The following is a 57,671-nucleotide window of genomic DNA, read 5'->3' on the forward strand; positions in this document are numbered from 1 at the left end:
TGTTCGATCCCCAGCGCGCAGGTGCTGGAGCTGGCCCGGAACGGGCACCCCATGTTCGCTGACGTCGCGAACCTGGAAACCCTCGAGGTCGTCGACCTCCCCACGGGCCACTGGCCGATGTGGAGCCGTGCCGGCGACCTCGCACAGGTCATCCGATCAGCGGCATCACGAACCGCCTGAACTGCAGCACCGCGCGCAAGACCTGGCCGCACGCCACGGCTACTGGGCAGCCTCGCGCACGTCGACGTCGCCGTGCTGCCGACGTGCGCGGGCAGCCCGGTGAGGCTGAGAGGGGGCCCCGATGAACCGCCGTGTGACGATCTCCGACGTCGCGCACGCCGCAGGCGTCTCCGTGGCGACCGTGTCCAAGGTGCTCAACTCCCGGCACGGTGTCGCCCGGGCGACCTCGGCTCGGGTGCTGAGCGTGGTGGAGGAGCTCGGGTATGAGTCGAGCCTCGTCGCACGCGGGATGCGGACGCACCACACGCGCATCATCGGCATCCTCGCCGGCCGGTTCGAGCCGTTCGCCTCGGAGATCTTCAAGGGTGCCGCGGCCGCACTGGGCGAGACCGGCTACGAGATGCTGGCGTACACCGGTGGGGTCCGCGGCGGCGGTCCGGGGTGGGAGCGGCGGTTCCTGTCGCGACTGGGCGGCACCCTGATCGACGGCGCCGTCCTCGTCACCCCCGCGGCCGCCGTGGAGGACTTCGCCGTCCCCGTCGTCGCGATCGATCCGCACGCCGGGCCGAGCGGGAATGCGACCGTGGACTCCGACAGCCTCGGCGGTGCCGTGCTCGCCACCGAGCACCTGCTCGGGCTCGGGCACCGGCGGATCGCCTTCGTGGGTGGACCGCCGGACGTGTACCAGTGGTCCCGCCTGCGCGAGCAGGGGTTCAGGCGGGCGATGGCGGCGGCCGGTGCGCCCGTCGACGAGGCGCACGTGCTCGTGGACCACTACGGCTCGGGTCGCACCGTGGACACCCTGCGCGCGCTCCTGTCCGGCCCGGACCGGCCGACGGCCGTCCTCACCGCGTACGACGTGTCGGCGATCGCGGTCCTGGAGGTCGCCCGTGACCTCGGCCTGTCCGTGCCCGAGGACCTCTCCGTCGTGGGGTTCGGCGACATCCCCGAGGCCGCACGGGCCGAGCCCCCACTCACCACGGTCGACCAGTCGATCCAGGAGATGGGTGCCAGCGCGGTCCGGGTGCTCACCAAGCTCCTCCAGGGTTCGGCGGACGACGAGAGGCAGGTGCGGCTGCCGACCCGTCTCGTGCTCCGCTGGACCACGGCCGCACCACGCTGAGGAGAACCCGTGACGACCCGAGAGCCGTGCTGCCCGAGCGGTCGAGCGCAGCAGGGACCACCGACGTCGTCGCGGTCGATCCGCGACGGGCGGTCTCGCTGCGACGGCGGCCAGCACGCCTTGATCACACCTCGGCGCGAGTGCTCGCATCCAACGCGACCGGCACTCCTTGAGAGGCGACAACGACGTCATGAGTCGACGTTCTGCCCGGCTGCCATGAACTGCACTTGAGTCGTCGCGGCGCTGGCGTTTGGCGGACAACGCTTGCACGTATGGGCGTGGTCAACGCGACGTAGGCCTGCCGCGGTGACGATCGCTGGGTGGGGGCGGCAGCGTCGCTCGATCGGCTGGACACTTAGGCCGTTCCTCCGCTCGGAGGGGCGGCCTTTGTGCTGTGGTGCAGAGAGATCGGGCACTCGTCCGACGGCTCGCGGCCGAGCCCTTCCGCCGCGTCCAGGACGCGCTGCGCCGTCTCGGCGGCGAACCGGCGGCCGTGCCGTGGAGCACCTGGCTGAGAGTCGAGCGGCAGCCGCGCACCGGCGCGCCGGGCAGTCCTCTCACGCGCTGTGGGCTCGGTGCTCGGTGCCCGCGCTACGGTCCTTCCGTGATCGGGAGCATCGACGAGGTCGTCATCGACTGCGCGGACCCGGCCGCGCTGGCGGCGTTCTGGTCGAAGGTGCTCGGCGGCGAGCCCGTCGGACGCGACGACGCGTGGTGGTACATCCTGCCGCCGGGGTGGACGCAGCTGTCGTTCCAGCGGGTGCCGGAGCCGAAGACGGTGAAGAACCGCGTGCACCTCGACGTCCTCGTCGACGACATCGCGAGCGCCACGGCCCAGGCGGAGGCGATCGGCGCCCGCCGCGTGGGCGACGTGCACCACGACCGGGCAGGCTCGTTCCAGGTGCTGCACGACCCGGAGGGCAACGAGTGGTGCCTGGTCCGACCGGCGCCACCGCACGACGGCGAGCCCTGAGGCCGGGCTCCGGGCAGGTGGAGGTCGGGGCGGTGCCGATATCGACGCCCTGGAGCTCCGGCACGGCCCCTTCGTTCCACGCGGCGCCCTCGACGGTGTGACCGGCGCCGCACGTGCGCGGCCGGGCGTGCTCACGGGCGCGCTCGTACCCTGCGGACATGGGGGCGGGGAGAGCGGCACGGCGCACCGGGGCGGACGACCGGGACGCGGGCGGGAGCGGGCCCGGGGAGCGTGACCTCCTGCGCACGCTCGCCTGGGCGCTCGCGTACGCGGCGGCGGCGGCCCTGGGCCGCATGACCGTGGTCGGGGACGCGGGCGTGAGCCTGGTGTCGCCCGCGGCCGGCGTGTCGGTGCTGTGGCTGGTCGCCCGCGCGCGGCCGTGGCCCTGGGTCGACGTCGCGGCGCTCTGGCTGACCAGCGTCGTCGTCCTGGCGCTCACCGGCGAGCAGGCGGCCTCCGCGCTGCTGCTGGCCACCGCGGTGACGCTGCAGGCGGTGCTGTGCGTCGCCGTGCTCGCGTGGTTCGCGCCGCACCTGTGGTCCGGTCGCGGACGCGTGCCGCTGGGACGCCTGTCGGACCTGTGGTGGCTCCTCCTCGGCGCCGGGGGAGCGGCGGTCCTCACCGCGCCGCTCGCCCAGGTGGCCGTCCACCTGGGCGGCGGCGGCTCGACGTGGGAGACCCCGTTGTTGTGGTTCGCGCGCAACACGGTCAGCGTCGTGACGATCGTGCCGCTCGGCTGGACCGTCGGCGACTGGCTGGTCGAGCGCCGGGCGCGGAGCGCGGCGCGGGAGCCCGCGGACCGGCGGACGGACGGCCGTGACGCGGACCGCCTCGCCGCGCTCGTGCTCGCTCCCGTGGCGTACCTGCTGTGGTTCCTGCAGGGCACGCAGCCGGCGGTGGTGTTCCCGCTCATCGTCCTCACGGTGTGGGCGGGGTCGCGGCTGCCGGTCCGCTGGGTCGTGCTGCACACGACGCTGTGCGGCGGGGTGGTCGTCCAGCTGACCCTCGTGGGCAGCGGCCCGTTCGCGCACCTGCCCAACCCGGTGACGCAGATCGGCGTGGCGCAGCTGTACGTGGGCCTCCTGGCGGTCATCGGCCTGTCGCTCGCGCTCGCGGGCGAGGAGCGCCGGCAGCTCGTGCGGGAGCTGTCCACGGCGCGTGACCGTGCCCGGGAGCAGGCCGCGCTGCTGGCCGCCGTCGTCGACACGATGTCCGAGGGCGTGCGCGTCGTCGACGCCTCGGGCCGGGTGGTCGTGCGCAACCCCATCGCGGCGCGGCTGCTGGCGGGGACCTCGCGCCTGGACCCCTCCGACAGCACCAGCGACCTCCTGGGCCTGGCGCGGCCCGACGGGTCGCCGTTGCTCGAGGAGGAGCTGCCCTTCCGGCGTGCGCTGGCCGGGGAGGAGGTGCGCGACCTCGACCTGCTCGTGCGCGTGCCCGGCCAGTCGGAGCCCCGCTTCGTCAGCTTCTCGGCCACGCCCATCCCGGCGGAGTCGGGTGGAGGTGTCGTCACCGTCCTGCGGGACGTGACCCTGCACCGCACCGAGCTGCGCCGCGCCGCGCAGGTGCAGGCGAGCCTGCTGCCCGCGCGCCGCCTGGAGGTCCCCGGGTTCGACCTCGCGGCGCGGTTCGTGCCCGCCGGCTCGGTGGGCGGGGACTTCTACGACTGGCAGCGGCTGCCCGGCGGGCTCGTCCTCACCGTGGCCGACGTCATGGGCAAGGGGCCCGCGGCGGCGATCCTGGCGGCGACCACCCGTTCCGTCCTGCACGCGCACTCGGACCCGCAGGACGTGGCGGGCACGCTGACGGCCACCGAGCAGGCGATGGACGTCGACCTGATGAACACGGGCGCGTTCGTCACGGTGTTCCACGCGTTCGTCGACGCCCACGACGGGGAGGTCGCGTACACGGACGCGGGGCACGGCCTCTCGCTGGTCGTCCGCGCGGACGGCGGCGTCGAGCGGTTGGCGGCGACGGGGCTGCCGCTGGGCGTCGCCCCGGGACCCGAGCGGGTCGAGGCGCGGACGCGCCTGCGCCCCGGCGACCTGCTGCTGACCTTCAGCGACGGCGTGCTCGACGCCCTGGGTGGGTCCGTCGCCGACCTCGACCAGGTGCCGCGGGCGGTGCGGGGGACGACCACGGCCGACGCCGCCGCGGAGGCCGTGCTCGCACTGGTCGGCGACCCGGGGCACGCCGAGGACGACCTCACGGTCCTCGCGCTGCGCCGCACGGCGCCGGTGGGCGCACCGGTCGTCCCCTCGCCGTCGTCCGAGGACGTGACCACGCGCTCGGCGTAGCGGTGCGCTGACCGCGGACCGAGGTCGGCACCGTCCCCGGCGCCGGCGGTGGGGGCCGACCCAGGCGTCGAGCCCCCAGGGGGGGACCAGGTCCGGCTCGTCGTGCCGGACGCCGTCGCCCGCTCGCGCACCAGCCGGTGCGCGGGGATGGTGGAGGACGACGCGGGGCCCACGGCCGGCGTCCGCGCCGGTCGCCGAGAGCACGGAGGAGCCATGACCTACACCATCGGATACCTCGTCGGCAGCCTCGCGAAGGCGTCGATCAACCGCACCCTCGCGACGGCGCTGGTCCGGCTCGCCCCCGAGGACCTCGAGCTCGTGGAGATACCCATCGGGGACCTGCCGCTGTACAGCCCGGACCACGACGAGGACTTCCCGGCGGCCGGGCGCGCGCTCAAGGAGGCCATCGAGGCGGCGGACGGGCTGCTGTTCGTCAGCCCGGAGTACAACCGGTCGATCCCCGGGGCCCTGAAGAACGCCATCGACTGGGGGTCGCGGCCCTGGGGGCAGAACTCGTTCGCGCGCAAGCCGAGCGGCATCATCGGCGCCTCGCCGGGCGCGATCGGCACGGCCGTCATGCAGGCGTCGATGCGCAGCGTGCTCAGCTTCCTCGACGCGCCCCAGCTGAACTCGCCCGAGGCCTACATCCGCTTCGACCCCGACCACTTCGGCCCGGACGGCGAGGTCCGGGACGAGGGCACCGCCGAGTTCCTGCGGCACTACATGGACGAGTACTGCGCGTTCGTGCAGCGCGTCCTGGCCGTGAACGCGCCGGGGCACATCGGCGACCGCGACCCCGCCAGCGCGAAGTAGCGGAGCGGCTGCACCGTCACGCGTGCCTGCGCCGGCACGTGCGTCGGCGGCCGTGTGCGGCGCGTGGCGAGGCGGCGCCGAAGCGCCTGCTGCCGTCTCACGGGGTCCGGTTGAGTATGAGCAGCATCCCCGCCAGGTTCAGCATGAAGTGGAGGGAGAACGCCCAGAAGAACCCCGTGGTCTCCTGGATCGACTTCGCCAGGACGAACCCGAGGAACGCCGACATGACGGCACCGACGAGCCCGTTCGGCGCGACGCCCCAGAAGTGGGACACGCCGAAGACGAGCGACCCCATCGCCAACCCGTACACCCGCGAGCCCGTGTGGTCGTCGCCCATCGTGACGTAGGGGAGCCGGAAGACCGCCTCCTCCGTGAAGGCGTTCATCGCCGCGAACGGGACGACCAGCGCGACGTAGGCCCAGTGGAACGTGAACCCGGCCGGGTGCACCTGCACGAAGGTCGCCACCCCGACGACCGCCGTCATGATGAGGCCGAGGACCCACGCGTCGGACTCCCACCGCCCGCCGCCCGACCGGCCGACGAGCGGGCGCATCGGCCCGGTGCGCCTGAGGTTGAGGTAGCCGAGACGGATCCTCCCGGCGAAGGCGAAGGTCAGGAGCAGGGCCAGACCGGCCACCGGCAGGGCGCTGAGCTGGTAGTTCAGCATGCGGTTCACGAGGGGGCTCTCGAAGGGGCTGAACCGGAACAGCGGCGCGCCCGAGACCACGAACAGCAGTCCGGCGGTGAGCACCATGAGGAGGGAGAACACGCTCAGCCTGGCAGCCCTCATGGGCCGAGTGTCCCAGCACGGTGCCGGCCGACGGGCGTCATGTCCGTGCGCGGCATCCCGGCTCAGGCGTTACGTCCCGTCTCGTGCGGGACGGACGCGGTGACGACCGTGCCGTCCGGACGCCGAGTCCCGAGCCGCGCCTTCGGGTCCGGCACGCCCTCGATGCGCGGGCCCTGGTCGGTGAGCGGCACGACGACCGGCTCGTCGCCGACCTCGACGGGGGCGCCGCGCACCTGGACGGTCAGCGGCGGGCCGTCCTCGAGCGCGAGCTCGAGCGCGTCGCGACGCAGGCGCACCCGCAGCCGGCTGCCCCGCACCGCGAGGCGGAAGCCCAGCGCGTCCCAGGACGCGGGCAGGCGCGGGTCGAACGTGAGGACGCCGTCGTGGTGGCGCATGCCGCCGAACCCGCACACCAGCGCGCTCCACACCCCGCCGGCGGACGCGACGTGGACACCGTCGGACGCGTTGCCGTGCAGGTCGGCGAGGTCGACGTAGAGGGAGCGGTGGAAGTAGTGCAGGGCGAGGTCCTGGTAGCCGACCTCGGCCGCGACGATCGACTGCACCACCGCGGACAGGGTCGAGTCACCGGTGGTGATCGTGTCGTAGTACTCGAAGTCGGCCCGCTTCTGCTCGGGCGTGAAGTCCGCGCCCTGCAGGAACAGCGCGAGGACGACGTCCGCCTGCTTGAGCACCTGGAAGCGGTAGATCACGAGCGGGTGGTAGTGCAGGAACAGCGGGCGCTTGTCCGGCGGGGTGCCGGCCAGGTCCCAGACCTCCCGCTCGTGGAACTGCGAGTCCTGCGGGTGGATGCCCAGGTGCGGGTCGTACGGGACCGCGAGGGCGTCGGCCACGCGTGTCCACTCCGCCGCCTCCTGGAGGTCCAGGTCCAGGCGTGCGCACAGCTGGGCGAACCACTCGGGGCGGCGTGCGGCGACGTCCCGCACGGCACGCGCGGCCCGTCGCAGGTTCGAGCGGGCCATCACGTTGGTGAACAGGTTGTCGTTCACGACGGTCGTGTACTCGTCGGGCCCGGTGACGCCGTGGATGTGGAACGAGTCGCCCCCGCCGTTCCCGCGCCAGAAGCCCAGGTCCGTCCACATCCGTGCGGTCTCGACGAGGATCTCCAGGCCCTCGCGGTCCATGAACTCCTCGTCGCCGGTGACCTCCACGTACGTGCCGACGGCGTGCGCGACGTCGGCGTCGATGTGGTACTGCGCCGTCCCGGCGGCGTAGTAGGCGGAGGCCTCCTCGCCGTTGATGGTCCGCCAGGGGAACAGCGCGCCGTCCTGCGTGAGCTCGCGCGCCCGGCGCCGCGCCGCGGGCAGCATCGTGTAGCGGAACCGCAGGGCGTTCCGCGCGACCTGCGGCGTCGTGTACGCGAAGAACGGCAGGACGTAGATCTCGGTGTCCCAGAAGTAGTGCCCCTCGTACCCGGAGCCGGTGACCCCCTTGGCGGGGATGCCGTCGCCGTCGGCGCGGGCGGCCGCCTGCGCGAGCTGGAACAGGTTCCAGCGGACCGCCTGCTGGGCCTCCGGGTCGCCCTCGACCTGCACGTCGGAGCGGTGCCAGTACGCGTCGAACCACGCGCGCTGCTGCGCGAGCTGCGCCTCCACGCCCTCGCCGCGCACCCGGTCGAGGGTCCGCCGGCAGCGGTCCGCCAGCTCGCGCGCGGGCACGGTGCGCGCCGTGTGGTAGCTGACGGTCTTCGTGATGGTGAGGGTCCGGTGCGGCTGCGCCCGGACGCGGACGACGTGCTTGGCGTCGTCGGGTCCCACCTCGGTGCCCGCGTCGTGGTCGTCGGGCGTGCGCACGTCGTGGTCGGCCGCGACGGCCAGCGTCATGCGGGACCGGGCGCACCGGTAGCCGAGGACGATCCGACCCGCCTCGTCCGACGCCAGCTGCGGCTCGAGCACCCGGTCGCCCAGCGTCGGCGCGCGCCGCGGGTCGTCGCGCGCCGGCCCCTCGTCGCCCGGCTGGTCCGCGTACTCGTCGGCGCCGTCCTGGCGGTTGACGACGTGCGACGAGACGACCACCGGTGCCGGGCAGTCGAGGAGCGTCACCTCGAGCGTCATGACGGCGAGGTGCCGCGACGCCATCGACACCATCCGCCGGGAGCGCACCTGCACGCGGTTGCCGGACGGCGTGCGCCACACGAGCTCGGTCGTGAGCAGGCCGGCGGCCAGGTCGAGGGCGCGCTCGTACTCCACGAGGTCGGCGACGCCGAGGACGAGCGGCTCGTCGTCGACGTACAGGCGCATCACCGTCGCGTCGGGCACGTTGACGATCGTCTGCCCGACCTCCGCGAAGCCGAACGCCTCCTCGGGGTGGCGGATCGGCCACGTCTCGTGGAACCCGTTGACGTACGCGCCGTGGGCGTGGCTCGGGCGCCCCTCGGTCGTGCTGCCGCGGATGCCGAGGTACCCGTTCCCGACGGCGAACAGGGTCTCGGTCGTGCCGAGGTCGTGAGTCGCGAACGATGTCTCGACCAGGCGCCACGGCGCGGCGGGGAAGCGCACGCGGTCGAGGGGCGACGGCGGCCCGGCCTCGTCGTCCGCGAACGGGGTCACGGCGCGACCAGCTCCGTCAGCCGTGTGACGACGACGTCGGCGCCCGCCGCGCGCAGCGCCTCGGCACCGGCCCCGCGGTCCACCCCGACGACGAGCCCGAAGCCGCCCGCCGCACCGGCGGCGACCCCCGAGACGGCGTCCTCCAGCACCACGCACCGGCCGGCGGGAACGCCCAGCGCGTGCGCCGCGTGCGCGAACGTCGCGGGCGACGGCTTGCCCGCCAGGCCCTCGCGCGCGGCCACGACCCCGTCGACGACGAGCCGGAACCGGTCCGTCAGGCGAGCGGCGTCCAGCACGGCCCGCGCGTTGCGGGAGCTCGAGACGACGGCGCAGGGCAGGCCCGCCACGGCGAGCCGGTCGAGCAGGGCGACGGCGTCCGGGTAGGCCTCGACGCCGTCGGCGAGCAGCCGCAGGACGTGCGCGTTCTTGGCGTTGCCGACCGCGTGCACCGTGCCGTCGCCGGGCGGGTCCTCGGGCGACCCCTCGGGCAGCACGACCGCCCGGGACGCCAGGACCGCTCGCACGGCGTCGTAGCGCGGCCGGCCGTCGACGTACCGGAAGTAGTCGTCGTCGCCGTACGGCGGCTCGATGCCCCGCGAGCGGAACAGGGCGGTGAAGGTCGCGTCCCAGGCGCGCATGTGCACCAGCGCCGTGGGCGTCAGCACCCCGTCCAGGTCGAACAGCGCGGCGTCGTACCGATCCCAGTCCATGCGCCTCCCGTCGCCGGTCGCGCCCACGGTAGCCGCGGCGGGCGCCGCGGGCCGGGCGAGCGGGACGGCGGGCCCGCACCCGCGGTGCTAGGAAGGAGGGACACCCCCTCGGCGAAGGAGAACCCGTGGCCGTCACGATCGCCCAGACCATCGTCGCCACCCTGCGAGCCAACCGCGTCGAACGCGTCTACGGCATCCCCGGCGACTCCCTCAACGGCTTCACCGACGCGATCCGCCGGGACGGCTCGATCGAGTGGGTCCTCACGCGGCACGAGGAGGCGGCGGCGCTGGCGGCCGCCGCCGAGGCCGAGCTGACCGGCAGGCTCGCCGTCTGCGTGGGCAGCGGCGGCCCGGGCAACCTGCACCTGATCAACGGCCTGTACGACGCGGCGCGCAGCCGGGTGCCCGTGCTGGCGATCGCCGCGCACATCCCCAGCACCGAGATCGGCAGCGGCTACTTCCAGGAGACGCACCCGCAGGAGCTGTTCCGCGAGTGCAGCGTCTACCGGGAGCTGGTGTCGGACCCGGCGCAGATGCCCCGGATGCTCGAGATCGCGATGCGCAGCGCGATCGAGCAGCGCGGCGTGTCGGTCCTCGTCCTGCCCGGCGACGTCGCCCTGCAGCGCGCGGCGAGCGAGCGGGTGGTCGTGGTCCCGCAGGCCCGGCCGCGGGTCGTGCCCGCCGCCGACGAGCTGGCCGCGGCGGCCGACCTGCTCAACGCGGGACGACGCACCACGATCCTCGCGGGAGCGGGCGTGGGGGACGCGCACGACGACGTCGTCGCGCTCGCGGACCGGCTGGCCGCCCCGATCGTCCACACGATGCGCGGCAAGGACCGGATCGAGTACGACAACCCGTTCGACGTCGGCATGACGGGCCTGCTCGGGTTCGCCTCCGGCTACCGCGCGATGGACGGCGCCGACACGCTGCTGATGCTGGGGACCGACTTCCCCTACCAGCAGTTCTTCCCGCAGGACGCGCGGGTCGTGCAGGTCGACATCCGCGGGGAGCAGCTCGGCAGGCGCACGCCGCTCGCCCTGGGCCTCGTGGGCGACGTGGGGGAGACGGCCCGGGCGCTGCTGCCCCTGATCGACGGGGGCCGCGACCGCGCGCACCTCGACGACGCCGTGGACCACTACGCGAAGACGCGCGCCCGCCTCGACGACCTGGCCACCGAGTCGCGCGGCAACCGGCCGATCCACCCGCAGTACGTCGCACGGCTCGTCGACGAGCTGGCGTCCGACGACGCCGTCCTCATCCCCGACGTGGGCTCGCCCGTCATCTACGCCGCCCGGTACCTGCACACCGGCGGCGGGCGTCGCCTCATCGGCTCGTTCACCCACGGCACGATGGCGAACGCGCTGTCGCACGCCATCGGCGCGCAGAGCGCGTTCCCCGGCCGGCAGGTGGTCGCCCTGGCCGGCGACGGCGGGCTCGCCATGCTGCTGGGGGAGCTCATGACGCTCGCGCAGCACCGGCTGCCCGTGAAGGTCGTCGTGTTCAACAACGCGTCGCTGAACTTCATCGAGCTGGAGATGAAGGCCGCGGGCTTCGTCAACTACGGCACCGGCCTGCAGAACCCGAGCTTCGCGGCCGTCGCGGAGGCGATGGGCGTGCGGGGCGTGCGGGTGGAGCGGTCCAAGGACCTGCGCGGCGCCCTGGCCGAGGCGTTCGCGCACGACGGCCCCGCGCTGATCGACGTCGTCACCGAGCGCGACGAGCTGTCGATCCCGCCGAAGGTCACGGCGGAGCAGGTCAAGGGGTTCACCCTCTACGCCATCCGCACCGTGCTCTCCGGACGTGGGGACGAGCTGCTCGACCTGGCGGGCGCCAACTACCGGCAGCTGTTCTAGCGGGTGGCCGCCTCGCGGCGCGGCGGGCGCAGCCCCAGGGACCGCAGCTCGAGCGCGGCCAGGGCGTGCACGACGTCCGCGTCGCCGCGCCGCCACGCGTCGGCCGGGTCGTCGCACACGCGGGCGAGCCGCGTCACGGGCTGGCCGGCCAGCGCCCGCAGGGCGAACAGGTCGAGGTCCGCGGCGGAGTCGACCAGGCGCGCGGCGGCGCCAGCCCGGCGCGCGAACGACCAGCGCGCGCGCACCCACGCCACCAGCACCACGAGCACGGGCCCGAGCGCGACGGCCACCGCCACCGCCAGGGCCAGGCGCGCCGCACCGTCCTGGACCTGCACCCCCGCGGCCGCGATCGAGCCCGCCGCCCCGCCGGCGGCGTCGAACGGCGCCCGGACCTCGTCCCCGACGACCGGGATCCCCGACACGGACCGGCCGGCGGAGGTCAGCCCCTCGCGCAGGGACGTCCCGGCGTCCTCGAGCGTCCGCCCGGGTGCCCCGAGCCGCGCGACCAGGTCGTGCAGCCACCGGGCCACCCACAGCCAGCCGGCGACCCAGGCGAGCACCGCCAGGTCGCCGAGGACCTGCCGGGTGCACCGGGCCGCGTCCTGCGCGTAGAACCTCATGCGGCACATGGTGGTGCTCGACCGGGCCCGGCGCACCGCGGAGGCGGCCCTGCGGCACCGGCCTAGGCTGCCGGTATGCCGGGTCCCGGGCACTTCGACGCGCACGCCGACGTGTACGAGCGCGCCCGGCCGCCGTACCCGCCGGCGCTGTGGGAGCGGCTGCGGGAGCTCGGGCTGCTCGCACCCGGGGTCCGCGTCGTCGAGCTGGGCGCCGGGACGGGGCAGGCCACCGGGCCGCTGGTCGACGCGGGGACGGTCGTGACCGCGGTCGAGCCCGGTCCCGCGCTCGCCGAGCGCCTGGCCCGGCGCCTGCCGTCGGTGACCGCCGTGGTCGGCACCGCGGAGGAGGTGCCGCTGCCCGCTGCGGCGTTCGACCTCGCGGTGGTCGCGACCGCCGTGCACTGGCTCGACCTGGGCGTCGTCCTGCCCGCCGTGCACCGCGCTCTGGTGCCCGGCGGGCACCTGCTCGTGTGGCGGACGGCGTTCGGGGACCCGGACGTGCCCGTGACGGCGTTCCGGCGCACGGTCGCGGAGATCACGGGACGGCGTCCGGGGCCACCCCGCCCGGGCCCGGGAGAGCTCGACACGGAGGAGTGGGTGCGCCGCCTGACGGCCGGCGACCGCTTCGCGGTCCGCCACGTCGAACACTTCCGCTGGTCCGTCGAGCTCGACGCAGGGCAGGTGCGCGACCTGTTCACCACCTTCAGCGACTGGACCTCCGCCGAGGTGGACGAGGCGGCTGCGGCCGTCCGCGCGCTCGGCGGGCGCGTCCTCGAGCACTACGTCACGCCCCTGGTCGTCCTGCGGGCGGTGTGACCGCGGGGAGACGGACGGTCAGCCGGTGCCCCGCCCCTCGCCGCCCCCTCGCGACCACCAGCGGGCGGGCCGGGTCCGCGCCGCCACCTCCGTCGCGACGTCGTCGACGAGCCTCTCGCGCAGCATCCGGCGCTCCGCGCGCAGGAGCTCGGTGTGCTCGCGGTGCAGCGCGCGCGTCGTCGCCACCGCCATGCCGATCATCACGACGCTGAACGGCAGCGCGATGAGGATGGCCGCGGTCTGCAGCGCCACGAGCCCGCCCGCGAGGAGCAGCGCGATCGCGAGGACGCCCGACAGCGCGGCCCACGTCACCCGGATCACCACGCGGGGGTTCGGGTCGCCGCCCGACGCGAGCATCGCGACCACGAGGGACCCGGAGTCGGCCGACGTCACGAAGAACAGCGCCACCAGGACGATCGCCAGCACGGACAGCACCGAGCCCCAGGGCAGGTCGCCCAGCAGGTCGAACAGCGCGTTCTCGGGGACGACCGTGCCGTCCGCGGGGACCATCCCGCCGTCGCCGAACAGCTCGCGGTACAGCGCGCTGCCGCCCAGCACCGAGAACCACAGGAACGTGATGAGCGTGGGCACGAGCAGCACGCCGCCGACGAACTCCCGCACCGTGCGGCCGCGGGAGATGCGCGCGATGAAGACGCCGACGAAGGGTGCCCACGAGATCCACCAGCCCCAGTAGAACGTCGTCCACGCCGCCTGCCACGCCTCGCCGGCCTCGCCGGCGTAGGCGCTCACGTTGAACGTGAGGGGCAGCACGTTCGCCAGGTACACGCCGAGCGACTGCACGAACTCGCGCAGCAGGAACAGCGTCGGGCCGAGGACCAGGATCGCGACCAGCAGGACGCCTGCCATGGTCACGTTCACGTTGGACAGCCACTTCAGGCCGCGGTCGAGGCCGGACACGACGGACGCGGTGGCCGCCGCGGTGATGACGAGGATGAGCACCACCTGGACGCCCGTCGACGGCGACAGCACGCCGATGTGGTCCAGACCGGCCGTGATCTGCAGCACCCCCAGCCCCAGGGACGTCGCGACGCCGAACACGGTGCCGACGACCGCGGTGACGTCGATGACGTCCCCGAGCCGGCCGCGGACCCGCTCGCCGAACAGCGGCTCGAGCGCCCAGCGGATCGACACCGGCCGGCCGCGGCGGTGGATCGCGTACGCGAGCGCGAGGCCGACGACGACGTAGATCGCCCAGGCGTGCACACCCCAGTGCAGGTACGTCTGCGCCATCGCCTGCTCCGCCAGGCGCTCGGGAACGCCGGTCACGCCGGGCTTCGGCGAGGCGAAGTGGGAGAGCGGCTCGGCGACGCCCCAGAAGACGAGACCGATGCCCATCCCCGCCGCGAACAGCATCGAGAACCAGGGGCCGAGCCGGAACTCGGGGGTCGCGTCGTCGTCGCCGAGCACGATGTCGCCCCAGCGTCCGAGGCCGACCCACAGCGCGAACGCGACGAACGCCGCGACGAGCAGCACGTAGTACCAGCCGAAGGCGCCGACGACGTTCTCCTGGAGCGCGCCGATCGCCGCGCCCGCCGCCCGCGGGAAGGCGATCGCGACGGCGGCGACCACGGCGATCACCGCCAGCGCGGGCCAGTAGACCGCGGGGTGCATCCCGCCGCGTCCCGTCCCGTAGGTGGCCGTGCTCTCCCCGGCGTCGGGGGTCAGGTCGTCGGTGCCGCTGCTCACGGTGGTCAGGTCCTCCATCTCGTCGTGCTGCGTCCCAGGGTCACAGGGCCCGCACGCCGACGCACCCGGGAACCGGGGAGCCGCCCGGCGTGACGGCCGTGACACCTGCGTCGCGTTAGCCTCGGCGGGTGCGAGCGGTGGGGGTGGTGCGGCGGCTCGCGCGGCGGACCGTCGGTGGTCCGCCGACGGTGCAGGTGGGGCGTCGCCCCCGCGGCGGCGGCCGCGACGAGGCGTTCGTCCGGGACGTCCTCGAGCTGGCCGTGCGGGTCGGCGAGGTCATGCTCTCGCTGGGTGCCTCGGCCGCCGACGTCACGACGACGATCCGCCGGGTGTCCCACGCGTTCGGGCTCGAGTGCGAGGTCGACCTGACGTTCACCGCGATCCTGGTCTCGCACGACCCGGGCGGCAGCCGCGCGCCGGTCACCGTGCTGCGCGTGGTGGCGGCGCGGACCGCCGACTACGGCCGCCTGACGCGGGTGCTCGAGCTCGCGCAGGAGGTGGGCACCGCACCCGCGGCGACCGAGGACCACGCCGCCGTCGCCGCGCGGCTGCGCGACGCGCACGAGCGCCTGGACGAGATCGTCACCTCGCCCCACCCGTACCACCGGCGTCTGGTCACGCTGCTGCTGTCGGTCATGGCCGCGGGCGTGGCCGTGCTGCTCGGCGGCGGTCCCGCGGTGGCGCTGCTGGCCGGTGCGACGACCGCCGCGGTGGACCGGGTGCTGCTGCGGCTGCAGCGCTGGGCGATCCCGCCGTTCTTCCAGCAGGCCGCGGGGGCCACGGTGGCCACGCTCGTCGCCGTCGCGCTGTTCGTGCTCGTGCCCCTGCTGCCCGTGGAGCTCGCGACCCTGCCGCCCGCGCTCGTCGTCGCGTCGGGGATCGTCGTGCTGCTCGCCGGGCTCTCGCTCGTCGGCGCGGCCGAGGACGCGATCGACGGGTTCCCGGTCACGGCCGTGGGGCGCATGTTCGAGGTGCTGCTGCTCACCCTCGGCATCGTCGTCGGCATCGCGGGGGTGCTCGACGTCGCGCAGCGGGTCGGGGTGACGCTCGAGGTCGTCGACGTGCCCGCGGGCTCGCTGCCCGCGGGGGTGCAGGCGGTCGCGGCGGGGGTCGTGGCGGGTGCGTGGGCGCTCGCGTCGTACGCCCGCGCACGCGCCGCCTGCGTGGCCGCGCTCGCGGGCTGCGCCGCGTGGCTGGCGTCGGTGGCGCTCGGCGCGCTGGGGCTCGGTCCCGCGGTGGCCGGAGCCGGCTCCGCGCTGGTGGTGGGCTTCCTCGCCGAGTCGCTCGCCCGGCGGCTGCGCGTGCCCGCGATCGTGACGTCCGTGTGCGCGATCGTCCCGCTGCTGCCCGGTCTGGCCATCTACCGCGGGCTGTTCCGCCTCGTTCAGGCCGACCCCGCGCGGCCCGCGACGCCCGTGCTGCTCGGGGCCGCCATGGTGGCGCTCGGGCTCGCGGCGGGCGTCACGCTCGGCGGTCTGCTGGCGCGGCCGCTGCGTGAGCGGGTGCGTCGCGCGACGTGGCCGGTGCAGCGGGTCGCGGTGCGCGTGGCCCGCCGGGGGGCGGGGGACCCCGCGGCGCCCGCCGGCACGCAGCCGGCCGGCCCCGGCTCGACGACGGCGGGTGACCTCCACCACGGCGCGGATCCGCAGCGGTCGCAGGGCGACGGCGGCGCCTGACGAACCGGCGCCGGAGGAGCCGACCACCGATCGGGCGGCGCGACGACCGCCCCCGCGCGTCCTCTACCCTCGGGGCCGTGAGTGGAGCGGAGAAGGCGACCGAGGTCCCGCGCGGCGTGGCCAGCCACGAGGTCCCCGAGCCCCTGCGCAACGACGTCCGGCTGCTCGGTGAGCTGCTCGGGCGCGTGCTGCGGGAGTCGGGCGGGGACGACCTGCTGGAGGACGTCGAGCGGCTGCGCGAGCTGACCATCCGGTCGCACGGCGAGCCCGACGGGGACGCTCTGGCGCAGGCCTCGGACCTGGTCGCGTCGTTCTCGCCCGAGCGGGCCGAGCAGGTCGCCCGGGCGTTCACGTGCTACTTCCACCTGGCGAACCTGGCGGAGGAGTACCACCGGGTGCGCGTGCTGCACGAGCGCGAGTCCCGCCTGGCCCCGCACGAGCTCGCGCCCGACGACTCCCTGCCGGCGGCGTACCAGCGCCTCCAGGACGAGATCGGCGCGGAGGCGGCGCGCGAGCGGCTGCACACGCTGGAGTTCCGCCCGGTGTTCACCGCCCACCCCACCGAGGCGCGGCGGCGGGCGGTCGCCCGCTCCATCCGGCGGGTCGCCGAGCTCGTCGCGGAGCGCGACGCCCTGCACATCGGCGGCACCACGCTGGCGGAGAACGAGCGGCGCCTGCTCGCCGAGATCGACACGCTGTGGCGCACGTCCCCCCTGCGCGCCGAGAAGCCGACGGTCCTCGACGAGGTCGAGACCGTCCTGTCGATCGTCGACGCGACCCTCGCCGACGTGCTGCCCCAGGTGTACCGGCGGCTCGACGACTGGCTGCTGGGGGAGCAGGCCGGGACCACCGCGCCCGTGGTCGCACCCTTCGCGCGGCTCGGCACCTGGATCGGCGGCGACCGCGACGGGAACCCCAACGTCACCGCCGAGATCACGCGCGCGGCGGCCCTCGCCGCGTCCGAGCACGCGCTCGACGCGCTGCTCGCGTCGGCCCGGCGCACCGCCGCGGGGCTGACACTGGACTCGCTCGGCACCCCGCCGTCGCCGGAGCTGAACGCGCTGTGGCAGGAGCAGCGCTCCCTCGCCGAGCACATCGCGTCCCGGGCGGCGAACGACGCCCCGAACGAGCCCCACCGGCGTGCGCTGCTCGTCGTCGCGGAGCGCGTCGCCGCGACCCGGCGCCGCGACGCCGACCTCGCCTACACGACGGCCGACGAGCTCGAGGCCGACCTGCGGGTCGTGCAGGACTCCCTCGTGGCCGCGGGCGCGCGCCGTGCCGCCTACGGCGACCTGCAGCGCCTGATCTGGCAGGTGCAGACGTTCGGCTTCCACCTCGCGGAGCTCGAGATCCGGCAGCACTCGCAGGTGCACGCCGCGGCGCTCGCGGACATCGAGGCGAACGGCGTCGACGGCGACCTGCAGCCGCAGACGGTCGAGGTGCTCGACACGTTCCGCGCGCTGGGTGCGGTGCAGCGCCGGTTCGGCGTGGCCGCCGCGCGGCGCTACATCGTCTCGTTCACGCAGTCCGCGGAGCACCTCGCGGCCGTGTACCGGCTCGCCGAGCTCGCGTTCGGCGGTGCCGAGCACGCCCCGGTCATCGACGCGATCCCGCTGTTCGAGACGTTCGCGGACCTGCAGGCCAGCGTCGACATCCTCGAGGAGGCGCTGCAGCACCCGCGCGTGCAGGAGCGCCTCGCGGTCAACGGCCGACGCGTCGAGGTCATGCTCGGCTACTCCGACTCCTCGAAGGACGTCGGCCCGGTCTCCGCGACGCTCGCGCTCGACGACGCGCAGCGCCGCATCGCGGACTGGGCCCGCCGGCACGACATCGTCCTCACGCTGTTCCACGGCCGCGGCGGCGCCCTCGGCCGGGGCGGCGGCCCGGCCAACCGCGCGGTGCTCGCGCAGCCGCCGGGCTCGGTCGACGGGCGGTTCAAGCTCACCGAGCAGGGCGAGGTCATCTTCGCCCGCTACGGCGACCCGGACATCGCCACCCGGCACATCGAGCAGGTCGCCGCGGCGACCCTGCTCGCGGACGCGCCGAGCGTCGTGCGGCGCAACGAGGCCGCCGCGGAGCGGTTCGCCGACCTGGCCCGCCGGCTCGACACCGCCTCCCGCGAGCGGTTCCACGCGCTCGTGCGCGCCGAGGGCTTCCCGGCGTGGTTCGGCGAGGTCACACCGCTGGAGGAGCTCGGCCTGCTGCCGATCGGCTCGCGCCCCGCGCGTCGCGGCCTGTCGGTGTCCTCGCTGGACGACCTGCGGGCCATCCCCTGGGTGTTCTCCTGGTCGCAGGCCCGCATCAACCTGGCCGGCTGGTACGGCCTGGGCACCGCGCTCGACGCGGTCGGCGACCTCGAGGAGCTGCGCACCGCGTACGCGGAGTGGCCGCTGTTCGCGACGATCATCGACAACGTCGAGATGTCGCTCGCGAAGACCGACGAGCGCATCGCCGCCCGGTACCTGGCGCTCGGGGACCGCGACGACCTCGCCGAGATGGTGCTCTCGGAGATGCGGCTGACGCGGCGCTGGGTGCTCGCGACGACGGGTGCCGACGCGATCCTCGCCCGCCGCCGCATCCTCGGCCGCGCCGTGCAGCTGCGCAGCCCCTACGTCGACGCGCTGTCCCTGCTGCAGCTGCGCGCCCTGCACGGGCTGCGCACCGGAGCCGACGGCGAGCAGAAGGACGAGCTGCGCCGGCTGCTGCTGCTCACCGTCAACGGCGTCGCCGCGGGTCTGCAGAACACGGGCTGAGCCGACCGCGCACCCAGGTGCGGCCCCGGCACGGATCTCCCGTGCCGGGGCCGCGCCGTGTCCCGGGTGAGGTGCTGCGGGCGGGCGCGCGGCGCGCGGCGGTCAGGACGGCAGGGACATCACGGCGGGCAGCGGAGCGCCCTGCGCGAGCAGGTCGAGCACCCGGCGCTCGTGCGGCACGACGGGGTCGGGCAGCGCGGCCAGCGGGAACCACGCCATCGCCTCGGTCTTGGCCGGCTCGCGCACCTCGGGCGTGCCGCTCCAGGTGCGGACCTCGAAGAAGGTGTCCATGCGCTGCTCGACGGCCGGGCCGCCGCGCTGGAAGCGGTGCAGCACGGTCAGGGGACGCAGCGCGTCGGGTGCGACGACGACCCCCGCCTCCTCCGCGGCCTCCCGCACGGCGGCCTCGTGCACGGACTCACCCGGGTCGACGTGCCCGGCGAGGGTCGCCCAGAAGCCGTCCATGTACCCGGTGCCGCGGCGCAGCTGCAGCAGGACCTCGTCGCCGCCGGCGGCGGGACGCAGCAGCACGACGTACGCCGCCGCCACGAGCAGGGACCGTCCGCCGAGGTGGTCGTCGGGCGCGTACCGCACGGGGCCGGTGGCGTCGGAGGGCATGCCAGGAGTCTGGCACGCGGGGCGGCGCGGTCCGGGCGGCCTCGACCGGCCGCCGTCGGGGCCGCCGGGTCGCGGTGGTCGCGGTCCCGTCAGGCGTCGGCGAGGTCCATGTGCAGGATCTCCCACACGTGCCCGTCCGGGTCCGCGACCGAGCGCCCGTACATCGGCCCGTCGGCCTGCGCCGCCCGGAACTCGGTGCCCCCGGCGGCGAGCGCCCGCTCGACGAACGCGTCGACCTCGGCCCGCGAGGCCGCCGACAGGCAGTTGAGCACCTGCGTGCTCGTGCGGGCGTCGGCGACGGGCAGGGGCGTGAACGCGGCGAACCGCTCGTGGTCGAGCAGCATCACGCAGATGGTGTCGGAGACGACGACGCTGACGACGTGCTCGTCCGAGAACATCTCGTTGACGGGGAAGCCGAGCGCCTCGTAGAACGCGCGCGCCGCCGGCAGGTCGTGCACCGGCAGGTTGACGAAGATCATGCGGTCCACGCGGGCTCCTCGGGGTCGGGCCTGTCCCACGGCGCCGGCGCGCGTGGCGGTCAGGGCCGTGACGCGGCGCACGTCCGTCGCGTCACCGGTACCGACCGGGGCCCCGCGCCGGACTCATCGGGTCGCGCCCGGCCGACGCGGCCGGCCGCGGGGTTCCGGGCTGTCGGGGGTCGTCGCTACCGTCGTCGTGTGACCACGACCACACCTCACGAGGCACGCGTCCCGGCGTCCGCCGCCGCGACCGTCACGCCCGCCGCCGGCCCCGGCGGCACCGAGCTGTCGGAGGAGGAGTTCACCGCGCGGCTGGCACCGCTGCGGCGCGAGATCCTCGCCCACTGCTACCGCATGACCGGGTCGGTCCACGACGCGGAGGACATGCTCCAGGAGACGTACCTGCGGGCGTGGCGCGCCATGCGCGGGTTCGAGAACCGGTCGTCGCTGCGGACGTGGATGTTCCGCATCGCCACCAACACCTGCCTCACCCACCTCGAGGGCCGCAAGCGCCGCCCGCTGCCGACGGGCATCGGCGCACCGCCGGCCGACCCGCGCGACCAGCCGCGGGAGGACACGAGCGTCCCGTGGCTCGAGCCGCTGCCCGACGCGCTCGTCTGGTCGACGGCTCCGGCCGATCCGGCCGACACGGCGGTGGGCCGCGACACCGTCCGGCTCGCGTTCGTCGCGGCGCTGCAGCACCTCACGGCGCAGCAGCGTGCGGTGCTGCTGCTGCGCGACGTGCTCGCGTGGTCCGCGGCCGAGGTCGCGGACGCGCTCGACCTGTCCGTGGCCGCGGTGAACTCGACGCTGCAGCGGGCGCGCGCGCACATGGCGAACGTGCAGGACGAGCCGCCGCTCGAGCCGACCGACCCGCGGCACCGCGAGCTGCTCGCGCGGTACGTCGCGGCGTTCGAGGCGTACGACGTCGCCGCCATCGTCGAGCTGCTCGCCGCCGACGTCGTGTGGGAGATGCCGCCCTTTCCCGGCTGGTACCAGGGCCCGGCGGCCGTGGGGGAGCTCATCGCGACCTGGTGCCCGGCGACGGGGCCGGGCTCGATGCGGCTGCTGCCCACGTCCGCGAACGGGCTGCCCGCCTACGGGCTCTACATGCGCGGTGCGGACGGCGTGCACCGGCCGTTCCAGGTGCAGCAGGTGACGCTGGGCGAGGACGGCGTGCGGCACGTGACGGTCTGGTTCGGCGAGGCGCTGTTCGCACGGTTCGGGCTGCCGGCCGAGCTGGGCCCGCAGGAGGGCGCCGCGCCGGCTCGCTGACGGACCGGCCCCCGGGCCGGACGGCACCGGTCCCCGCGGCTCGTGCGCCACGGGGACCGGTGCTCGTGCGTGCCGGTCGGGGCCGGCGACCGACGTGTCAGCCTCGCACCGTGATCTGCAGCGGCGCGCTCTCGGTGCTGCCCGCGGCGTTCGTCAGACGGGCGACGAGCGTGTGCGTGCCGGGTGCCAGGCCCGTCAGCGTCGTCGTGGCGCGCTGGCGGTGCGGCGTCGCGGCGACCAGCTCCTGCCGGTCGGCCTCGGCGCCGTCGACCAGCAGGACGTACTCCGTGGCGTTGGTGCCCCACCACAGCGTGGTCGTCACGGTCACCGAGCCGTCGACGACGCGGCCGGCCGTCACCGTCGGGCGAGCCGGTGCGGCGTCCCGCACCGTGACGGTCAGCGGCGCCGACCGTGCCGTGCCCCACGGGTTCAGCACCTCGGCCACGTACGTGTACGTGCCGTCCGCCTTGCCCGTGACGTCCAGCCGCGCGGTCTGCCGGTCCGGCGAGCGTCCGTCGAGCCACTGCGCGTCCACGAGCACGTCGTTCTCGTAGAACCGGACCACCGTGGCGTTCTGACCCCACCACAGGGTCGAGGTGACGGTGTAGGCGCCGTCGTGCAGTCCGGTGTCCCACCCGTTGTCGTGCGACAGGCGGGGGGCGTCGGGCGCCCGGGACGCGACGGGCGTCCCCGAGGGGAGCGTCGCGCCCGCACCCGCGCGCACCGTCGCGGCGACCTCCTCGGTGGGCTGCACCTGCGGGTCGTAGTGGTCGGACGGGGTCCAGCGCGCGGTGTCGGCGAGCGGCCGCGGCGCGGTCGCGTTGAACGCGGCGACCAGGTCCACCTCCCGGCCGTTCACGAGCGTCCCCGTCTCCCGCAGCTGCGTGCCCTTCCACTCGGCGACGACGCGCGCCGGGTCGACGCCCTCGGCGAGCTCGACCGCGTTGTTCTCCGCGACGATGCTCGACTCGATGCCGGCACCCCAGTAGTAGGAGAACAGGCCGGGCCGCGTCTGCTCGTACAGGTTGTTGTAGACGTGCACGTCGCCGAACCGCACGCGGGGGGCACGCTGGCCGACGTCGGTCCACCGGTTGTGGTGGTACGTCACGCGGTGCTGGCCGCGGTCCTGCAGCCGCGAGTCCGACGACCCGACGATGCTCGTCTTGTCGTGGTCGGCGAAGTGGCTCCACGACACCGTGACGAGGTCGGAGCCGTGCGTGACGTCGAGGAGGCCGTCGTGCACCTCGTACGGGCGGCCGTACACGGTCGGCAGGGAGGCCGGCGGGTGCTCGCCGTCGTCGAGCGTCAGGTGGTCGGCCCACACGCTCGTCGAGGTCCAGACCGAGAGGTTGTCGTAGGCGGAGTTCCAGTTGCCCGTCTCGCCGTCGCCCGGGTCCCACTGGGGGAAGCAGTCGTAGGCGTCGGACAGGGTCAGGTTGCGGACGATGACGTTGGACGCGTCACGGATGCGCAGGTTGGCGCCGACGATGCGGGCGTCGTCCCCGACGCCGACGATCGTCACGTTCGACCCCACGTGCTGCTGCGTCTGCCGGGCCTGGACGGTGGCGGCGGCGACGCGGGCGTCCTCGAGCGGACCGCTCGGGTCCTCGCGGCCCCAGGGCCCGGAGGGGTCGTAGTGCGCGACGTAGTCGTCCATCGAGAACGGCGCGCCGGTGCCGGCGACGGTCACCTGCGCGGCGAAGTCGTCGCAGGTCAAGCGCGTGCCGTCGGCCTGGGTGAAGGCGTCGAGGGTGCCCCGGACGTAGACGATCCGGGGCGTGGTGCTGCGACGCGCGTCGGTCTGCGAACCGCCGGGACGGCCGGCGAGGGCGTCGCGCAGCTCGGGCCACGTGTCGACGACGTACACCTCGGCGGGGTCGGCGGCGGCACCGCCGGTCGTGCCCGTCGCCTGGACGACGCGTCCGTCGGGCCGCGTCGTCCCGGACCAGGAGGCCCAGCCGTCGCCGGCGGGCAGGACCTCGCGGCCCAGGTCGCGCGCCTGGGGCGCGGGCGAGGGGGGTGCGGCCGCGGCCGGGGCCGCGGCGAGCGCGGGGGCGAGCGTCCCGACGAGTGCCGCGGCGAGCAGGGTGCGGACCGGTCGGGACAGGGGAGAGGTGGTCCGTGCGGACCCGGGGACAGGGGGCATGCCGGGACTCCTTCGTCGCGGTGGCCGCGCCGAGAAACCGGTTTCTCGACGTCGCTCCCGAGCCTCGCACGGCCGCGCCGGGAAGCGCAATCCCTCCGGCGGCCGACGAGCCTGCGTGTCTCAGCCGTCGGCGAGCGACGCCTCGATGCCGGCGACCATGCCGTCCCACAGCGCCGCCGGGTCGCCCGCGCGTGCCACGAGCTGGTGCTCGACCGCGCCCCAGAAGGACCACACGGCGGACATCTGCGGGATCGCCGGCATGGGGGCGCCCTCGGCGCCGGCCGCGGCGAAGCCCTGCAGCACGGGGTCCTCGTCGAAGCCCTCGACCGCGGCCAGCAGCGCGGGCGCCCGCCCGGTGTCCTGCGCGATGCGGGCCTGCACGTCCTGCGCCGCCAGCGCCTGGGCGAACGCGACCGCCTCCGGCTCGCGGAACGTCGTCGCCGAGACGAAGGCCGCCTGCACGCCGACGAAGGGCCGGGCGGGCTCGGGCCCCGCGGGCGGCACCGGCAGCACGGTGACGTCGAGCCCGGCCTCGAGGAAGGCCGGCACGTTCCACGGGCCCGTGACGACGAACGGCGCGCGGCCCGCCTCGAACGTCTCGCGTGCCACGTCGGCGTCGACCGCCGGGTCGAGGACGCCGCGCTCGCCCAGGGTGCCCAGGTAGGCGGCGAAGGCGCGCCCGCCCTCCCCGCCGAGCGCGAGCTCGGGGGTGTACGAGCCGGTCTCGTCGGTACGGAAGACGGGTGCGTCGAACGACGTCTGCAGCGGGTACAGGTGGTAGGGGTCGCTCGCGGCCTCGGTCTGCTGCAGCAGCAGCGGGCGGTCGGCCATCCCGGCGGCCACGAGCCGCCGGCCCTCCTCGACCGCCTCGTCGAACGTCACCGGGGTCAGCGTGGTGAGGGCGTCGTTGCGCACGAGCGCGACGTTCTCGGTCGACAGCGGGACGCCGTGCACCTCGCCGTCGTAGGTCACGGCCTGCACGGCCGCGGGGGCGAAGGCGTCCGGGTCCGGCAGGTCGACGGGCGCCACCCCGCCCTGCGCGACCAGCTCGCCCAGCCAGTCGTGCGGACCCACGAGGACGTCGGGCGCACGACCGCTCGTCATCGCGGTCAGGTACGCCTGGCGCAGCTCGTCGTTGGGGTGCCCCTCGACGTCGACCTCCACCCCGGTGGACGCGGTGTGCTCCGCGGCGAGCGCGCGGAAGGTGGCGAGCCGGTCCTCGTCGGTCCACACGGTCAGCCGCACGGTGTCGGCCGTGGGCTCGGCCTGCGGGGCGGGCGCCCCGCAGGCCGAGGCGAGCAGCGCGGTGCCGACGGTCACGGCGGCGAGGGCGGCGCGGGTGCGCGGGCGGGCTGCGGGCGGCTGCATGGGGACTCCTTCGTCGCAGGGCTGCGGCGCGACCGTAGGGGGAGGGGTCACGCGCTTGCAAGGCGCTGCTGCAACTTGCAGCAAGATCGTGCTGGGGTGTCGCTCGAAGGGATCAGGCGTCGTCACCCGGGCGCCGGGCGGCGGCGCGGGGGTGCCTGCGCGCCTCCCGGGCGCGCCCGGTCGCTAGCGTGGTGCCCGACGGGCGCGCGCCGGGCGCGCGGTCACCGGCGGACGGGCGGACATGAGCGACACCGGGTACGGCGACTTCGAGTTCGAGCGGCGCTTCCTCGCGCGGGACGTGCCGGCGGAGCTGCTGGAGGCCGCGCCGGCGCTCATCGTGCAGAGCTACTACCTGGCCGACGGCGGGTACGCGCTGCGCGTGCGCGCGCAGGCGTCGTCGGTCGACGTCCCCGTGGACACCCGCCTCGACGAGGTGACGCTCCTCGAGCGCTTCGCCGACCGGGTCGACTTCTGCGCCGTGACCGTCAAGGGGCCGATGGCGGGGGGCACCCGCTACGAGGCCGAGCGGGAGATCGACCCGCAGGTGGGCGTCGAGATGGTCCGGCGCGGCGGGGCGCGCGTCGCCAAGCTCCGGCACGCGGTGTGGCTCGGCGACGACGGCTGGGTCGTCGACGTATTCGCCGGCGGCAACGCGCCGCTGCTCGTCGCGGAGGTGGAGCGGGGCGGCCCGGTGACCGACCTCGCGATCCCGTCGTTCTGCCTCACCGAGGTCACCGAGGACGCGCGGTTCTCCAACGACTCCCTCGCGCTCGCGCCCTTCGGCGGCTGGGCGGAGGCGTACGAGGCCGAGCTCGCGCGGACGGGCCCGCGCTTCCTGCCGGGGTTCGGGCACGACCACCGCATGTCGGGGACCTGACGAACTAGTTGAGCCTTGAACTGTTGAAGCCTCAACCGTAGGGTGGAGGGATGTCCACCGCACCCCGGCCCGGCACCGGTCCGGCGCCGCTGCCCGCCCGCCGCTCCGCGTCCGAGCCCATCGCCGCCGGCACCGCGATGGACGCCGTGACCCTGCTGGTCGGCGATCTCGACCTCCAGCTGCGCTACTACCGGGACGTCCTGGGCCTGCAGGTCGTCGAGCGGCCCGGGGAGCGCTTCGCCGGCGAGGCCGGCGGCGCCGGGCCGACCCGCGTCGCGCTGGGCCGGCGCGGCGTCCCGCTCGTCGTGCTCCAGCACGCCGCGGACCTGCCGCCGCGCACGCGTGGGTCCGCCGGCCTGTTCCACACCGCGCTGCTCTTCGAGGACCGCGCCGGGCTCGCCGCGGCCCTCGCCTCGGTCGCGCGGCACGCCCCGCACACCTACGTCGGCTCGGCCGACCATCTCGTCTCGCTCGCGTTCTACCTCACCGACCCCGAGGGCAACGGCGTCGAGCTCTACTGGGACCGCGCCCGCGACCGGTGGCGGCGCACGCCCGACGGAGGCGTCGTCATGGACTCCCTGCGGCTCGACCCGCAGGACTTCCTCGCCGAGCACCTGGCGCACGCCGAGCCGGGCGACGACCCGGCCGTGGTCGGCCACGTCCACCTGCAGGTCGGCGACGTCGCCGGAGCGCGGGCGTTCTACGTCGACGCCCTCGGCTTCGACGTCACGGCCGAGTGGCACGGCGCGCTCTTCGTCTCCGCCGGCGGGTACCACCACCACCTGGCGATGAACACGTGGGGCACCGCGGGCGCCGGTCCGCGCGCGTCGTCGCTCGGGCTGGGCGAGGTCCGGGTCGTCGTGCCGACGGCGGACGACCTCGGTGCGCTGCGCGAGCGCGTCCGGTCGGCGGGCGTCGTCCCGGACGACGACGGGGCGACGCTGCGCTTCGAGGACCCGTGGCGCAACGTCGTGCGCGTGAGCGCCGGGGAGGCGCACGCGGTCTGACCGGCGCGGGAGCGGGGCGGGGCACCGCTCCGCCTCATCCGCCCACCGACGCCCACGTCTCCAGCAGGCCCAGGCGCCACAGGACCGCGCCGACCACCACCGTCGTGCCGACCGCGACGGCCGCGAGCACGGCGTCACCCGCGCCGAGGCGCGCCGGCCGGTGCACCGTGCGAGGGCCGCTCCCGACGCCCCGTGTCTCCAGCGTCACGGCCATCTGCTGCGCCTGCCGGAGCGTCACCACGAGCAGCGTGAACGCCGCGCGGACCAGCAGGTCCGGCGAGGTGGGCAGGGCGCCCGCCCGGGTCGGACGCGGACCGGGCAGGCGCGCGGCCTGCGCTTGTCGCACCGCGACCCACCGCGCGGGGAGCTGCTCGAGGACGCGGTGCGCCGCGAGCAGCGCCGCCGCCCCCCGGGCCCCGAGCCGCGCGTGCCGGTGCAGGCTCGCCACGAGCCGCACCGGGTCGAGGGACGCCGCGACGACGACCGCGAGCGTGCCGACCAGCACCGTGCGCAGCGCCAGGCCCGTGCCGACGAGCACACCGACGTCCGTCACGGTGAGGCCCGCGACCCGGGCCACGGGCGCGCCCGGCCGCGTCACCAGGTTCACGGCGAGCACCGACAGCGCGAACGGCCCGAACGACGCGAGCCCGCGTGCCAGCGTCGACCACGGCACGGCGGCGGCACGGGCCGCTGCCACGGTCAGCACGAGCAGGGTGAGCGGCGTCCACGGGTCGACCGGCACGAGCAGGAGCAGCGAGACCACGAGCAGGGTCGCGAGCACGACGGTCGGGTCGCGACGTGCGAGCGCCGTCCGGCGTGCACGCGGCGCCGCCCGTCCGTCCGGGGACGCCCCCGCGGGGGCCGCGCTCACGGCCCCACCCCGGCCGGGGCACCGGCCCGCACCGTCGCGGCGGCGACACCGGCGAGGACACCCGCCGCCCCCCGACCGTCGGCCAGCGCGGCGCGCACCGCCGGCGGCAGGGGGAGGCCGGCGCCGGCGAGGACGCCCGACCGCAGGACCGCCTCGACGGGCCCGTGGGCGAGGGCGCGCCCGTCGCGCAGCACCAGCACGTCGTCGGCCACCTCCGCGACGAGGCGGACGTCGTGCGTCACCAGCACCACCCCCCGGCCCTCGTCCGCCAGCCCGCGCAGCGACACGGCGCACGAGCGCCACGTCGCCCGGTCCTGGCCGAAGGTCGGCTCGTCCGCGAGCACGACCTCGTGGTCGCACACCGTCACCGACGCGAGCGCGAGCCGGCGCTGCTGCCCGCCGGACAGCCGGAACGGGTCGGCGCCGGCGACCGCGGTGAGGCCGTACCGCGCCAGGGCGGCGTCGGCGCGTGCCTCCGCGTCGCGCGCGCCGGCCCGCCGCGGGCCCCACGCGACCTCGTCCCGGACCGTCCGCGCGAGCAGCTGCTGCTCGGGCCGCTGCAGCACGAGGGCCGCACGGCCGCCGCGGACCACGCCGTCCGCGGGCAGCAGACCCGCGAGGGCGAGCAGCAGCGAGCTCTTGCCGGAGCCGTTGAGCCCGACGACGGCGGTCACGCGGCCGGCGCGGACGGCGAGGGACACCCCGTCCAGCACCCGACGTCCGCCGCGGTGCACGACGAGACCCCGCGCCTCCAGGAGGGCCGGTCCCGGGGTCCCGCGCGAGGGGACGGGGGCGGCCTCGACGTCCGCGAGCCGGCGCGCGCCGGACGCCGCGAGCTCCGCGGCCCACGGCAGCCAGGTCCCGAGCGCGGCGAGGTGCCCGCCGGCGTCCCCCAGGACGTCGGCGGTCGGGCCGTCGGCCACGACGCGACCACGGGCACCGAGCACGACGACCCGCTCGGGCAGACCGCCCGTGCCGCCGGGGCCGGCGCCGTCGTGCTCGTCCAGCCGGTGCTCGACGAGCAGGGTGGTGCGGTCCGGGCCCCCGGCGGCTTGGAGGGCGCGGGCCACCCCGGCGGCACCCGCGGGGTCGAGCAGGGCCGTCGGCTCGTCGAGCAGCAGCACGCGGGGACGAGCCGCGAGCACGGCGGCCAGCGCGACCCGCTGTCCCTCCCCGCCCGAGAGCGTGGCCGTCCGCCGGTCGGCGAGGTGGGCGGCGCCGACGGCACGCAGCGCCTCCCTCACGCGCGCGTCGATCTCCGCCGCCGGGACGCCCCGGTGCTCGAGTCCGGACGCGACCTCGTCGGTCACGGTCGGCAGGCACAGCTGCGCCCACGGGTCCTGCGTGAGCGTGCCGACGTCCCGGGCGAGGTGCGCCGTCGTCGTGGTCGGGACGGACGGCCGCCCCGGCCCCGACGGTGCCAGGACGCGCCGGCCGGCCACCTGCACCCGGCCCCACGTCTGGGCGTCGACCTGCTGCGGCACCACTCCCGCGAGCGTGCGCAGCAGAGTGCTCTTGCCGGACCCGGACGCCCCCAGCACGAGGACGTGCTCGCCGGGCCGCACGTCGAGGTCGGTGCCGGCGAGCACGTCGTCGTCCGCGTGCGGCCAGCGCACGCGCAGCCCGCCCACCTCGATCACGCGGGCGCCCCGTCGCCGGCCGCTCCCGTCGCCCGGGCGGGCGCCGCGGCGTCGCGGGCGACCCGGGCCCGCCACGCGCGGCCCAGGGCCGTCTCGTCGAGCACGCCCGTGCGCACGAGCGCGTCCCCCAGCACGCGTGCCAGCAGCCCGCACAGGACGACGCCGCTGACGAGCTGCAGCGCCACCCGCAGCGCGAACAGGTCCTGCAGGTGCCACCCGGACCGGACCATGCCGAGCAGGGTGCTCGCGACGGCCGCGGTGACGCCGCTCAGCACGAACACCCACCAGCCGTAGCGGCGGTACCGGGTCAGCGTGAACGCGAGCTCGGCGCCCGCACCCTGCACGAGACCGACGACGAGGAGCATCGGTCCCACGGGCGACGCCAGGAACGCCACCTCGACGAGCGCGGCCGCCAGCTCGACCACCGCCCCGACCCCCGGCTTGCGGACGATGTACAGCGCCAGCGGGGCGACGACCATCCAGCCGCCGACGAGCACGTGCTGGGCGAGGTCGCCGAACGGTCCCATCGCCAGCTGCAGGGCGCCCCAGGCCTGCACGAGCGCCCAGTACAGGAAGCCGAAGACGGCCGCGAGGACGGTCAGCAGCACGAGCTCGGACAGCGTGAGCCCGCGGCGGGTCCGCACGTCGACGACCGGCGCGTCCACGTCGGCGGGTGCGGCGTCCCGCGCGCTCACCGGGTCACCGCCACGTGCGCCGGGGCCGCGGACGGCGAGCCCACCGAGACGGTCACGTGCGTCACCACGTGCCGCACGTGCTCGCCCGTGCGGGCCCACGCGAGCGCCACGGCGCCCAGCACGTCCGCGAGGTCCCCGTCGAGCCGGGTGACGTAGTGCTCGGGCGTCACGCGCACGCGCGTGCCCGCCTCCTCGACGGCCGCGAGCACCGCGTCCAGGTGCCCGTGGACGCCGAGCGGGTACAGCGCCCAGTGCGCGCTCGCGGGCAGGCCGACCGGTGCGGGCAGCGGCAGGTCCACCGGGGCGAGCGCGACGTCGTCACCGAGGTCGCACGCGACCTCGCCCGGGCAGCCGCGGGACAGGTGCACGTGCGCCACCACGTGCCCGCCCCCACGGGCGACGGCGGCCACGAGCGCGACGACGGCGCGGAGCACGTCGGGCTCGGGTCCGCGCACGAGCGTCGAGACGTCGTCGGTCACCACGTCGACACCCGTGCGGTCGAGCGCGTCGAGGGCCGCGAGGAGCACGGGAGCGAAGTCGTCGCGGTGCGGGTGCACCGACACGCGCGCGCCGACGCCGAGCGCGCAGGCGCGCGCACGGCGGTCGTCGTGCAGGGCGGGGGCGGTGCTCGCGGCGCCGGGGGCGGCGTCGGCGTCGGTGTCGCGGGTGGTGGTGCGGGTCACGGGTCCTCCCGGGGTCGGGCCCCCGGGAAGGACGCAGCCGGGCAGGAGGACGCGCCGTGCCCCGTCGGCACGCGGGCGCGCCCGCCCGTCGCGGACCCGTGCGGGCGCGCGACGGGAGGAGGCGCGCCGCGGGTCGCCGCGACACGAGCCCTGCTCCCTACGCTGGTGCTGACCAGATCAGGTTCCACGGGTCAGCCGGTGGGACGACGGGCGTCCGGCCGGCACTCTCAGCGCTCCTGCGCTCCCCGGGGGCGTGTGGCGCCGACCCTAGCGCGCCCCGCGACGGCGTGACCAGGGTGCCCGGGACGCCGGTCGCGGACGGCCGGCACGCGCGCGCCGCACCTCGCGTGCGTGCAGGGTCAGGACGTCAGCGGCGTGAGGACGGCGATGCGCCACGCGTCGCCGTCCTGGACGAGCTGGTACATGAACCGCTCCGTCCGCCCGTCCCCGTAGCGCCACGTGACGTCGGCCCACACGCTGTGCCCGGTCTCCGCCACGACGCGCACCTCGGACGTGACGTCGTCGACCCCGTCGTACTGCTCCCACGCGCTCGCGAAGAACGCCTCCGTCTGCGAGCGGTCCGCGACCGCCAGCGACTGCGCCGGGAACGCGATGAGCGCCGGCACGGCGTACAGACCCGCCACCGCCGCCGTGTCGCGGGCGAGCAGCCCGCGCCGGTACTCGTCGAAGAACTGGTCCACCTCGGCGCGCTCCGTCATGCCGTCCACGCTACGGAGCCGCCCGCGCCACGGCGCGCCGGGGGCCGGTACGGGCGACCCGTCTCAGCCGAGCCAGCCCCGCCCGCGGCGCGCCCGCTCGATCGCCACGAGGCCCTCCCGCTCGGCGGCGTCGGCCGCCACCTGCGCCAGGGCGTGCAGCCGCCCGTAGGTGAACGCGTTCTCCCCGTCGAGGTGCGCCTGCATCGCCACGCTGCGCAACGACGCCTGGCGGACCCGCGCGTCGTGCTGGTCCCCGAGCGCCGCCTGCACGGCCTGGGCCCGGCGCGCCGAGCGCCGGGCGGGGGAGCCGACGGCGGACGCCGCGACCTCGCTCGCGTACCGGGCACGGCGGGCGTCCTTGCGGGCGGCGTGCAGCGCCTCGTCGCGGCCGGGACCGGGCGCCAGCGCGGTCGCCCGGTCCACGGCGGCGTCGAACCGGCGCCACGCCCGGGCGGCACGACGGGGGAGCAGGCGTTCGGCCGGCTGGTCGGCGCGCGGCCCCGCCGGCAGGTCCTCCGCCAGGGCGGCCAGCGCGGCGAGCAGGCGCCGGTGCTCGCCGGAGGCCAGGTGGGCGTGCAGGTGCTCGAGCGCGGCGGTGCGAGCGGCCCGGCGGTCGTCGTCGACGCGCCGGCGGACCGGACCCACGACCAGCTCCGCCGGCTCCGCGTCGAGCAGGCGCAGCAGCGCGGCGCGCTCGACGTCCGGGTCCCGCACCTCCCCGAGCAGCCGGCCGAGCGTGCGCAGCTGCGTCCGCAGCGGCGCGACGCGCTCCCGGTCGAGCACCGGGTCGAACACGCCGAGCGCGGCGCGCAGGCGCCGGGTCGCCACCCGGGCGTCGTGCACGGCGTCGTCGTCGCCGTCCTCGAGGCCCGGCCCGGCGGCGACCAGCGCCGCGACGCCTGCGGCGACGGCGGCGCGCACGTGCTCGCGCGCGGTGCCGTCGCGTGGCTCGACGGGGGCGTGCGCGAGCTCGGGCGCGCTCACTCCCCGGCCTCGTCGTCGCCCGCCGGACCGTGCCCCGCGGGCACGCGCTCCCCCTGGCGCACCGGCCCGGGCGGCGTCCCGTCGCCGAACGGGCGGCCGCCGAGCGCCTCGCGCCCGTGCGGCGTCAGCCAGCCGGCCAGGAGCGGACCACGGGGCACGATGCCCGACGGGTTGATGTCCCGGTGCACCTCGTAGTAGTGCTGCTTGACGTGGACGAAGTCCACCGTGTCGCCGAAGCCGGGCGTCTGGAACAGGTCGCGCGCGTAGGCCCACAGCACCGGCATCTCGGTGAGCTTCGACCGGTTGCACTTGAAGTGGCCGTGGTACACGGCGTCGAACCGCACGAGGGTCGTGAACAGCCGCACGTCGGCCTCCGTGATGGTGTCGCCCACCAGGTACCGGCGGTCCGCGAGGCGTTCGCTCAGCCAGTCGAGTCCGGCGAACAGGCGGTCGTAGGCGCGCTCGTACGAGCGCTGCGAGCCGGCGAACCCGCACCGGTACACGCCGTTGTTCACCTCGGTGTAGACGCGCTGCGCCACCTCGTCGATCTCGTCCCGGAGCGCGTCGGGGTAGAGGTCCGGCGCCCCCGGGCGGTGGTGCGCCGTCCACTCGGTCTCCAGGTCGAGCGTCATCCGCGCGAAGTCGTTCGTCACGACCATCCCCGACGGCACGTCGACGATCGCCGGGACCGTGATGCCACGCGGGTACTCCGGGTCGCGGCGCAGGTAGGCGTCGCGGATGCGCGGGATGCCCAGCACCGGGTCCACCCCGCCGGGGTCGAGGTCGAAGGTCCAGGACCGCTCGTCGTGCGTCGGGCCGCACACGCCCATCGAGAGCGCGTCCTCCAGGCCCAGCAGGCGCCGCACGATCACGGCGCGGCTGGCCCACGGGCACGCCCGGGACACCACGAGCCGGTACCGCCCCGGCTGGACGGGCCACCCGTCGCGCCCGTCCGCGGTGATCCGGGTGGTGATGTACCGGGTGTCGCGGTCGTAGTCCGCGCCGGGGGTGACGTACACGCCCGGACGGTCGTGCGCGGCCGTGCCCGGCACGTCGGTGCCGGCCGAGGGGGCGGAGGTCGTCGTGTCGTCCACCCGCCGATCATGCCGCGCGTCCGGCCCGCCCGCAGGGGAGCCGTGACCAGCGCGCCTGCGCCCGCCGACGGGTCCGCCTACAGTGGCTGGGCGTCGGCCCGACGCCGGCCGCGGCCGGTGGCCGTGCGAGCAGCGGCACTGCCGCCCGACGACCCGGGAGGGGACCGCGTGCAGCCGGCCCGACCTCAGCCGACCGACCGCCCCCGCACCGCCCGGCACGCCCGGCGGGTGGCCGCCGCCGCGCTCGCGGGCGTGCTCGCGCTCCTCGCGGCGTGCACGGACGGGACGCCGGACGGGTCGGGACGGACGGACGCGGCGACCTCGTCGCCCTCCCCGACGCCCACGGCCGCGACGCTGCAGGCCTCCCCGCCCCCCGCGACCGTGACCGACGACGACGCGGCCGTCGCGGCCGTGCAGACGTCGGCCGCGCTGTTCGCGTCCGCACCGGTCGTCGTGCTCGCGGACGCCGCAGACGTGCCGGGCCAGCTCACGGCCGCCACGGCGGCCGTCGCCGTCGGGGCACCCGTGCTGCTCACCGGCGCCGGTGCCGACGTCGCGGCGGAGGTGGAGCGGCTCGAGCCGCGGGCCGCGCTGGTCGTGGGCGGGGCCGACGCCACCGTCCTGCCCGACGACGTCGACGCCGTCCCGCTGCCCGCCGGCGCGGACGCCGACGCCCTCGCGGACGTCACCGGGCGTCCCGTGGGTGCCGACACGCCCGTCGCCGCCGGCGGGGAGGCCGCCGCCGTGCGCGCGCTCGCCCCGGGGGACGTGGCGGTGCTGCGAGCGGAGGCGGCCGGCGAGGCGCCGGCCGACGGCGGGTCCGGTGACACGGCCACGCCCGCGCCCAGCGGGTCCGCCACCACGCCCGCACCGACCAGTCGGGACGACGGCGACGAGGACGCGCAGGCGCCCGCCCGGCTGCCGGCCACCGCGTCCCCGGCGCCCGGCCCGGCCGTCCTCGGCCTCGTCGCGGGCCCGCAGCCGCTCGCGGCGCTCGCGACCCTGCGCGCCGCGGGCGCCGGCGTCCTCGACGCGCCCGGGGCGGACCCCCGCGCGACGGCGGCGTCCGTCGAGCAGGTCGCGCAGGCGAAGCCGGCCGCCGTCGTCGCGCTGGGCGCGGCGTTCGGGCCGGCCGACCGCCTGGCGCAGCGCGTCGCGACGGCGGCCACGGGCGTGCAGCTGCCCGGCGGCGGCCAGCTCGTGTTCCCCGCGGCCGAGGGGCAGCCCGGCAAGAAGTACGTCGCCCTGTACGGGACGCCCGGCTCCTCGGCGCTGGGCGTCCTCGGCGAGCAGGACGTGCCCGCCACGCTCGCCCGCGCGGAGCAGCACGCGGCGCCGTACCGCACGCTGACGACCGACACCGTGGTGCCGATGGTCGAGATCATCGCGACGATCGCGTCCGCGGGCGCCGGTGACGACGGCGACTACTCCGCCGAGCGCCCCGTGGAGGACCTGCGTCCGCTCGTCGAGGCCGCGGGCGCGGCCGGCACGTACGTCGTCCTGGACCTGCAGCCCGGGCGGACGGACTTCGTCACGCAGGCCCAGCGCTACGCGGACCTGCTCGCGATGCCGCACGTGGGGCTCGCGCTCGACCCCGAGTGGCGGCTCGCCCCGGACCAGGTGCACCTGCGCCAGATCGGGTCGGTGGGCGTCGACGAGGTCAACGCGACGGCCGCCTGGCTCGCGCAGTTCACCCGGGAGCGCGGACTTCCGCAGAAGATGTTCGTGCTGCACCAGTTCCAGCTGCGCATGATCGGCGAGCGGGAGCGGCTGGACACGTCGCACGACGAGCTCGCGACGGTCATCCACGTGGACGGCCAGGGCGGGCAGCCGGCGAAGGCGGGCACGTGGGCGACGCTGCGCGCCGGCGCCCCGCCGGTGCACTGGGGCTGGAAGAACTTCTACGACGAGGACACGCCCATGCTCGACCCGGTGCAGACGTACCAGGTGCAGCCCGTCCCGGACCTCGTCACCTACCAGTGACGGACCGGGCCGGCCGGCGTCGCCGCGTCGTCGGCGTGCGTGCCCCCGCGCGACGCGCCTAGCGTGGCGGGCATGACGGTCCCCACGCGCACCCTCCTCGACGGCCTCGAGCTGCCGGTCATCGGCTTCGGCACCTACCCGCTCAAGGGGCACGACGGCGTGGAGGCGGTGCGCTCCGCGATCGACGTCGGCTACCGGCTCATCGACACGGCGTACAACTACGAGAACGAGGGGTCGGTCGGCGAGGCGGTGCGCCGCAGCGGCGTGCCGCGCGACGAGCTCGTCCTGTCCTCGAAGCTGCCCGGGCGCTACCACCGGCACGACGACGCCGTGCGTGCCGTGCACGAGTCGCTGTTCCGCGCGCACCTCGACCACTGGGACCTCTACCTGATCCACTGGCCGAACCCGAAGCAGGGGCTGTTCGTCGAGGCGTTCGCGACCCTGCTCGAGCTGCAGCAGGCCGGGCTGATCCGCTCCGTCGGGGTGTCGAACTTCCTGCCGGAGCACCTGCACGCGCTGCTCGACGCGACGGGCCGGGTGCCGAGCGTGAACCAGGTGGAGCTGCACCCGTACTTCGTGCAGCGCGAGCAGCGCGCGGCGGACGAGACGCTCGGCGTCGTCACGGAGGCGTGGAGCCCGCTCGGCCGCGGCTCGGACGTGCTCGAGGACCCCACAGTCGTGGACATCGCGCGGGCGCACGGCGTCGGACCGGGCGAGGTGATCCTGCGCTGGGTGACGCAGCTCGGCGCGGTGCCGCTGCCCAAGGCGGCGGACCCCGAGCGGCAGCGGCGCAACCTCGGGGTGCTGTCGTTCACGCTCTCCGACGACGAGGTCGCCGCGATCACCGCGCTGGACCGGCCGGACGGGCGCCTGCAGGACCAGGACCCGGCGGAGTACGAGGAGTTCTGAGGCCCGTCCGCCGTCGTCCGTACCCCGGGAGCGCTCCGCGGGTGCCACGATGACGCGGCGCGTGCGAGCGCGCCCCCGACCGGAGGAGTACCGATGACCGCACCCGTCCGCATCGGCGTCCAGCTGCAGCCGCAGCACGCCGACTACGCCCAGATCCGCGACGCCGTCCTGCGCGCCGAGGACCTCGGGGTCGACGTGATCTTCAACTGGGACCACTTCTTCCCCCTGAGCGGCGACCCCGACGGCAAGCACTTCGAGTGCTGGACGATGCTCGGCGCGTGGGCGGAGCAGACGAGCCGCGTCGAGATCGGCGCGCTCGTCACGTGCAACTCGTACCGCAACCCCGACCTGCTCGCGGACATGGCCCGCACGGTCGACCACATCAGCGGGGGCCGGCTGATCCTGGGCATCGGCGCGGGGTGGTTCGAGCGCGACTACACCGAGTACGGGTACGAGTTCGGCACGGCCGGCACGCGCATCGCCGACCTCGCCGAGGCGATGCCGCGCATCCGGGCGCGGTGGGCCGCGATGAACCCGGCACCGACCCGCGAGATCCCGGTCATGATCGGCGGGGGCGGCGAGCGCAAGACGCTGCGGGTCGTCGCCGAGCACGCCGACATCTGGCACACGTTCGGCGACGTGGAGACGCTGCGGCGCAAGAGCGGGATCCTCGACGAGCACGGCGCGGCCGTCGGCCGGGACACGGCGTCCCTGGTGACGCGCTCGATCGGCGTTGACGGGTCGGACCCCGAGGACGTCGCCGACGAGCTGCTCGCGGCGGGCGTGCGCCTGTTCACGTGCAGCGCCGGCGGACCGGACTACGACCTCACGCGCGCCGAGAAGTGGGTCCGCTGGCGGGACTCTCTCTGACCGTCCGGAGGTAGCGGCGCAGCCCGCGCTCGCCCGCGCGCATCATCGCCGCGTGGGCGAGCGCGAACAGCGGCGCGGCGACCGGGCCGAGCGCGTTCATCCACCGACGCGTCGTGCGCACGCGCCAGGCGATCTCGACGCGGGTCGTGCCCGGAGCCGGCTCGGTCAGGCGCACGTCGGCCCGCCCGTGCAGGTCCCCGTCGGCGTGCACGACGACGCGCCGCGGCGCGTCCGCGTCCCCCACCCGCAGGTCGAGCACCAGGGCGTAGCCGACGGGGGAGCGGAACCGCAGCCGCGCCCGCGAGCCCGTCGCGCCGTCGGCGGCGGGGCGCACGTCGAGCGCCTCCACCCGCGGCCACCAGCGCGGCCAGGTCATGCGCGGGTCGCCCAGGACGTCCCAGCACTCCTGCCGGGACGCGGGCACGTGCCACACCGACCTCAGCTCGTAGGGACGCGCCTGCACCCGCTCGAGAATAGGCTCGGCACCGATGGACGACCTGCGCAGCGCCCCACCCCGGACGGGGGCACCCGTGGGTGACGCACCCTGGTGGCGCCGTCCGGTCCGCCTCCGCAGGCCGCGGCCGTCCACCCTCGTGCTGGCCCTGCTCGCGGTCGTCGCGTCCGTCGTCTTCGGCGTCACGACGGCGTCGGTGCAGGCCTCGCTCGGGCCGCACCTGGCGCGGTACGACGTCACGACGGACAAGACCGTGACGATCGACCTGGGGCCCCTCGGCACGCTGCAGATCGACTCGCCGCTGCCGCTGACCCTCGGCGCGCGCGCCACCGTGCAGGAGATCCCCGCCCAGTTCACGGAGCTCGACGAGGCGACGACGCTGCAGGCGCTCAGCGGGGACCTCGCGTCCTACCTGCAGTTCTTCGGCGGCCCCGAGGCGACCGTGCGGGACGTCGCGACGGCCCTCGCCGCGGACGCCGCCGAGCGGGCGCTGCTGGCGCTCGCGGTCCTGGTGGCCGTGTGGTGGGCGGTCCGGCTGCTCCTGGGTGCCGCCCGCCGTGCGGAGCTCGCCCGTCGCGCCCGCCCGTACCGGCGCCCGGCCGTGGCGGCGGCCCTCGCGCTCGTCCTCGGCACGACCGTCCTCACCTCGAGCGTCGCGGCCCCCGACCGGCCCACCACGAGGACGCTCTCGTCGGCGGTGTTCGACGGCACGCCGCTGGCAGGCGCGCGTGTCACGGGCCGGCTCGGGGGCGTCATCGACACCTACGGCCGGTACGCCGTGGACGCGTGGCGCCAGAACGAGGAGTTCTACGAGCGGGCGGACGACGCCCTCGCGGTGGCGTGGACGCTGTGGGAGGAGGACGCCCGCGCCGCGGCCGACGCGGAGGCGGGCGACGGGCCCACGGACGGACCCACGGACGCGCCGACGGACGCGGCGACCGACGGCCCCCGCGAGGCGGGGACGGCGCCGGACGCCGGCCAGGACTCAGCGGCCGGGGTGGCGGCCGGAGGCGAGCCTGCCGCGGAGGGGGCGTCCGCGCGCCCCCTCGCCGACGCGTCCGCGACGGCGGACGACGAGGAGCCGGTCGACCCGGTCGTCCTCCTCGTCGTCTCCGACCTGCACTGCAACGTGGGGATGGCCCCGCTCGTCGGGTCGCTCGCACGCCTCGCGGACGTGGACGCCGTGCTCGACGCCGGCGACACCACGATGAACGGCACGTCCGTGGAGCAGTACTGCGTCACGTCGTTCGCGCGTGCCGTGCCGTCCGGGGTGCCGCTCGTGACGTCCCCCGGCAACCACGACTCGGCCGAGACGTCGGGCCGGTACGCGCGCGCCGGCGCGACCGTGCTCGGCGGGTCCGTCGTCGACGTCGCGGGCGTGCGCGTCCTGGGCGACCGCGACCCCGCGGAGACGCGCGTGGGCGGCGGCACGACCACCGCCGCCGACGAGTCCCCGGGGGAGGCCGGCCGCCGGCTCGCCGAGGTCGCGTGCGACGCCGGGGACGTCGACCTGCTGCTCGTCCACACGCCGACCGTCGGCGACGAGGCGCTGGAGGACGGCTGCGTCCCGGCGCAGGTGTCGGGCCACTACCACCGGCGGGCGGACCCCGAGCAGGTCGGCGAGGGGATCCGGTACATCAGCTCGAGCACGGCGGGCGCGACGCTCGGCCAGCCGACCGTCGGCCCGCTGCGCGGCGTCGCCGAGCTGACGCTGCTGCGCTTCGACCCCCGCGACCGCCGCTTCCTCGACTGGCAGGTGGTCCAGGTCGCGCCCGACGCGACCGTCCGCGTCCTCGACCGCCGCCCGTGGCCGATGCCGGCGGACGAGACGGAGGACGAGACGGAGGACGAGCCGGGGAGCGGGACCACGTCGCCCGCACCGGACCCCGGCGACCCGGGGGACGACGGGGCGGCCGGCGCGCCGGGCGAGGGCGACCCCCGGGACGGGTGATCCTCGGCCCCCACCGCACGAGGTGCGGCCAGGGGCTTGCGCTCACGGCGGCGAGATGTTGGCCTGGGTCTGCGCCGGACGCCGCAGGGGGCGGTGCGACGGCGCGGGGGAGGAACGCGTGCGCCTGCCGTCCGTCGTCGTGCTCAGCGTGCCGCTGGCGCTCGCGCTCGTCGTCGCCTCGGGCGCGCCGGCGACCGCCGGTCCCGGCGAGGACGTGCTGCGGCCGGGGGAGACGCTCGCGGTCGGACAGGCGCTGCTCGCACCGGGAGGCGCGCACACCCTGGTCCTCGGCGCGAACGGCGCGCTCGGGCTGTACGGGCTCGACGGGACGGTGCGCTGGTCGTCCGGGCGCGGGGTGCCGGGGTCGGTGCTGCGCACGACGGAGGCGGGGGACGTCGAGGTGGTCGCCCCCGACGGTGCCGTCGTGTGGCGCACCGGGACGGCGGCGGCCGGCGGGACGCTGCGGCTGCAGGACGACGGGGACCTCGTCGTCCTGGACGCCGCCGGCGCGGTCGCGTGGCAGAGCGGCACCGCGCAGCAGCCCGCGAGCCGGTCCGGCCCGCTGCGGCTCGAGGCCGGGGACGTGCTGTCCTCGCCGGACGGGCTGCACAACCTGTTCGTCCTGCCCGACGTCGGCGTCCAGCTGATGGGACCGGACGGGACCGTCCGGTGGACACCCGGGGCCGGCGACGAGGACGCGACCGGGACGGCGCCGGCGGCGCCCGCGGTGGCGCTCGAGCTGCGGCGCGACGGGAACCTCGTCGCGGTCGACGAGGAGGGGCGCTGGCTGTGGCGCAGCCGCACCGCCGGGCAGGGCGGGACGACGCTGTCGCTGGGCGACGACGGGAACCTGGTGCTCCTCGACGACGAGGGGGCGCCCGTGTGGTCCTCGGGCACGCCGATCGGCCCGGCCGAGCTCCCGCCCGGCGCGGAGGTGTCCGGGGAGACGGCCCTCGGGTCCCCCTCGGGCCACCTGCGCGTGGGCGTCGAGGACGGCGCGCTCGTCGTCTCCTACGACGGCGAGCCGGTGTGGACGTCGCAGACCACGACGGGCGTGACCGCGCGCATGCAGGCGGACGGCGACCTGGTGCTCGTCGACGCGGCGGGGGCCCCGGTGTGGAGCACCGGGACGCCCGGACGGGCCGGTGCCCGGCTGGTGCTCGAGGAGGCCGCGGTCGTGCTGGTCGGCCCCGTCGGGGAGGTCCTGTGGCAGGTCGCCGTGCCCCCCGAGAGCATCCCCACCGGCACGCAGCCGGCGGACTGCGACCTGGTCGACGGGCCGGTCGCGCAGGGCGACACGGTCGTCACGCGCAGCGGCATCCGCGTCCACCCGTGCCTGGCGGAGGCGGTCGACGCGCTCGTGGAGGCGGCGCGCGCCGACGGCGTGCAGCTGCGCGGCGGCGGATGGCGCAGCCCCGACCAGCAGATCGCCCTGCGCCGCGCGCACTGCGGACCGACGGACTGGCACGTGTACGAGGCGCCGGCGTCGTCCTGCTCGCCGAGCACCGCGCGGCCGGGATCGTCGCGGCACGAGCGGGGCCTCGCGATCGACTTCACGCAGGGCGGGCGAACCCTCGGCTCGGGCTCCGCGGGGTACGCGTGGCTGGTCGAGCACGCGGAGGACTACGGCCTGCAGAACCTGCCCGGCGAGCCGTGGCACTGGAGCGTCGACGGCCACTGACCGCCCTACCCTGGACCCGTGACATCCGACAGCCCCGCCCCGCTGACGGCCGTCGGCCAGGACTACCTCAAGGTCATCTGGGGTGCGCAGGAGTGGTCCGACGCGCCCGTCACGACCAAGCTGCTCGCTGCCCGGCTCGGGGTGGGCCCGTCGACGGTGTCGGAGACGGTCCGCCGGCTCGCGGACGCCGGTCTCGTCACGCACCGCCCGTACGGCGCGGTCGAGCTCACGGACGTCGGGCGTGCGCACGCGGTCGCCATGGTGCGCCGGCACCGGCTCATCGAGACGTACCTGGTGGAGAAGCTCGGGTACGCGTGGGACGAGGTGCACGACGAGGCCGAGGTGCTCGAGCACGCGGTCAGCGACCGGTTCGTCGAGCGCGTCGCGGAGCTGCTCGGCCACCCGGACCGGGACCCGCACGGGGACCCGATCCCCGGTCCGGACGGCTCGGTGCACCTGCCCGCGGCGCGGGTGATGTGGGAGGTCGAGCCGGGGGACTACGTCGTCGCGCGGATCTCGGACGCCGACCCCGAGCTGCTGCGGTACCTCGACGACGTGGGGCTGGTGCTCGACGCCCGCGTGCGCCTCGACGAGCGCCGGGCGGTGACCGGCGTGGTCAGCGTCGCCATCGACGGCGCGCAGCCGGCCCGCGTCGAGCTGGGCGAGGTCGCGGCGAGCGCGATCTGGCTCGCCGCTCCGCTGCCCGCGTAGTCTGGGCCCATCCCCCCGAGCGGTCGACGGCGTCCCTCGGTCCCGCATCGAATCGATCCGAGGCCTCGTGACCGTCACCTCCGCACGCCCTGGGCCGCCCGCGTCCGCCGACGGGTCGCCCGCGCCGTCCGCCGGCGCCCGCACCGCGCTCTTGGCGCTGGCGCTGGGCGGGTTCGGCATCGGCACCACCGAGTTCGCCACGATGGGCCTGCTGCCCGAGATCGCGACCGACCTCGACGTCTCGATCCCCGTCGCCGGCCACGCGATCACCGCGTACGCGCTCGGCGTCGTGCTCGGCGCTCCGACGCTCGCCGCGCTCGGGGCCCGGCTGGACCGCCGCCGCCTGCTGCTCGTGCTCATGGCCGCCTTCACGGTCGGGAACGTGCTCGCGGCGTTCGCGCCGACCGCCGAGACGCTCGTGGCGGCCCGGTTCCTCGCGGGCCTGCCGCACGGCACCTTCTTCGGCGTGGGCGCGGTCGTCGGCACCGCCGTCGTCGGGCCCGAGCGCCGCGGCCGGGCGGTCGCCGCCATGATGGCGGGCCTCACGGTCGCGTGCGCCGTCGGGGTGCCGCTGTCCGCGGTCGTCGGCCACGCCGTCGGGTGGCGGTGGGCCTTCGTCGGCGTCGGCGTGCTCGGCCTCGTCACGCTCGTCGCCCTGCGCGCGTGGACGCCGTCGCTGCCGGCCGCCGCCGGCGCGACCGTGCGGGGCGAGCTCACGGCGCTGCGCAACGGACCGCTCTGGGTGGCCTTCGGGGCCGGCGCCGTCGGCTTCGGCGGCATGTTCGCCGTCTACTCGTACGTCAAGCCGCTGCTCACGGACGTCACCGGCCTCTCCGTGACCGCCGTGCCGCTCGTGCTGGCCCTCTACGGCATCGGCATGACGGCCGGCACGCTGCTCGGCGGCCGGCTCGCCGACCGCTCCGTGCTCGGCACGGTGGTCGGCGGCATGGTCGCCACGATCGCGGTGCTCGTGCTCATCGCGCTGGTCGGCCCGTGGCCCGCGGCCGTGGTGCCCGCGCTCGTGCTGCTCGGGGTGACGTCGCAGGTGCTCGGCCTGGCGCTGCAGACCCGGCTCATGGACGTCTCGCCCGCGGCGCCCTCGCTGGGCGCGGCGCTGTGCCACTCCGCCCTGAACCTCGGCAACGCGGCCGGCGCGTTCCTCGGCGGGCTCGTCATCGCCGGCGGCTGGGGCCTGCTGGCCCCGGCGTGGGTGGGCGCGGGGCTGACCGCGCTCGGCCTCGTCGTCGTGCTCGTCGCGGGCCGCACCCCGGCGCCCGCCGCGGCGCCGGCCGTGGCCGCGGCCCGCGCCTGACCGGCCGGCGCGCGCGTGCCGGCCGGTTGCCGGGGCGTCGGCGGGCGGGGGTAAGGTCGTCCCCGTGCTGGCGAGCACGTTCCTCCTTCGACGCCGCGGCGAGACCCTCTAGGCCGGTCACTCGTCGCGGTGTGCGTGGTGCCGGCTGACCCCCGACGAGACCCGCGGCGAAGGACCACCATGAGCCAGGCCCCCACGACCACCTCCGACGACGTCCCCTTCCGGTACACCGCCGCGCTGGCCGAGCAGATCGAGCTGCGCTGGCAGGACGAGTGGGAGCGTCGCGGCACGTACTTCACGCCGAACCCGTCCGGTCACCTCACCGACGGCGAGGGCAGGCACGCGGACCCCGCCGCGCGCCCGTTCTACGTGATGGACATGTTCCCGTACCCCTCGGGCGCGGGGCTGCACGTCGGCCACCCGCTGGGGTACATCGCCACGGACGTGGTCGGCCGGTACCGGCGCATGTGCGGCGACAACGTCCTGCACGCGCTGGCGTTCGACGCCTTCGGCCTGCCGGCCGAGCAGTACGCCGTGCAGACGGGGCAGCACCCGCGCACGACGACCGAGGCGAACATCGCGATCATGCAGCGCCAGCTGCGCCGCCTGGGCCTGGCCCACGACCCGCGCCGCTCGTTCGCGACCATCGACCCCGACTACGTCCGCTGGACGCAGTGGATCTTCCTGCAGATCTACGGCGCCTGGTACGACGAGGACGCGGTGCGCGCCGACGGCGGCCGCGGCCGCGCGCGCCCGGTCGCCGAGCTGGCCGAGGAGTACGCGTCGGGGGCCCGCCCGCTGCCCGCCGACGTCGAGGGCGTGACCCCCGGCGCCACGTGGGCGGACCTGGACGAGGCGACGCGCCGCCGCGTGGTCGACTCCCGCCGCCTGGCGTACCTGTCGCACACGCCGGTCAACTGGGCACCGGGCCTGGGCACCGTGCTGGCGAACGAGGAGGTCACCGCCGACGGCCGGTCCGAGCGCGGCAACTTCCCCGTGTTCCAGCGCAGCCTGCGCCAGTGGAACATGCGGATCACGGCGTACGCCGACCGCCTGACCGACGACCTGGACCGCATCGACTGGCCCGAGAAGGTCAAGTCCATGCAGCGGCACTGGATCGGCCGGTCGACGGGCGCACGCGTGCGCTTCGCCGTGCAGGGCGGCAGCGAGGTCGAGGTGTTCACGACCCGGCCCGACACGCTGTTCGGCGCGACGTTCATGGTCGTGGCCCCCGAGCACCCGCTGCTCGACGAGGTGCCCGCCGCCTGGCCCGACGGCACCCACGACGTCTGGACCGGCGGGCACGCGTCCCCGGCGGACGCGGTCACGGCGTACCGCGCCGAGGCGGCCGCGAAGACCGCGGTCGAGCGGCAGCAGGACGCGGGCCGCAAGACCGGCGTCTTCACCGGGCACCTGGCGGTCAACCCCGTCAACGGCGCGCTGCTGCCCGTCTTCACGGCCGACTACGTCCTCATGGGCTACGGCACGGGCGCGATCATGGCCGTCCCCGGCGGCGACGAGCGCGACTTCGCGTTCGCCCAGGCGTTCGAGCTGCCGGTCGTCCACACGGTCGACGCCCCGGAGGGCGCCCCCGAGGGGGCGCGCACCGGCGACGGCGTGGTCATCAACTCGGCCAACGACGAGATCGACCTCAACGGGCTGACGGTCGCCGAGGCCAAGGACCGGGTCGTCGCATGGCTGGCCGAGCGCGGCGCCGGGGAGAAGACCGTCACGTACCGCCTGCGCGACTGGCTGTTCAGCCGGCAGCGGTACTGGGGCGAGCCGTTCCCGATCGTCTACGACGAGGACGACAACCCGATCGCGCTGCCCGAGTCCGCGCTGCCGGTCGAGCTGCCCGACGTGCCCGACTTCTCGCCGCGCACCTACGACCCCGACGACGCGGACTCGGAGCCGGAGCCCCCGCTGGGCCGCAACGAGGACTGGCTGTACGTCGAGCTCGACCTGGGCGACGGGCCGAGGCGCTACCGCCGCGACGCGAACACCATGCCGAACTGGGCGGGCTCGTGCTGGTACCACCTGCGGTACCTGGACCCGCGCGCCGAGGACGCGGTGGTCGACCCCGAGCTGGAGCAGTACTGGCTGGGCCCCGGCCACGGGCACCAGGATGCGAGCTCGGTCGGCGGCGTCGACCTGTACGTCGGCGGCGTCGAGCACGCCGTGCTGCACCTGCTGTACGCGCGGTTCTGGCACAAGGTCCTGCACGACCTGGGTCACGTCCGCAGCGCCGAGCCGTTCCACACCCTGTTCAACCAGGGCTACATCCAGGCCTACGCCTACACCGACGAGCGGGGCGTGTACGTCCCCGCCGCCGAGGTCGTCGAGGACGAGGCGAGCCCCACCGGCTTCTCGTACGCGGGGGAGCCCGCCCACCGCGAGTACGGGAAGATCGGCAAGTCGCTGAAGAACGTCGTCTCCCCGGACGAGATGTACGACGCGTACGGTGCCGACACGCTGCGCGTCTACGAGATGTCGATGGGCCCCCTGGACCTGTCGCGCCCCTGGGAGACCCGCGCCGTCGTCGGTGCGCAGCGGTTCCTGCAGCGCCTGTGGCGCAACGTCGTGGACGAGCAGACCGGCGAGCTGGTGGTCTCCGAGGAGGCGCCCTCCACGGAGACGCTGCGCCTGCTGCACCGCACGGTCGCGGACGTGCGCGAGGACATGGAGGCGATGCGGATCAACACCGCGATCGCGAAGCTCATCGTCCTCAACAACCACCTGACGACGCTGGAGCGCGCCCCGCGGGCGGCGGTCGAGGCGCTCGTCACGATGGTCGCGCCGGTCGCGCCGCACATCGCGGACGAGCTGTGGCACCGCCTGGGCCACGAGCGGTCGGTCGTGCACGCGCGCTTCCCCGAGGCCGACCCCGCGTACCTGGTCGAGGACACGGTCACGTGCGTCCTGCAGGTCGCGGGCAAGGTGCGCGGCCGCGCCGAGGTGTCGCCCTCCGTGACCGAGGACGAGCTGCGTGCCCTCGCGCTGGCCGACGCCGGCGTGCAGCGCGCCCTCGACGGTCGCGACGTGCGCACGGTGATCGTGCGCGCGCCGAAGCTCGTCAACGTGGTGCCGGCCTGAGCGCGGCGCCCGCACCGCACCCGCCGCGGGTCGCGGTCGTCACGGACTCGACGTCGGCCCTGCCGCCCGCCCTCGCGGCGGCGGCGGGGCTGACGGTCGTGCCTCTGGACGTGACGATCGACGGCGCCACGCACGTCGAGGGCGTCGACGTCACCCCCGCGCAGCTGCTGAGCGCGCTGGAGCGCGGTGCGCGCGTGACGACGTCCCAGCCGCCGCCGTCGGCCTTCGCTGCGGCGTACGAGCGCGCCGCGGCCGCCGGCGCGCGGGAGATCGTCTCGGTGCACCTGTCCGGCGAGATGTCGGGCACGGTGCGTTCCGCGCGCACGGCCGCGACCGTGAGCCCGGTCCCCGTGCGGGTCGTCGACTCCGGCACCGTCGCCCTCGGCCTGGGGTTCGCCGCGCTGGCCGCGGCGCGGGCGGCCGCGGTCCCCGACGAGCCCGCCGGCGAGCCGGAGCGGGCACGGCGCCGCCGCCCCGCGCCCGCCCTGCCGGGCCGTCGGCGCCGGCCGGTCCCCGCGTGGCCGGACGTGACCCGGGTGGCGGAGACGGCCGCGGCCGTCGCCGCCTCCAGCCGCACCTGGTTCCTGGTGGAGTCGCTCGAGCACCTGCGGCGCGGCGGCCGGCTGAGCGCACCGGCCGCGGCCCTCGGCACGGTGCTGGGGCTGCGCCCGCTCCTCGCGGTGCACGAGGGACGCGTGGTCGTGGCCGACAAGGTGCGCACGCGGCGTGCCGCGCGCGAGCGCCTCGAGCAGGTCGCCGCCGCCGAGATCGCCGGGCGAGGGCGGGTGCGCCTCGGCGTGCACCACGCCGGTGACCCGGGCGTGGCGGAGGCGCTCGCCGAGCGGCTCTCCGCGCTGGGCGACACGGTCGAGACCGTGGTGGGCGACGCCGGCGCCGTGCTCGGTGCCCACGCCGGCCCCGGGCTGCTCGCGGTCGTCGTCGCCGACGCCTGACGGCTGCGCGGCGCACCGACGTCGCCGCCGGAGGGCAGCCGAACCGGCAGACCGGCGGGCGGCGCCGTCGCACGGTCGCGGCGCCCGCCCGACCACAGCCCCTGGCGCGCTCGGCTCCTCCACCGGGGCGCCCCGTCGTCCCTCGTGGGGCGGGCCGGCCCTCCTAACGTGCCGCCGTGCCTCCCCGCGACCGTCCGGCGCCCGCCGTCGCGCACCGCCTCTCCGTCCTCGCCGCGGGCGCGCCGCCGGCGCCGGCACCGCGCCCGCCCGACCCGACGCACCACGCCCAGGTCCGCCCGCGGCTGCGCACGGCAGCCGACGAGCCGCCGCTGCCCGGCTGGACGCCCCGCGACCCGTCGCCGGTGCCGCGGCCCGAGCCGCCGGGACAGGCGGGTGCCGGTGCGCAGGAGGAGCCGGTGACCGTGCGGGCGCTGGCGCAGGCCGCCCGCCGGGCACGTGCGGACCGTCCGGCACCCCCGCCGGACGTCGGTGCCCCGCCTCGCGGGCGTCTGCGGTGGGCCGTCGCACCCCGCGCCGCCGCCGTCGCGGCGCTCGCGGTCGCCCTGCTGGCGGGTGCGGTCGCGCTGCGGGCGTCGACCGCACCCCGGGGCGCGCCGGTCGAGGTGCCGAGGCCCACGGCCTCCGCCGCCCCTGCCGCCCCTGCCGCTCCTGCCGCGCCGACGCAGGCGCCGGCGGGACGCGTCGTGCTCCACGTCGTCGGCGCGGTGGGTGCGCCCGGGCTCGTCACCCTGCCCACCGACGCCCGCGTGGCGGACGCCGTGACCGCCGCCGGCGGTGCCGCCGCCGACGCGGACCTCGGCGCGCTCAACCTCGCGCGGACGGTCGTCGACGGCGAGCAGATCCAGGTGCCGCGAGCGGGGGAGGCGGCGCCGGCACCCGCGCCCGGGACGACCCACGGCGCCGGTGCGCCTGCCCCGGTCGCGGGCCTGCTCGACCTGAACTCGGCGGACGCCGCGGCCCTCGACGCGCTGCCGGGCGTCGGACCCGTGCTGGCCGAGCGCATCCTCGAGCGGCGCGCGCAGGCGCCCTTCACCTCCGTGGACGAGCTGGACGAGGTCAGCGGCATCGGCCCCGCCGTCCTCGAGCGTCTGCGTCCGCTGGTCCGGGTGTGAGCGCGGACGGGGACGCGGGGCGCGCGCGGTCGCCGGCGCCCGGTGGGGACGGCAGCGCCGGTGAGCCTGCCGAGGGCGCGACGGGCGACGGCCCGCGTCCGCGCACGGACCTGCGGCTCCTGCCGCCCGCGGTGACGGCCTGGGTCGCCGCGGCGACCGCCGTCCTCGCGCCGCCCGGCCTGCTCCGGCCGGCGGCGGTCGTCGCCGTGGCAGCGCTCCTGCCGGTCGCCGCCCTGCTCCTCGCGCCGCGGCGGCTGCGACGTGCGCGCGCCGTCCCCGCCGCCCTGCTCGCGCTCGCCGTCGGTGCCTGCGTGCTGGCCGCCGGCGCCGCGCAGCGGGCCGCGGCGCACCCGCCCGACCTGGCCCGGGCCGCCGCCGGCGGCGACGTGGTGCAGGTCGTGGGCCGCGTCTCCGGCGTGGCTCGCGTCGTCACCGGCGGGACGGGGCCGCCGCGGACCCTGCTGCCGGTGGCCGCCGAGGAGGTCCGTGCCGCGTCCACGGGCGTCCTCCTCGCGTCGGGCGTCCCGGTGGTGCTGGCGCTCGACCCGGGGACGGCGCCCCTGGCGCTCGCCACCGACACCCGGATCGCCGTGCAGGGCCGTGCGTCCGCCCGCCCGCAGGCGGAGCGCGCGGGGACGACGGTCGCGGCGGACCGGCCCCCGTCGGTGCTCCTCGGTCCCCGGCCGTGGTACGCCTGGTCGAGCACCGCGCGTCAGCACGCGCGCGACCTCGGCGCCTCCCTGCCCGGTGACGCCGGCGCGCTGCTGCCCGGCGTCACCGTCGGCGAGACCGGACAGGTCCCGGGCGACCTCGCGGACGCCCTGCGCGCGTCCGGCCTCACCCACCTGACGGCGGTCTCCGGCGCCCACTTCGCGCTCCTCGGCGCGCTCGTGCTCGGTGCGGCGGCCGCAGCCCGCGCGCCCACGGTGGCGCGCGTGCTCGCCGCCGCGGCGGCCGGTGCCGCTCTCGTGCTCGTGGTCGGCCCGGAGCCCAGCGTGGTGCGCGCCGCCGTCATGGGGGGCGTCGGTCTCCTGGCGCTGCTCGCGGGCCGGCGTGCCGCGGGGCCGGCCGCACTCTGCACGGCGGTCGTGGGGCTGCTCGTGCACGACCCCTGGCTGGCGCCGGCGCCCGGCTTCGCCCTCTCGGTCGCGGCGACGGCGGGGCTCGTCGTGCTCGGCCCGCGTCTCGTCGAGCGGTGGTCCGCGTGGTGCGGCCGCACGGGCGCGGCAGCGCTCGCGGCGCCCGTCGCGGCACAGCTCGGGTGCCTGCCGGTGGTGCTCGCGCTGTGGCCGACCCTCCCGGTGTGGGCGGTGCCCGCGAACCTGGCCGCCGCGCCGGTCGTCGGCCCGGCCACCGTCCTCGGCCTCGCGGCCCTGCTCCTCGCCCCGTGGTGGCCGGGCGGTGCGGAGGCCCTCGCGGCGGTCGCCGGTGCGGCCTGCTGGTGGATCGGCGCGGTCGCCCGGTGGTGCGCCGCGCTGCCGGCCGCCGGCGTGGCCTGGCTCCCGGGGCCGCTCGGCGCCGTCGCCGCCGCGGTCGTCGCCGTCAGCGCCACCGTCCTCCTGGGCGCCCGGAGCGGCCGCCGCTGAGCCGGCGCTGCCGCACGGGCACCGAGCGCGCGGCCGGTGCGCGGGAGCTGTCGGCGCCGTCCGGCACACTGGGCGCGTGCCCTCCCGTCCGTCGTCCCGCTCGTCCGCACGCTCGTCGTCCTCGGGGCGTCCCGGCCGGGGCTCCGCGCCGGCGGGCGTGCCCTGGAACCAGGCGGAGCCGGCCCCGGTCGTGCTCGTGTCGGGTCCCGAGGAGCTGCTGGCGGAACGGGCGGCCGAGCGCGTCGTGGCCCGGGTCCGGGAGCAGGACCCGGACGTGGAGGTGGTGCGCGTCGACGCAGCCCAGTACGTGGCGGGCGAGCTGGCCGTGCTGACCAGCCCCTCGTTGTTCGCGGAGGGCAAGGTCGTGCTGGTGGAGGGGGTCGAGCGGTCGGGGGACGCGCTGCTCGTCGACGCGGAGGCGTACCTGTCCGCGCCCGTGCCCGACGTCGTGGTGGTGCTGCGCCACGCCGGGGGCATGCGGGGCAAGCGGCTGCTCGACGCGGCGCGCAAGGCGGCCGTGCCGACCGTCTCGTGCGAGTCCGTGAAGTCCGACGCCGACAAGGCGGCGTTCGTGCAGGACGAGCTCGCGCGTGCGGGGCGTCGCGCCGACGCGCGGGGCGTCCGGGCCCTCGTCGACGCCGTGGGGTCCGACCTGCGCGAGCTCGCGGCGGCCTGCGCCCAGCTGGTCGCCGACACGACGGGGCTCATCGGCTCCGAGGCCGTGCAGCGCTACCACGGGGGTCGGGTCGAGGCCACGGGGTTCCAGGTGGCCGACGCCGCCGTCGCGGGGGAGGCAGGGCGCGCGGTGGCGCTGCTGCGCCATGCCATGGCGACCGGTCTCGACCCGGTCCCCGTGGTCGCCGCGCTCGCGGCGAGGCTGCGCACCCTGGCCAAGGTGGGCGCCGTGCGGGGGAGGGGAGCGGCCGCCGCACGGGAGCTCGGCATGGCCCCGTGGCAGGTCGACCGTGCGGCCGCCGACCTGCGACGGTGGACACCCGAGGGGCTGGCGGCCGCCATCTCCGCGGTCGCGCAGGCGGACGCCGAGGTCAAGGGCGAGGGACGCGACCCCCGGTTCGCGGTCGAGCGCGCGGTGCTGCGGGTGGCGGACGCCGTCGAGCGCTGACCCGCGGCCGCCCGCGGGCGAGGAGGGTCGGCGAGGTCCGTCGGCCCTCCCGGTCCTGGTCAGCGCCCGACGAGCCGTGCTCCCGCACGGTCGAGCACACCCGCGCGCTCGATGAGGTTGCCCTGGAAGAGGGTGAGCCCGAGCTCTCGCGCGTGCCGGAGCGTCTGCGTCGACTCGACGTACTCGGCGACGAGCAGCGCCCCGAACGACCTCGCGACGGCGACGACCGGCTGGCCCTCGACGTCGAGGTCCCGCACGTCGATCTTCACGACGTCGGCGAGGGGGAGCAGGCGCCGCTGGTCGGGGCGGTCCACGAAGGAGGGCACCGCGATGCGGAAGCCGCGCTCGCGCAGACGACGGATGCCGGCCAGCACCTGGGCGTCGACGTCCGTGGTGCTGCTCACCTCCAGCACGAGCCGGTCGGGCCGCGCGGGCAGCTCGAGCTCGCCCACCAGGTGGGCACGCGGGCACCGCACGAAGAGCAGGCGACCGTGCGCGACGCTCTCCAGGTCGGCCCGCCCGAACGTCGCCCGCAGCACGTGCTCGGTGGCGCGCTCGTGGTCGCGTCGACCCCAGCCGCGTGCGACGTCGGCATGGTGGCCCGGAGCGCGGTAGGAGAACTGGTACCCGAACGGCCTGCCGTGCGCCGAGTAGATGCCCTGCCGGGCGACGAGCACGGGCTGGCGGGCGACGTGCTCCTCCCAGGCGCGACGCAGCTCGCGCGGGATCGCGGCGTCGACCGCCGCGCCCAGCCGCGCGAGCGATGACTCGCGGCCCTCGGGTGTCATGACCACTATGACACCACATCTGCACCATTGTGATCATCCCTCCACAGGGTGGATTCGCGCGGCGGCGCCTCCGGAGGGATGAGCGGTTCCCGCGGCATGTCCGGGTGTGTCACCCTTGCGGCGGCGCCCCCGGCCTGGAGGGGGTGCCGGGAGGTCCGCCCAGGTGCCGAGCCCTGACAGGAGAACGACATGAAGTCCGTCGCCACTGCCCTCGCCGCTCTCGTGATCGCCGGTTCCCTCGCCACGGCTGCGCCCGCCGTCACCGCCGGGTCGGTGTCGCTCAACGGTGGCGGCGCGAGCGGCTGCTGCAAGGACGCGCTCTGAGCCGAGCACCAGCAGGTGGGGCGCACGCGGGACGCGCGGCGCCCCACCGCCGGTCGCCGGTCGCGCTCGACCCGCCCAGGACTCGCCCTGTGAAGGTCTGGCGTCCTCAGCCGTCACACGTACAATGACTTGCCATGTCGACCATCGGTGACCGCGTGCGCGAAGCGCGCCAGGCGGCCGGGCTCTCGCAGACGGCCCTGGCCGGGAGCGCGTTCTCGCCCAGCTACATCTCCCTGATCGAGGCCGGGCACCGGGAACCCACGGACGCTGCGCTGTCCGTGCTGGCCGAGCGCCTGGGCACGACCCTCGAGTTCCTCAAGCACGGTGACGACGGGCCCAACGAGGCCCGTACGCGCCTCGAGCTCGACTACGCCCGCCTCGACCTCGCCAGCGGCGACCCCGCCGGCGCGGTGCACCGCATCGCCTCGCTCGACCTGGCCGTCGTCACCGCGGCGCTGCGCTCCGAGGTCCTGACCACCCTCGCCCGCGCCCACGAGATGAGCGGCGAGCTCGAGTCGGCCATCACGATCCTCGAGCCCCTGCTCGCGGAGACCCAGGGACGCAACGACCACCTGCGCGCCGGCGTGCTCACGACGGCGCTCGTCGGCTGCTACCTCGAGGCGGGCGACCTGCACCGCGCGGTCGAGGTCGGTGAGCGCACGCTCGCGGACCTCGACGGCGCCGACCTCGTCGGGACCGACGAGCACCTGCGGCTGGCCTCGACCGTGCTGTGGGCCTACGTCGAGCGCGGCGACCTGCTGTACGCGACGCACCGTGCCTCGGAGCTCGTGCGGCTCGCGGAGTCGCTCGGCACGCCGCGCGGACGCGGCTCCGTCTACTGGAACGCGGCGCTCGTCGCGGAGCAGCGGCGCGACTACGAGCTCGCGCAGCGCTACACCGAGCGCGCCCTCGCGCTGCTCTCGGAGGGGGAGCCCGACCGCGACCTGCCGCGCCTGCGGCTGAACTACGCGTGGCTCCTGCTGCGCTCGGAGCCGGCCGACGCCCGCGCCGCGCTCGAGCAGATCGACCTGGCGGAGCCCGGGCTCTCCGCGCTCGGCTCGACGCTCGACGTCGCGCGGCTGCAGGTGGAGCGGTCGCGAGCCCACCTGCTGCTCGGCGACGCGGAGGCCGCCGAGGCCGACGCGCGCGCCGCCCTGGAGGCGCTGGGCGACGCACCGCGACTCGAGGCCGCCACCGCACGCCTCGCCCTGGGTGACGTCCTCGACGCGCGTGGCGACCAGGAGGGGGCGACGGAGGCCTTCCGCTGGGGCGCCGACATGCTGGGGATGATGGCGGCGACGCGGCACTCGGCCGGCGTGTGGCGTGAGCTGGGCGACCGCTACCTGCGCCGCGGCGACGTCGACGAGGCCGCGCGGGCGTACGACCGGGCGCTGCGCGAGGCCGGCTTCCAGCCGTCGCTGCCCACCGGTCTGCCGCACCAGACCTGGTCGGTCGGCTGACGCGTCGGCCACGCACCGCACGGACGCGACGAGGGCGTCACCCCCGCGGGGGTGACGCCCTCGTGCGTGCGTCCCGGGTGCTCCTGCCCACGCCGGGCGGGGGCAGGAGTCCGGAGCGGGTCAGAGACCGTTGACGCTCTTCGCCAGCGCCGACTTGCGGTTGGCGGCCTGGTTGGCGTGGATGACGCCCTTCGAGACCGCCTTGTCGAGCTTGCGCGTCGCGACGACGAGCGCCGCGGCAGCGGCGTCCTTGTCACCGCCGGCGACGGCCTCGCGGACGCGACGGATGTACGTCTTCAGCTCCGACTTGACAGCCTTGTTGCGCAGCCGAGCCGTCTCGTTGGTGCGGATGCGCTTGATCTGGGACTTGATGTTCGCCACGTGTGGACTCTCTGGTGTGGTCGCCGAAGCGATCTGACAGGTCGTAGAGGGCGTGCGCAGCGCCGGGACTGGGGCGTGGGGAGACCCGCGGGGAACGGCCTGCGCTGGTGCCCGCCGACCCGGGCGGACACGCGGATCGAGATCTTACCAGCCGTGCAGGCGTGCGGCGGAACGCGCGACCCGGTCGAACACGGCCCGGTCGAGCGCCGCGCCCTCGCGCCGGACGGCGTCCGCCGGCAGGCGCAGCACCCGGTCGAGACGGACCTCGCTGGGACGCCGTCGCGCGTCCCACGCGCCCGTGCCCACGTCCGTCCAGACGCGGCCGTGACGGGCCTCGTCCGCCGCGTCGCGGTCGTGGTCCTGGCTGCTGAGGATGAGGGCGACGAGCGTGCGCCCCTCCCGGGCGAGCACGAGCACGGGGCGGTCCTTGCCCTGCGCGAGGTCGTCCTCGTACGGGACCCACGCCCAGACGACCTCCCCGGGGTCCGGGTCGCCGTCGGCGGCCGGCGCCCAGACCGGACGGACACCCCGTCGACCCGGACCAGCCGACGTGCGCGGCGCCTGCGGGTCGGCGGGCGGCCGTCGGCGCCCGGACGGCCGGACGAGACCGCGCGCGACGGCGCCGAGCACGGAGGTCCAGGAGGTGCGGCCCACGGCCGGGAGCGTACCGACCGGAGGGCGCGCACGGCGCCCCGGGGACGCGCCGGGCGCCCCGCTCCCGGCCCGTCGCGCCGTAACGCGACGGTGACACATCGGGGCTACATTCGCGGCCATGGCGGACCTGTTCGACGACTACCCGGCAGGGCCGGCCTGGGACGAGATGATCGGCCCCGACGGCGACGTCCACGCCGCCTACCGCAACGTGCACGCCGCGCTCGCGCAGCTCTCGGACGGTGACCTGCGCGCCCGTGCCGACACGCTCGCGCGCTCGTACCTCACGCAGGGCGTGACGTTCGACTTCGCCGGCGAGGAGCGCCCCTTCCCCCTCGACGTGGTGCCGCGCGTGATCGCGGGCGACGAGTGGGAGCACGTCGCACCCGGCGTGCAGCAGCGGGTGCGCGCGCTCGAGGCGTTCCTCGCGGACGTCTACGGGCCGCAGAAGGCGGTCGCCGACGGCGTCGTCCCACGCTCCGTCGTCGTCTCCTCCACGCACTTCCACCGCGCCGCCCGTGGCATCGAGCCGCCGAACGGCGTGCGCGTGCACGTCTCGGGCATCGACCTCGTGCGGGACTCCCTGGGCGGCTGGCGCGTGCTGGAGGACAACGTCCGCGTGCCGTCCGGCGTCAGCTACGTCCTGTCGAACCGTCGCGCGATGGCGCAGACGTTCCCCGAGCTGTTCGCGACGCTGCGGATCCGCCCGGTCGTCGACTACTCGCGCCGGCTGCTGGCGGCGCTCATCGCCGCCGCCCCGGCGGGTGTCGACGACCCGACGGTCGTGGTCCTCACGCCCGGGGTCTACAACAGCGCGTACTTCGAGCACACGCTGCTGGCCCGCACGATGGGCGTCGAGCTGGTGGAGGGGCGCGACCTCTACTGCGCGGGCGGGCGCGTGTGGATGCGCACCACCCAGGGACGCAGGCGCGTCGACGTCATCTACCGACGGGTCGACGACGAGTTCCTGGACCCGGTGACGTTCCGTTCGGACTCCCTGCTCGGCTGCCCGGGACTCATGACCTGCGCGCGCCTCGGGACGGTCACGCTCGCGAACGCGGTGGGCAACGGCGTCGCCGACGACAAGCTCCTGTACACCTACGTCCCCGACCTGATCCGGTACCACCTGGGCGAGGAGCCGATCCTGCCGAACGTCGACACGTGGCGCCTGGAGGACCCGCGGGCGCTGGCGGAGGTCCTGGACCGCCTCGACGAGCTCGTGGTCAAGCCGGTCGACGGGTCGGGGGGCAAGGGCCTCGTCGTCGGGCCGAAGGCGTCCCGGGCGGAGCTCGACGCGCTGCGCGCCCGCCTGCGGGAGGACCCGCGCGGGTGGATCGCGCAGCCCGTCGTCCAGCTGTCGACCGTCCCCACGCTGGTCGAGGACGGGCTGCGACCCCGGCACGTCGACCTGCGCCCGTTCGCGGTCAACGACGGGGACGCCGTCTACGTCCTGCCGGGCGGCCTGACGCGCGTCGCCCTGCCCGAGGGGCAGCTGGTCGTCAACTCCTCCCAGGGCGGCGGGTCCAAGGACACGTGGGTGCTCGGGGGCCGCGTGCCGCGGCGGTCGCAGCACCAGGGCCAGCAGCAGCCGCAGCGCGTCGCGCAGGACGCCGCGGTCCCCATCGACTCCAGTCCCCAGGACGCGCGGGTGCAGGTCATGCAGCAGCAGCAGCAGCGGGCGACGGGGGGCGCGACGTGCTGAGCCGCATCGCCGAGTCGCTGTTCTGGATCGGCCGGTACGTCGAGCGCGCGGACGACACCGCGCGCCTGCTGGACGTGCACGTGCAGATCCTCCTGGAGGACCCGTGGGCGGAGGAGGACGCCGCCTGCCGCTCGCTGCTGTCGGTCATGGACCGGCCGGCGCCGCCGCCGGACGTCGAGGTGGGCCGCGAGCACGTGCTCGACGTGCTCGCCTACGACCGGTTCTCCCCGTCGGCGATCGCGGGCGCGCTCGTCGCCGCGCGCGAGAACGCCCGCCGCGCGCGCGAGATCGTCTCCACCGAGCTGTGGGAGTGCCTCAACGCGACGTGGAACCAGCTCCCGACGCACATGCGCCCGACGCGTCCGCACGACTACTTCACGTGGGTGCGGGAGCGGGCCGCGATCGTCGCGGGGATCATGGACGGCACGACCTCGCGCGACGAGACGTGGTCCTTCATGGTGCTGGGCCGCTCGATCGAGCGGGCCGACATGACGGCGCGCCTGCTGACCACGCGGGCGCTCGCGGGCTCGGCGGGACCCGGCTGGACGACGCTGCTGCGCTCGTGCGGCGCGCACGAGGCGTTCCTGCGGACCTACCGCGGCACGGCGCCGGACGAGCGTGCGGCGGGGTTCCTCCTGCTCGACCGGCTGTTCCCGCGCTCGATCGTGTCGGCCCTCAACCAGGCGGAGGCGTGCCTGACGGCGCTGGAACCGGTCGCGGACCGCGCGGGCATCGACGACGCCCGCCGGCACCTCGGCCACGTCCGCTCGAACCTGGAGTACCGCCCGCTCATGGAGATCCTCGACGACCTGCCGCGCGAGATGGAGCTCGTCCAGCGTGCCTGCTCGGCGGCCTCGGACTCGGTGCGCGGCCGGTACTTCCCGTCCGGGGCGGAGCTGACGTGGGTGGGGGAGGCGCTGTGAGCCGGCTGCGGATCCTGCACTCGTCGGCGTTCCGCTACGCGCAGCCCGTGCAGGCGTCGTACAACGAGGCCCGCATGACGCCGCTGTCGGAGCCGGGCCAGACCGTGCTCGCGTCGCGCCTCGACGTCCAGCCGCACACCTGGTCGCACGACTTCCGGGACTACTGGGGCACGCACGTGACGGCGTTCGAGGTGCTCGCACCGCACCAGGGGCTCCTGCTCACCGCGGAGCACCTGGTGGAGGTCGCGCCGCGCACCACCCCGCCGGCGGACGTGCCCTGGCACCGTCTGCACGGCGCGGAGGTCCGCGACCGGCTCGCCGAGTTCCTGGCGGACGGTCCGACGACGAC

General features: G+C 76.2%; 49 protein-coding genes (2 of these 49 running past the window's edge). 29 read left to right on the plus strand and 20 right to left on the minus strand.

Translation table 11 applies throughout. The annotated features are described in order from the left end of the window. The 5 genes from FB586_RS11995 to FB586_RS12015 form a co-directional block, all read left to right on the plus strand. Window positions 1-180, plus strand: partial view of an alpha/beta fold hydrolase gene (locus FB586_RS11995; RefSeq protein ID WP_136519516.1) — the 3' end only. Its footprint begins 561 nt before the window's first position; the window shows 180 of its 741 coding nt (coding positions 562-741); the start codon falls outside the window, past its left edge; its stop codon occupies window positions 178-180. Window positions 181-301: 121 nt separating this feature from the next. Continuing rightward, entirely contained in the window at window positions 302-1,303 is a 1,002-nt protein-coding gene (locus FB586_RS12000; protein ID WP_136519517.1) for a LacI family DNA-binding transcriptional regulator, read from the plus strand. 604 nt (window positions 1,304-1,907) lie between these two features. Then, window positions 1,908-2,276, plus strand: a complete 369-nt coding sequence (locus tag FB586_RS12005) for a VOC family protein (RefSeq protein ID WP_136519518.1) — start codon at window positions 1,908-1,910, stop codon at window positions 2,274-2,276. 158 nt (window positions 2,277-2,434) lie between these two features. Then, window positions 2,435-4,573, plus strand: coding sequence for a SpoIIE family protein phosphatase (locus tag FB586_RS12010; RefSeq protein ID WP_136519519.1), 2,139 nt, complete (start codon window positions 2,435-2,437; stop codon window positions 4,571-4,573). Between the two features lie 213 nt (window positions 4,574-4,786). Next, complete coding sequence (locus FB586_RS12015; protein WP_136519520.1) at window positions 4,787-5,386, plus strand: NADPH-dependent FMN reductase; 600 nt, start codon at window positions 4,787-4,789, stop codon at window positions 5,384-5,386. 97 nt (window positions 5,387-5,483) lie between these two features. On the opposite strand, the gene FB586_RS12020 is transcribed toward FB586_RS12015, so the two are convergent. The 3 genes from FB586_RS12020 to FB586_RS12030 form a co-directional block, all read right to left on the minus strand. After that, window positions 5,484-6,176: a CPBP family glutamic-type intramembrane protease gene (locus FB586_RS12020; protein ID WP_136519521.1), complete on the minus strand. Its 693-nt coding sequence runs from the start codon at window positions 6,174-6,176 to the stop codon at window positions 5,484-5,486. 62 nt (window positions 6,177-6,238) lie between these two features. Next, complete coding sequence (locus FB586_RS12025) at window positions 6,239-8,743, minus strand: glycoside hydrolase family 65 protein (RefSeq protein WP_136519522.1); 2,505 nt, start codon at window positions 8,741-8,743, stop codon at window positions 6,239-6,241. After that, window positions 8,740-9,453, minus strand: coding sequence for an HAD family hydrolase (locus tag FB586_RS12030; RefSeq protein ID WP_136519523.1), 714 nt, complete (start codon window positions 9,451-9,453; stop codon window positions 8,740-8,742). The genes FB586_RS12025 and FB586_RS12030 overlap by 4 nt, the downstream gene beginning before the upstream one ends. Window positions 9,454-9,578: 125 nt before the next feature. On the opposite strand from FB586_RS12030, the gene poxB reads away from it, so the two are divergent. Beyond that, window positions 9,579-11,306, plus strand: a complete 1,728-nt coding sequence (poxB, locus tag FB586_RS12035; RefSeq protein WP_246036713.1) for a ubiquinone-dependent pyruvate dehydrogenase — start codon at window positions 9,579-9,581, stop codon at window positions 11,304-11,306. On the opposite strand, the gene FB586_RS12040 is transcribed toward poxB, so the two are convergent. Then, window positions 11,303-11,926 carry a hypothetical protein gene (locus tag FB586_RS12040; RefSeq protein ID WP_136519524.1) on the minus strand — a complete coding sequence of 208 codons (624 nt, stop codon included), beginning with the start codon at window positions 11,924-11,926 and terminating at the stop codon, window positions 11,303-11,305. The two genes, poxB and FB586_RS12040, sit on opposite strands and share 4 nt — an antisense overlap. A 75-nt stretch (window positions 11,927-12,001) precedes the next feature. Between FB586_RS12040 and FB586_RS12045 the strand changes: the two genes are divergently transcribed. Then, window positions 12,002-12,742 carry a class I SAM-dependent methyltransferase gene (locus FB586_RS12045; protein WP_136519525.1) on the plus strand — a complete coding sequence of 247 codons (741 nt, stop codon included), beginning with the start codon at window positions 12,002-12,004 and terminating at the stop codon, window positions 12,740-12,742. Between the two features lie 18 nt (window positions 12,743-12,760). Here FB586_RS12045 and FB586_RS12050 read toward each other — a convergent pair whose 3' ends face one another. Beyond that, window positions 12,761-14,374, minus strand: a complete 1,614-nt coding sequence (locus FB586_RS12050; protein WP_136519633.1) for a BCCT family transporter — start codon at window positions 14,372-14,374, stop codon at window positions 12,761-12,763. A 203-nt stretch (window positions 14,375-14,577) separates the two neighbouring features. Here FB586_RS12050 and FB586_RS12055 point away from each other — a divergent pair, with 203 nt between their 5' ends. After that, window positions 14,578-16,125: a threonine/serine exporter family protein gene (locus tag FB586_RS12055; RefSeq protein WP_136519526.1), complete on the plus strand. Its 1,548-nt coding sequence runs from the start codon at window positions 14,578-14,580 to the stop codon at window positions 16,123-16,125. Between the two features lie 77 nt (window positions 16,126-16,202). Continuing rightward, window positions 16,203-18,878, plus strand: coding sequence for a phosphoenolpyruvate carboxylase (locus tag FB586_RS12060; protein ID WP_136519527.1), 2,676 nt, complete (start codon window positions 16,203-16,205; stop codon window positions 18,876-18,878). Window positions 18,879-18,980: 102 nt separating this feature from the next. On the opposite strand, the gene FB586_RS12065 is transcribed toward FB586_RS12060, so the two are convergent. Both FB586_RS12065 and FB586_RS12070 read right to left on the minus strand, forming a co-directional pair. Further along, window positions 18,981-19,496, minus strand: coding sequence for an NUDIX domain-containing protein (locus FB586_RS12065; protein WP_136519528.1), 516 nt, complete (start codon window positions 19,494-19,496; stop codon window positions 18,981-18,983). Between the two features lie 89 nt (window positions 19,497-19,585). After that, entirely contained in the window at window positions 19,586-19,975 is a 390-nt protein-coding gene (locus FB586_RS12070) for a VOC family protein (RefSeq protein WP_136519634.1), read from the minus strand. Between the two features lie 198 nt (window positions 19,976-20,173). On the opposite strand from FB586_RS12070, the gene FB586_RS12075 reads away from it, so the two are divergent. After that, on the plus strand, window positions 20,174-21,250 hold the full coding sequence (locus FB586_RS12075; RefSeq protein ID WP_246036714.1) for a sigma-70 family RNA polymerase sigma factor: 1,077 nt from the start codon (window positions 20,174-20,176) through the stop codon (window positions 21,248-21,250). Between the two features lie 97 nt (window positions 21,251-21,347). Here the strand turns inward: FB586_RS12075 and FB586_RS12080 are convergent, their stop codons facing one another. Beyond that, entirely contained in the window at window positions 21,348-23,396 is a 2,049-nt protein-coding gene (locus FB586_RS12080) for a pectate lyase family protein (RefSeq protein WP_136519529.1), read from the minus strand. Between the two features lie 120 nt (window positions 23,397-23,516). After that, window positions 23,517-24,764 (minus strand): sugar ABC transporter substrate-binding protein, encoded by a 1,248-nt coding sequence (locus FB586_RS12085; protein ID WP_136519530.1) that lies wholly within the window; start codon window positions 24,762-24,764, stop codon window positions 23,517-23,519. 241 nt (window positions 24,765-25,005) lie between these two features. On the opposite strand from FB586_RS12085, the gene FB586_RS12090 reads away from it, so the two are divergent. Together FB586_RS12090 and FB586_RS12095 are read left to right on the plus strand one after the other, a co-directional pair. Beyond that, the gene (locus tag FB586_RS12090; protein ID WP_136519531.1) at window positions 25,006-25,641 is read left to right on the plus strand and encodes a CYTH domain-containing protein; all 636 of its coding nucleotides are present in this window, start codon (window positions 25,006-25,008) and stop codon (window positions 25,639-25,641) included. Between the two features lie 50 nt (window positions 25,642-25,691). Beyond that, window positions 25,692-26,648: a VOC family protein gene (locus FB586_RS12095; protein ID WP_136519532.1), complete on the plus strand. Its 957-nt coding sequence runs from the start codon at window positions 25,692-25,694 to the stop codon at window positions 26,646-26,648. Window positions 26,649-26,682: 34 nt separating this feature from the next. Here the strand turns inward: FB586_RS12095 and FB586_RS12100 are convergent, their stop codons facing one another. From FB586_RS12100 to FB586_RS12130, 7 genes are all read right to left on the minus strand, one after another. Next, on the minus strand, window positions 26,683-27,519 hold the full coding sequence (locus FB586_RS12100) for an energy-coupling factor transporter transmembrane component T family protein (RefSeq protein WP_136519533.1): 837 nt from the start codon (window positions 27,517-27,519) through the stop codon (window positions 26,683-26,685). Further along, window positions 27,516-29,159, minus strand: a complete 1,644-nt coding sequence (locus tag FB586_RS12105; RefSeq protein WP_168800538.1) for an ABC transporter ATP-binding protein — start codon at window positions 29,157-29,159, stop codon at window positions 27,516-27,518. The genes FB586_RS12100 and FB586_RS12105 overlap by 4 nt, the downstream gene beginning before the upstream one ends. Next, window positions 29,156-29,854, minus strand: a complete 699-nt coding sequence (locus FB586_RS12110; protein ID WP_246036715.1) for an ECF transporter S component — start codon at window positions 29,852-29,854, stop codon at window positions 29,156-29,158. The genes FB586_RS12105 and FB586_RS12110 overlap by 4 nt, the downstream gene beginning before the upstream one ends. Then, on the minus strand, window positions 29,851-30,537 hold the full coding sequence (locus tag FB586_RS12115) for a YkoF family thiamine/hydroxymethylpyrimidine-binding protein (RefSeq protein ID WP_136519535.1): 687 nt from the start codon (window positions 30,535-30,537) through the stop codon (window positions 29,851-29,853). Before FB586_RS12115 ends, FB586_RS12110 begins: the two co-directional genes overlap by 4 nt. 359 nt (window positions 30,538-30,896) lie before the next feature. Further along, a complete protein-coding gene (locus FB586_RS12120; RefSeq protein WP_168800539.1) occupies window positions 30,897-31,256 on the minus strand; it encodes a DUF6841 family protein in 360 nt (119 codons plus the stop codon). A gap of 63 nt (window positions 31,257-31,319) precedes the next feature. After that, the gene (locus FB586_RS12125) at window positions 31,320-32,240 is read right to left on the minus strand and encodes a CHAD domain-containing protein (protein ID WP_168800540.1); all 921 of its coding nucleotides are present in this window, start codon (window positions 32,238-32,240) and stop codon (window positions 31,320-31,322) included. Beyond that, on the minus strand, window positions 32,237-33,334 hold the full coding sequence (locus FB586_RS12130) for a glutathione S-transferase family protein (protein WP_187697868.1): 1,098 nt from the start codon (window positions 33,332-33,334) through the stop codon (window positions 32,237-32,239). Before FB586_RS12130 ends, FB586_RS12125 begins: the two co-directional genes overlap by 4 nt. Window positions 33,335-33,562: 228 nt before the next feature. On the opposite strand from FB586_RS12130, the gene FB586_RS12135 reads away from it, so the two are divergent. The 3 genes from FB586_RS12135 (at window position 33,563) to FB586_RS12145 (ending at window position 37,096) form a co-directional block, all read left to right on the plus strand. Beyond that, window positions 33,563-35,317, plus strand: a complete 1,755-nt coding sequence (locus FB586_RS12135) for a hypothetical protein (protein WP_246036716.1) — start codon at window positions 33,563-33,565, stop codon at window positions 35,315-35,317. A gap of 72 nt (window positions 35,318-35,389) precedes the next feature. Next, window positions 35,390-36,226 carry an aldo/keto reductase gene (locus tag FB586_RS12140; protein ID WP_136519538.1) on the plus strand — a complete coding sequence of 279 codons (837 nt, stop codon included), beginning with the start codon at window positions 35,390-35,392 and terminating at the stop codon, window positions 36,224-36,226. A 93-nt stretch (window positions 36,227-36,319) separates the two neighbouring features. Further along, window positions 36,320-37,096, plus strand: coding sequence for an LLM class F420-dependent oxidoreductase (locus FB586_RS12145; RefSeq protein WP_136519539.1), 777 nt, complete (start codon window positions 36,320-36,322; stop codon window positions 37,094-37,096). Here the strand turns inward: FB586_RS12145 and FB586_RS12150 are convergent. Beyond that, window positions 37,053-37,559, minus strand: a complete 507-nt coding sequence (locus FB586_RS12150) for an SRPBCC family protein (RefSeq protein WP_136519540.1) — start codon at window positions 37,557-37,559, stop codon at window positions 37,053-37,055. The genes FB586_RS12145 and FB586_RS12150 overlap by 44 nt on opposite strands. A gap of 67 nt (window positions 37,560-37,626) precedes the next feature. Here FB586_RS12150 and FB586_RS12155 point away from each other — a divergent pair, with 67 nt between their 5' ends. The 9 genes from FB586_RS12155 to holA all read left to right on the plus strand — a co-directional run bounded on the left by FB586_RS12155 (window position 37,627) and on the right by holA (window position 51,093). Further along, window positions 37,627-39,501 carry a metallophosphoesterase family protein gene (locus FB586_RS12155; protein ID WP_246036717.1) on the plus strand — a complete coding sequence of 625 codons (1,875 nt, stop codon included), beginning with the start codon at window positions 37,627-37,629 and terminating at the stop codon, window positions 39,499-39,501. 118 nt (window positions 39,502-39,619) lie between these two features. Further along, a complete protein-coding gene (locus FB586_RS12160) occupies window positions 39,620-41,182 on the plus strand; it encodes a D-alanyl-D-alanine carboxypeptidase family protein (protein WP_136519542.1) in 1,563 nt (520 codons plus the stop codon). 18 nt (window positions 41,183-41,200) lie between these two features. Continuing rightward, window positions 41,201-41,893, plus strand: coding sequence for a metal-dependent transcriptional regulator (locus FB586_RS12165; protein ID WP_136519543.1), 693 nt, complete (start codon window positions 41,201-41,203; stop codon window positions 41,891-41,893). Between the two features lie 67 nt (window positions 41,894-41,960). After that, window positions 41,961-43,205 (plus strand): MFS transporter, encoded by a 1,245-nt coding sequence (locus FB586_RS12170; RefSeq protein WP_136519544.1) that lies wholly within the window; start codon window positions 41,961-41,963, stop codon window positions 43,203-43,205. Between the two features lie 180 nt (window positions 43,206-43,385). Continuing rightward, entirely contained in the window at window positions 43,386-46,298 is a 2,913-nt protein-coding gene (leuS, locus tag FB586_RS12175; protein WP_136519545.1) for a leucine--tRNA ligase, read from the plus strand. Then, a complete protein-coding gene (locus FB586_RS12180; RefSeq protein WP_136519639.1) occupies window positions 46,295-47,251 on the plus strand; it encodes a DegV family protein in 957 nt (318 codons plus the stop codon). The genes leuS and FB586_RS12180 overlap by 4 nt, the downstream gene beginning before the upstream one ends. A 176-nt stretch (window positions 47,252-47,427) precedes the next feature. After that, entirely contained in the window at window positions 47,428-48,384 is a 957-nt protein-coding gene (locus tag FB586_RS12185; RefSeq protein WP_246036718.1) for a ComEA family DNA-binding protein, read from the plus strand. Then, a complete protein-coding gene (locus FB586_RS12190) occupies window positions 48,381-49,970 on the plus strand; it encodes a ComEC/Rec2 family competence protein (protein WP_136519546.1) in 1,590 nt (529 codons plus the stop codon). The genes FB586_RS12185 and FB586_RS12190 overlap by 4 nt, the downstream gene beginning before the upstream one ends. 157 nt (window positions 49,971-50,127) lie before the next feature. Further along, window positions 50,128-51,093 carry a DNA polymerase III subunit delta gene (gene holA, locus FB586_RS12195; RefSeq protein WP_168800550.1) on the plus strand — a complete coding sequence of 322 codons (966 nt, stop codon included), beginning with the start codon at window positions 50,128-50,130 and terminating at the stop codon, window positions 51,091-51,093. 59 nt (window positions 51,094-51,152) lie between these two features. Here holA and FB586_RS12200 read toward each other — a convergent pair whose 3' ends face one another. Continuing rightward, window positions 51,153-51,881 (minus strand): EAL domain-containing protein, encoded by a 729-nt coding sequence (locus FB586_RS12200; RefSeq protein WP_136519547.1) that lies wholly within the window; start codon window positions 51,879-51,881, stop codon window positions 51,153-51,155. A 189-nt stretch (window positions 51,882-52,070) separates the two neighbouring features. Here FB586_RS12200 and FB586_RS20190 point away from each other — a divergent pair, with 189 nt between their 5' ends. Both FB586_RS20190 and FB586_RS12205 read left to right on the plus strand, forming a co-directional pair. Further along, window positions 52,071-52,205 carry a hypothetical protein gene (locus FB586_RS20190; protein WP_281276670.1) on the plus strand — a complete coding sequence of 45 codons (135 nt, stop codon included), beginning with the start codon at window positions 52,071-52,073 and terminating at the stop codon, window positions 52,203-52,205. 134 nt (window positions 52,206-52,339) lie between these two features. Next, entirely contained in the window at window positions 52,340-53,665 is a 1,326-nt protein-coding gene (locus tag FB586_RS12205) for a helix-turn-helix domain-containing protein (RefSeq protein WP_136519548.1), read from the plus strand. A 120-nt stretch (window positions 53,666-53,785) separates the two neighbouring features. Here FB586_RS12205 and rpsT read toward each other — a convergent pair whose 3' ends face one another. After that, window positions 53,786-54,046: a 30S ribosomal protein S20 gene (gene rpsT / locus FB586_RS12210; protein WP_136519549.1), complete on the minus strand. Its 261-nt coding sequence runs from the start codon at window positions 54,044-54,046 to the stop codon at window positions 53,786-53,788. Between the two features lie 144 nt (window positions 54,047-54,190). Beyond that, window positions 54,191-54,700, minus strand: coding sequence for a type II toxin-antitoxin system PemK/MazF family toxin (locus tag FB586_RS12215; protein WP_246036719.1), 510 nt, complete (start codon window positions 54,698-54,700; stop codon window positions 54,191-54,193). A 118-nt stretch (window positions 54,701-54,818) separates the two neighbouring features. On the opposite strand from FB586_RS12215, the gene FB586_RS12220 reads away from it, so the two are divergent. The 3 genes in view from FB586_RS12220 to FB586_RS12230 are tightly spaced (each overlapping or abutting the next) and all read left to right on the plus strand, a layout consistent with a single transcriptional unit that may run on beyond the window. After that, entirely contained in the window at window positions 54,819-56,399 is a 1,581-nt protein-coding gene (locus FB586_RS12220; RefSeq protein WP_136519551.1) for a circularly permuted type 2 ATP-grasp protein, read from the plus strand. Continuing rightward, on the plus strand, window positions 56,393-57,322 hold the full coding sequence (locus tag FB586_RS12225) for an alpha-E domain-containing protein (protein WP_136519552.1): 930 nt from the start codon (window positions 56,393-56,395) through the stop codon (window positions 57,320-57,322). Before FB586_RS12220 ends, FB586_RS12225 begins: the two co-directional genes overlap by 7 nt. Beyond that, window positions 57,319-57,671, plus strand: the 5' portion of a protein-coding gene (locus FB586_RS12230) for a transglutaminase family protein (protein ID WP_136519553.1). It continues 487 nt past the right edge of the window; the window shows 353 of its 840 coding nt (coding positions 1-353); it begins with the start codon at window positions 57,319-57,321; the stop codon falls past the right edge of the window. The genes FB586_RS12225 and FB586_RS12230 overlap by 4 nt, the downstream gene beginning before the upstream one ends.

Source organism: Cellulomonas telluris (assembly GCF_004886325.1).
Classification (GTDB): Bacteria; Actinomycetota; Actinomycetes; order Actinomycetales; family Cellulomonadaceae; genus Cellulomonas; species Cellulomonas telluris.

Coding starts and splice junctions, on each gene's coding strand:
- FB586_RS12000 (WP_136519517.1), top strand. CDS start 302: ATGAACCGCCGTGTGACGATCTCCGACGTCGCGCACGCCGCAGGCGTC.
- FB586_RS12010 (WP_136519519.1), top strand. CDS start 2,435: ATGGGGGCGGGGAGAGCGGCACGGCGCACCGGGGCGGACGACCGGGAC.
- FB586_RS12015 (WP_136519520.1), top strand. CDS start 4,787: ATGACCTACACCATCGGATACCTCGTCGGCAGCCTCGCGAAGGCGTCG.
- FB586_RS12020 (WP_136519521.1), bottom strand. CDS start 6,176: ATGAGGGCTGCCAGGCTGAGCGTGTTCTCCCTCCTCATGGTGCTCACC.
- FB586_RS12030 (WP_136519523.1), bottom strand. CDS start 9,453: ATGGACTGGGATCGGTACGACGCCGCGCTGTTCGACCTGGACGGGGTG.
- FB586_RS12040 (WP_136519524.1), bottom strand. CDS start 11,926: ATGAGGTTCTACGCGCAGGACGCGGCCCGGTGCACCCGGCAGGTCCTC.
- FB586_RS12045 (WP_136519525.1), top strand. CDS start 12,002: ATGCCGGGTCCCGGGCACTTCGACGCGCACGCCGACGTGTACGAGCGC.
- FB586_RS12050 (WP_136519633.1), bottom strand. CDS start 14,374: ATGCACCCCGCGGTCTACTGGCCCGCGCTGGCGGTGATCGCCGTGGTC.
- FB586_RS12065 (WP_136519528.1), bottom strand. CDS start 19,496: ATGCCCTCCGACGCCACCGGCCCCGTGCGGTACGCGCCCGACGACCAC.
- FB586_RS12070 (WP_136519634.1), bottom strand. CDS start 19,975: ATGATCTTCGTCAACCTGCCGGTGCACGACCTGCCGGCGGCGCGCGCG.
- FB586_RS12080 (WP_136519529.1), bottom strand. CDS start 23,396: ATGCCCCCTGTCCCCGGGTCCGCACGGACCACCTCTCCCCTGTCCCGA.
- FB586_RS12085 (WP_136519530.1), bottom strand. CDS start 24,764: ATGCAGCCGCCCGCAGCCCGCCCGCGCACCCGCGCCGCCCTCGCCGCC.
- FB586_RS12090 (WP_136519531.1), top strand. CDS start 25,006: ATGAGCGACACCGGGTACGGCGACTTCGAGTTCGAGCGGCGCTTCCTC.
- FB586_RS12095 (WP_136519532.1), top strand. CDS start 25,692: ATGTCCACCGCACCCCGGCCCGGCACCGGTCCGGCGCCGCTGCCCGCC.
- FB586_RS12120 (WP_168800539.1), bottom strand. CDS start 31,256: ATGACGGAGCGCGCCGAGGTGGACCAGTTCTTCGACGAGTACCGGCGC.
- FB586_RS12140 (WP_136519538.1), top strand. CDS start 35,390: ATGACGGTCCCCACGCGCACCCTCCTCGACGGCCTCGAGCTGCCGGTC.
- FB586_RS12145 (WP_136519539.1), top strand. CDS start 36,320: ATGACCGCACCCGTCCGCATCGGCGTCCAGCTGCAGCCGCAGCACGCC.
- leuS (WP_136519545.1), top strand. CDS start 43,386: ATGAGCCAGGCCCCCACGACCACCTCCGACGACGTCCCCTTCCGGTAC.
- FB586_RS12200 (WP_136519547.1), bottom strand. CDS start 51,881: ATGACACCCGAGGGCCGCGAGTCATCGCTCGCGCGGCTGGGCGCGGCG.
- FB586_RS20190 (WP_281276670.1), top strand. CDS start 52,071: ATGAAGTCCGTCGCCACTGCCCTCGCCGCTCTCGTGATCGCCGGTTCC.
- FB586_RS12205 (WP_136519548.1), top strand. CDS start 52,340: ATGTCGACCATCGGTGACCGCGTGCGCGAAGCGCGCCAGGCGGCCGGG.
- FB586_RS12220 (WP_136519551.1), top strand. CDS start 54,819: ATGGCGGACCTGTTCGACGACTACCCGGCAGGGCCGGCCTGGGACGAG.